This is a genomic window from Gordonia tangerina (assembly GCF_021556435.1).
In the GTDB taxonomy this organism is placed as follows: Bacteria; Actinomycetota; Actinomycetes; order Mycobacteriales; family Mycobacteriaceae; genus Gordonia; species Gordonia tangerina.
In genome coordinates this window covers 1-57,671 of sequence record NZ_JAKGCU010000001.1, presented here as the reverse complement: position 1 = coordinate 57,671, position 57,671 = coordinate 1, and the positions used below count along the sequence as shown (strand labels likewise).

Annotated in this window: 50 protein-coding genes (1 of these 50 running past the window's edge); 29 read left to right on the top strand and 21 right to left on the bottom strand. The window is 66.4% G+C overall.

Annotated features, from left to right (window positions below; translation table 11 throughout):
- Positions 1–2,500 carry the 3' portion of a leucine--tRNA ligase gene (leuS, locus tag L1892_RS00245; RefSeq protein WP_235721449.1) on the top strand. It extends 380 nt beyond the left edge of the window, so the window shows 2,500 of its 2,880 coding nt (coding positions 381–2,880); its start codon lies off the left edge, out of view; it ends in the stop codon at positions 2,498–2,500.
- 101 nt (positions 2,501–2,601) lie between these two features.
- On the opposite strand, the gene L1892_RS24810 is transcribed toward leuS, so the two are convergent.
- From L1892_RS24810 to L1892_RS00235, 3 genes are all read right to left on the bottom strand, one after another.
- The gene (locus L1892_RS24810) at positions 2,602–2,916 is read right to left on the bottom strand and encodes a hypothetical protein (protein WP_308191624.1); all 315 of its coding nucleotides are present in this window, start codon (positions 2,914–2,916) and stop codon (positions 2,602–2,604) included.
- Positions 2,913–3,272 carry a hypothetical protein gene (locus tag L1892_RS24805; protein WP_308191623.1) on the bottom strand — a complete coding sequence of 120 codons (360 nt, stop codon included), beginning with the start codon at positions 3,270–3,272 and terminating at the stop codon, positions 2,913–2,915. Before L1892_RS24805 ends, L1892_RS24810 begins: the two co-directional genes overlap by 4 nt.
- A gap of 157 nt (positions 3,273–3,429) precedes the next feature.
- The gene (locus L1892_RS00235) at positions 3,430–3,762 is read right to left on the bottom strand and encodes a TfoX/Sxy family protein (protein WP_235721448.1); all 333 of its coding nucleotides are present in this window, start codon (positions 3,760–3,762) and stop codon (positions 3,430–3,432) included.
- 84 nt (positions 3,763–3,846) lie between these two features.
- Between L1892_RS00235 and L1892_RS00230 the strand changes: the two genes are divergently transcribed.
- Positions 3,847–5,046, top strand: coding sequence for an acyl-CoA dehydrogenase family protein (locus L1892_RS00230; protein WP_235721447.1), 1,200 nt, complete (start codon positions 3,847–3,849; stop codon positions 5,044–5,046).
- Positions 5,047–5,094: 48 nt separating this feature from the next.
- On the opposite strand, the gene L1892_RS00225 is transcribed toward L1892_RS00230, so the two are convergent.
- Positions 5,095–6,117: a zinc-dependent alcohol dehydrogenase gene (locus L1892_RS00225; RefSeq protein WP_235721446.1), complete on the bottom strand. Its 1,023-nt coding sequence runs from the start codon at positions 6,115–6,117 to the stop codon at positions 5,095–5,097.
- Positions 6,118–6,261: 144 nt separating this feature from the next.
- On the opposite strand from L1892_RS00225, the gene L1892_RS00220 reads away from it, so the two are divergent.
- Positions 6,262–6,834, top strand: a complete 573-nt coding sequence (locus L1892_RS00220) for a TetR/AcrR family transcriptional regulator (RefSeq protein WP_235721445.1) — start codon at positions 6,262–6,264, stop codon at positions 6,832–6,834.
- 28 nt (positions 6,835–6,862) lie between these two features.
- Here L1892_RS00220 and L1892_RS00215 read toward each other — a convergent pair whose 3' ends face one another.
- The 5 genes from L1892_RS00215 to L1892_RS00195 are packed head-to-tail and all read right to left on the bottom strand — an operon-like array spanning position 6,863 to position 10,403.
- On the bottom strand, positions 6,863–7,429 hold the full coding sequence (locus L1892_RS00215) for a dihydrofolate reductase family protein (protein ID WP_235721444.1): 567 nt from the start codon (positions 7,427–7,429) through the stop codon (positions 6,863–6,865).
- 40 nt (positions 7,430–7,469) lie between these two features.
- Positions 7,470–8,717 carry an alpha/beta hydrolase gene (locus L1892_RS00210; RefSeq protein WP_235721443.1) on the bottom strand — a complete coding sequence of 416 codons (1,248 nt, stop codon included), beginning with the start codon at positions 8,715–8,717 and terminating at the stop codon, positions 7,470–7,472.
- Positions 8,714–8,974, bottom strand: a complete 261-nt coding sequence (locus L1892_RS00205) for a hypothetical protein (protein ID WP_235721442.1) — start codon at positions 8,972–8,974, stop codon at positions 8,714–8,716. The genes L1892_RS00210 and L1892_RS00205 overlap by 4 nt, the downstream gene beginning before the upstream one ends.
- Entirely contained in the window at positions 8,971–9,618 is a 648-nt protein-coding gene (locus tag L1892_RS00200; protein WP_235721441.1) for a VOC family protein, read from the bottom strand. The genes L1892_RS00205 and L1892_RS00200 overlap by 4 nt, the downstream gene beginning before the upstream one ends.
- A gap of 29 nt (positions 9,619–9,647) precedes the next feature.
- Entirely contained in the window at positions 9,648–10,403 is a 756-nt protein-coding gene (locus L1892_RS00195) for a maleate cis-trans isomerase family protein (RefSeq protein ID WP_235721440.1), read from the bottom strand.
- A gap of 246 nt (positions 10,404–10,649) precedes the next feature.
- On the opposite strand from L1892_RS00195, the gene L1892_RS00190 reads away from it, so the two are divergent.
- The 5 genes from L1892_RS00190 to L1892_RS00170 are packed head-to-tail and all read left to right on the top strand — an operon-like array spanning position 10,650 to position 19,142.
- Entirely contained in the window at positions 10,650–12,758 is a 2,109-nt protein-coding gene (locus L1892_RS00190; RefSeq protein ID WP_235721439.1) for a hydantoinase/oxoprolinase family protein, read from the top strand.
- Positions 12,759–12,785: 27 nt separating this feature from the next.
- Positions 12,786–15,107: a hydantoinase B/oxoprolinase family protein gene (locus tag L1892_RS00185; protein ID WP_235721438.1), complete on the top strand. Its 2,322-nt coding sequence runs from the start codon at positions 12,786–12,788 to the stop codon at positions 15,105–15,107.
- Complete coding sequence (locus tag L1892_RS00180; protein ID WP_235721437.1) at positions 15,104–16,789, top strand: (2,3-dihydroxybenzoyl)adenylate synthase; 1,686 nt, start codon at positions 15,104–15,106, stop codon at positions 16,787–16,789. Before L1892_RS00185 ends, L1892_RS00180 begins: the two co-directional genes overlap by 4 nt.
- 10 nt (positions 16,790–16,799) lie before the next feature.
- Positions 16,800–18,380, top strand: a complete 1,581-nt coding sequence (locus tag L1892_RS00175; RefSeq protein ID WP_235721436.1) for an FAD-dependent monooxygenase — start codon at positions 16,800–16,802, stop codon at positions 18,378–18,380.
- Between the two features lie 18 nt (positions 18,381–18,398).
- The gene (locus L1892_RS00170) at positions 18,399–19,142 is read left to right on the top strand and encodes a TetR/AcrR family transcriptional regulator (protein WP_235721435.1); all 744 of its coding nucleotides are present in this window, start codon (positions 18,399–18,401) and stop codon (positions 19,140–19,142) included.
- Here the strand turns inward: L1892_RS00170 and L1892_RS00165 are convergent.
- Entirely contained in the window at positions 19,139–19,585 is a 447-nt protein-coding gene (locus L1892_RS00165; protein ID WP_235721434.1) for an SRPBCC family protein, read from the bottom strand. The genes L1892_RS00170 and L1892_RS00165 overlap by 4 nt on opposite strands.
- Positions 19,586–19,606: 21 nt before the next feature.
- Here L1892_RS00165 and L1892_RS00160 point away from each other — a divergent pair, with 21 nt between their 5' ends.
- The gene (locus L1892_RS00160) at positions 19,607–19,786 is read left to right on the top strand and encodes a hypothetical protein (RefSeq protein WP_235721433.1); all 180 of its coding nucleotides are present in this window, start codon (positions 19,607–19,609) and stop codon (positions 19,784–19,786) included.
- Positions 19,787–20,066: 280 nt separating this feature from the next.
- Complete coding sequence (locus L1892_RS00155; RefSeq protein WP_235721432.1) at positions 20,067–20,456, top strand: nuclear transport factor 2 family protein; 390 nt, start codon at positions 20,067–20,069, stop codon at positions 20,454–20,456.
- On the opposite strand, the gene L1892_RS00150 is transcribed toward L1892_RS00155, so the two are convergent.
- The gene (locus L1892_RS00150) at positions 20,457–21,137 is read right to left on the bottom strand and encodes an SDR family oxidoreductase (RefSeq protein ID WP_235721431.1); all 681 of its coding nucleotides are present in this window, start codon (positions 21,135–21,137) and stop codon (positions 20,457–20,459) included.
- A gap of 77 nt (positions 21,138–21,214) precedes the next feature.
- Between L1892_RS00150 and ggh the strand changes: the two genes are divergently transcribed.
- On the top strand, positions 21,215–22,555 hold the full coding sequence (gene ggh / locus L1892_RS00145; protein WP_235721430.1) for a glucosylglycerate hydrolase: 1,341 nt from the start codon (positions 21,215–21,217) through the stop codon (positions 22,553–22,555).
- Between the two features lie 405 nt (positions 22,556–22,960).
- On the opposite strand, the gene L1892_RS00140 is transcribed toward ggh, so the two are convergent.
- Entirely contained in the window at positions 22,961–24,103 is a 1,143-nt protein-coding gene (locus L1892_RS00140; protein ID WP_235721429.1) for an AraC family transcriptional regulator, read from the bottom strand.
- 153 nt (positions 24,104–24,256) lie between these two features.
- Here L1892_RS00140 and L1892_RS00135 point away from each other — a divergent pair, with 153 nt between their 5' ends.
- The 6 genes from L1892_RS00135 (at position 24,257) to L1892_RS00110 (ending at position 29,767) form a co-directional block, all read left to right on the top strand.
- A complete protein-coding gene (locus L1892_RS00135; RefSeq protein ID WP_235721428.1) occupies positions 24,257–25,231 on the top strand; it encodes a quinone oxidoreductase family protein in 975 nt (324 codons plus the stop codon).
- A gap of 28 nt (positions 25,232–25,259) precedes the next feature.
- The gene (locus L1892_RS00130) at positions 25,260–26,147 is read left to right on the top strand and encodes a TauD/TfdA dioxygenase family protein (protein ID WP_235721427.1); all 888 of its coding nucleotides are present in this window, start codon (positions 25,260–25,262) and stop codon (positions 26,145–26,147) included.
- A 79-nt stretch (positions 26,148–26,226) separates the two neighbouring features.
- Positions 26,227–27,294: a beta-keto acid cleavage family enzyme gene (locus L1892_RS00125; protein ID WP_235721426.1), complete on the top strand. Its 1,068-nt coding sequence runs from the start codon at positions 26,227–26,229 to the stop codon at positions 27,292–27,294.
- A 168-nt stretch (positions 27,295–27,462) separates the two neighbouring features.
- Positions 27,463–28,824 carry an MFS transporter gene (locus L1892_RS00120; protein WP_235721425.1) on the top strand — a complete coding sequence of 454 codons (1,362 nt, stop codon included), beginning with the start codon at positions 27,463–27,465 and terminating at the stop codon, positions 28,822–28,824.
- Entirely contained in the window at positions 28,821–29,402 is a 582-nt protein-coding gene (locus L1892_RS00115) for an RBBP9/YdeN family alpha/beta hydrolase (RefSeq protein WP_235721424.1), read from the top strand. Before L1892_RS00120 ends, L1892_RS00115 begins: the two co-directional genes overlap by 4 nt.
- Complete coding sequence (locus L1892_RS00110; protein WP_235721423.1) at positions 29,399–29,767, top strand: carboxymuconolactone decarboxylase family protein; 369 nt, start codon at positions 29,399–29,401, stop codon at positions 29,765–29,767. The genes L1892_RS00115 and L1892_RS00110 overlap by 4 nt, the downstream gene beginning before the upstream one ends.
- On the opposite strand, the gene L1892_RS00105 is transcribed toward L1892_RS00110, so the two are convergent.
- Positions 29,761–31,392 (bottom strand): DUF222 domain-containing protein, encoded by a 1,632-nt coding sequence (locus L1892_RS00105; RefSeq protein WP_235721422.1) that lies wholly within the window; start codon positions 31,390–31,392, stop codon positions 29,761–29,763. The two genes, L1892_RS00110 and L1892_RS00105, sit on opposite strands and share 7 nt — an antisense overlap.
- Before the next feature lie 300 nt (positions 31,393–31,692).
- Here L1892_RS00105 and L1892_RS00100 point away from each other — a divergent pair, with 300 nt between their 5' ends.
- Complete coding sequence (locus L1892_RS00100; protein WP_235721421.1) at positions 31,693–34,635, top strand: patatin-like phospholipase domain-containing protein; 2,943 nt, start codon at positions 31,693–31,695, stop codon at positions 34,633–34,635.
- Here L1892_RS00100 and L1892_RS00095 read toward each other — a convergent pair.
- Together L1892_RS00095 and L1892_RS00090 are read right to left on the bottom strand one after the other, a co-directional pair.
- Entirely contained in the window at positions 34,613–35,890 is a 1,278-nt protein-coding gene (locus L1892_RS00095; RefSeq protein WP_235721420.1) for an MFS transporter, read from the bottom strand. The genes L1892_RS00100 and L1892_RS00095 overlap by 23 nt on opposite strands.
- Before the next feature lie 13 nt (positions 35,891–35,903).
- On the bottom strand, positions 35,904–36,377 hold the full coding sequence (locus tag L1892_RS00090; RefSeq protein ID WP_235721419.1) for a MarR family winged helix-turn-helix transcriptional regulator: 474 nt from the start codon (positions 36,375–36,377) through the stop codon (positions 35,904–35,906).
- A gap of 56 nt (positions 36,378–36,433) precedes the next feature.
- On the opposite strand from L1892_RS00090, the gene L1892_RS00085 reads away from it, so the two are divergent.
- Positions 36,434–36,664, top strand: a complete 231-nt coding sequence (locus L1892_RS00085) for a PLDc N-terminal domain-containing protein (RefSeq protein ID WP_235721418.1) — start codon at positions 36,434–36,436, stop codon at positions 36,662–36,664.
- 10 nt (positions 36,665–36,674) lie between these two features.
- Here the strand turns inward: L1892_RS00085 and L1892_RS00080 are convergent, their stop codons facing one another.
- The gene (locus L1892_RS00080) at positions 36,675–38,765 is read right to left on the bottom strand and encodes a PhoX family protein (RefSeq protein ID WP_235721417.1); all 2,091 of its coding nucleotides are present in this window, start codon (positions 38,763–38,765) and stop codon (positions 36,675–36,677) included.
- Positions 38,766–38,967: 202 nt separating this feature from the next.
- On the opposite strand from L1892_RS00080, the gene L1892_RS00075 reads away from it, so the two are divergent.
- Complete coding sequence (locus L1892_RS00075) at positions 38,968–40,344, top strand: NAD-dependent succinate-semialdehyde dehydrogenase (RefSeq protein ID WP_235721416.1); 1,377 nt, start codon at positions 38,968–38,970, stop codon at positions 40,342–40,344.
- A gap of 16 nt (positions 40,345–40,360) precedes the next feature.
- Here L1892_RS00075 and L1892_RS00070 read toward each other — a convergent pair whose 3' ends face one another.
- Complete coding sequence (locus L1892_RS00070; protein WP_235721415.1) at positions 40,361–42,379, bottom strand: TPM domain-containing protein; 2,019 nt, start codon at positions 42,377–42,379, stop codon at positions 40,361–40,363.
- A 78-nt stretch (positions 42,380–42,457) separates the two neighbouring features.
- On the bottom strand, positions 42,458–43,264 hold the full coding sequence (locus tag L1892_RS00065) for an LLM class F420-dependent oxidoreductase (RefSeq protein ID WP_235721414.1): 807 nt from the start codon (positions 43,262–43,264) through the stop codon (positions 42,458–42,460).
- A 70-nt stretch (positions 43,265–43,334) separates the two neighbouring features.
- On the opposite strand from L1892_RS00065, the gene L1892_RS00060 reads away from it, so the two are divergent.
- The 3 genes from L1892_RS00060 (at position 43,335) to L1892_RS00050 (ending at position 46,660) form a co-directional block, all read left to right on the top strand.
- Entirely contained in the window at positions 43,335–44,489 is a 1,155-nt protein-coding gene (locus tag L1892_RS00060) for a MalY/PatB family protein (protein ID WP_235721413.1), read from the top strand.
- Between the two features lie 185 nt (positions 44,490–44,674).
- Positions 44,675–46,198 carry an acetaldehyde dehydrogenase ExaC gene (exaC, locus tag L1892_RS00055; RefSeq protein ID WP_235721412.1) on the top strand — a complete coding sequence of 508 codons (1,524 nt, stop codon included), beginning with the start codon at positions 44,675–44,677 and terminating at the stop codon, positions 46,196–46,198.
- Between the two features lie 39 nt (positions 46,199–46,237).
- Complete coding sequence (locus tag L1892_RS00050; RefSeq protein ID WP_235721411.1) at positions 46,238–46,660, top strand: DUF779 domain-containing protein; 423 nt, start codon at positions 46,238–46,240, stop codon at positions 46,658–46,660.
- 13 nt (positions 46,661–46,673) lie between these two features.
- On the opposite strand, the gene L1892_RS00045 is transcribed toward L1892_RS00050, so the two are convergent.
- Entirely contained in the window at positions 46,674–47,354 is a 681-nt protein-coding gene (locus L1892_RS00045; RefSeq protein WP_235721976.1) for a nitroreductase, read from the bottom strand.
- A 29-nt stretch (positions 47,355–47,383) separates the two neighbouring features.
- Positions 47,384–48,193: a PIG-L deacetylase family protein gene (locus tag L1892_RS00040; protein WP_235721410.1), complete on the bottom strand. Its 810-nt coding sequence runs from the start codon at positions 48,191–48,193 to the stop codon at positions 47,384–47,386.
- 190 nt (positions 48,194–48,383) lie between these two features.
- Between L1892_RS00040 and L1892_RS00035 the strand changes: the two genes are divergently transcribed.
- Complete coding sequence (locus L1892_RS00035) at positions 48,384–49,175, top strand: SDR family NAD(P)-dependent oxidoreductase (RefSeq protein WP_235721409.1); 792 nt, start codon at positions 48,384–48,386, stop codon at positions 49,173–49,175.
- Here the strand turns inward: L1892_RS00035 and L1892_RS00030 are convergent.
- Complete coding sequence (locus L1892_RS00030; protein ID WP_235721408.1) at positions 49,160–50,461, bottom strand: PucR family transcriptional regulator; 1,302 nt, start codon at positions 50,459–50,461, stop codon at positions 49,160–49,162. The two genes, L1892_RS00035 and L1892_RS00030, sit on opposite strands and share 16 nt — an antisense overlap.
- 202 nt (positions 50,462–50,663) lie before the next feature.
- Here L1892_RS00030 and L1892_RS00025 point away from each other — a divergent pair, with 202 nt between their 5' ends.
- From L1892_RS00025 to L1892_RS00005, 5 genes are all read left to right on the top strand, one after another.
- Positions 50,664–51,434 carry an SDR family NAD(P)-dependent oxidoreductase gene (locus L1892_RS00025; RefSeq protein WP_235721407.1) on the top strand — a complete coding sequence of 257 codons (771 nt, stop codon included), beginning with the start codon at positions 50,664–50,666 and terminating at the stop codon, positions 51,432–51,434.
- Between the two features lie 10 nt (positions 51,435–51,444).
- Complete coding sequence (locus L1892_RS00020; RefSeq protein WP_235721406.1) at positions 51,445–52,920, top strand: class I adenylate-forming enzyme family protein; 1,476 nt, start codon at positions 51,445–51,447, stop codon at positions 52,918–52,920.
- Between the two features lies 1 nt (position 52,921).
- The gene (locus tag L1892_RS00015) at positions 52,922–54,763 is read left to right on the top strand and encodes a DUF3556 domain-containing protein (protein WP_235721405.1); all 1,842 of its coding nucleotides are present in this window, start codon (positions 52,922–52,924) and stop codon (positions 54,761–54,763) included.
- On the top strand, positions 54,760–56,184 hold the full coding sequence (locus L1892_RS00010) for a phytoene desaturase family protein (RefSeq protein WP_235721404.1): 1,425 nt from the start codon (positions 54,760–54,762) through the stop codon (positions 56,182–56,184). Before L1892_RS00015 ends, L1892_RS00010 begins: the two co-directional genes overlap by 4 nt.
- 103 nt (positions 56,185–56,287) lie before the next feature.
- Positions 56,288–57,671, top strand: a 1,384-nt coding sequence (locus L1892_RS00005) for an HNH endonuclease signature motif containing protein (RefSeq protein WP_235721403.1), incomplete at its 3' end; no start/stop codon positions are given.

Below are 57,671 nucleotides of genomic sequence, written 5' to 3'. Positions count from 1 at the left end.
CGCGGTGCAGACCGGTACCCATCCGCGGACCACCACCGAGGCCAACATCGAGCGGTACCTGGGTCAGATTCGTCGCCTGGGACTCGGCCACGACGAACGGCGCCGGGTGGCCACCACCGATGTCGACTTCTACCGCTGGACGCAGTGGATCTTCCTGCAGATCTACAACGCCTGGTACGACGTCGACCAGAGCAAGGCGCGGCGCATCGACGAACTGATCGCCGAGTTCGATTCCGGTGCCCGCACGGTGGGTGACGGCCGCGAGTGGGCGACATTGTCGGCCGCCGAGCGGACCGAGGTCATCGACTCCTACCGGCTCGTCTACCAGAGTGACTCGCTGGTCAACTGGTGCCCCGGGCTGGGCACGGTGCTGGCCAACGAAGAGGTCACCGCCGACGGCCGCAGCGACCGCGGCAACTACCCGGTGTTCCGTAAGCACTTGCGGCAGTGGATGATGCGGATCACCGCGTACTCCGACCGACTGCTCGACGACCTGGAACTGCTGGACTGGCCCGACAAGGTCAAGACCATGCAGCGCAACTGGATCGGACGCTCGCGCGGTGCCCAGGTCCGGTTCGCGAGCGGACCGCACGCCATCGAGGTGTTTACCACCCGTCCCGACACCCTGTTCGGCGCCACCTACATGGTGCTCGCGCCGGAGCATCCGCTCGTCGACGCGCTGACCGCCGAGGGGTGGCCCGCCGATACCGACGAGCGCTGGACCGGCGACGCTGCCGACCCGGCTGCGGCGATCAAGGGCTACCGCGCCGCGATCGCGGCCAAATCTGATCTGGAGCGTCAGGAGAACAAGGAGAAGACCGGTGTGTTCACCGGCTCCTTCGCCACGAACCCGGTGAATGGGCAGCGGATCCCGGTGTTCATCGCCGATTACGTGCTGATGGGCTACGGGACCGGCGCCATCATGGCCGTGCCGGGCCACGACGCGCGTGACCACGAGTTCGCGTCTGCTTTCGGGCTGCCGATTCGCGAGGTCATCGGCTCCGAGCAGGGCGTGGAGTCCGAGGCCTATACCGGCGACGGACCGCTGGTGAACTCCGACTACCTGAACGGGCTGTCGGTGGAGGATGCCAAGGCGGCCATCGTCGAGCGTCTGGAGGCCGAGGGCGCCGGTACCGGGAAGATCCAGTACAAGCTGCGCGACTGGCTGTTTGCCCGCCAGCGCTACTGGGGCGAACCGTTCCCCATCGTCTACGACGCCGATGGCGTGGCCCATCCACTGCCGGAATCGATGCTGCCGGTGGAGCTCCCGGAGGTCGACGACTACGCGCCGGTCTCCTTCGATCCCGAGGACGCCGACAGCGAGCCGTCGCCGCCGTTGGCCAAGGCGACCGACTGGATGACCGTCGAACTCGATCTCGGCGACGGTTTGCAGACCTACACCCGTGACGCCAACGTGATGCCGCAGTGGGCCGGCAGCTCCTGGTATCAGCTGCGCTACATCGACCCGACCAACGAAGAGACGCTGTGCGCCAAGGAGAATGAGGCCTACTGGATGGGCCCGCGCCCACAGCTGCACGGGCCCGACGATCCGGGCGGGCTCGACCTCTACATCGGCGGCGTCGAACATGCCGTGCTGCACCTGCTGTATTCGCGGTTCTGGCACAAGGTGTTGTTCGACCTCGGCTTCGTCACCAGTCGGGAGCCGTACCGGAAGCTGTTCAACCAGGGCATGATCCAGGCCTTCGCTTATACCGACTCGCGTGGACTCTACGTTCCCGCCGAGGAGGTGGAGGAACGCGACGGCGCCTTCTTCTACAACGGCGAGAAGGTCAACCAGGAATACGGAAAGATGGGCAAGTCGCTCAAGAATTCCGTTGCACCCGACGACATCTGCCGCGACTACGGTGCCGACACACTGCGCGTGTACGAGATGTTCATGGGTCCGCTGGATCAGTCACGTCCGTGGGCGACCAAGGACGTCGTCGGATCGCAGCGCTTCCTGCAACGCATCTGGCGCCTGGTGGTCGACGAGGAAACAGGTGGACTGCGCTGCAGTGACGCCGAACCCGACGACGACACGATCCGGTTGCTGCACAAGACGATCGCCGGTGTGCGCGAGGATTACGCCGAACTGCGCAACAACACCGCGGTCGCGAAGCTGACGGTGCTGACCAACCATCTGACCAAGAACTTCGAGAAGACCGGCGCGCCACGTGCGGTGGTGGAGCCGCTGGTGATCATGTTGGCGCCGCTGGCTCCGCACCTCGCCGAGGAACTCTGGCATCGGCTCGGCCACGACGGGTTGCTGGCGCGGGGTCCGTTCCCCGATCCAGATCCTCAGTGGTTGGTCGAGGACACCATCGAGATCCCCATTCAGGTGAAGGGCAAGGTGCGCAGCCGCATCACCGTCGCCACCGACGCCGACGAAGCGACCGTGCGGGCCGCCGCCCTGGCCGACGAGAAGATCGCCCCGCTGCTCGACGGTGAGCCCCGCAAGGTGATCGTCGTGCCGGGCCGGATGGTGAACGTCGTCCCGTAGTCGCTGCCCGGCCGGCTCACGTCCAACCGCGCACCCATCGCGCTCGCGCGCACGTCGCGACATGCGCGCGAGCGTGGCCGTTGCGCGGTTGCTGTCCTCGCTCAGGCGGCGGAGAGGCTGAGGCGGGTGAGCCAGTCCCGGATCAGTCCGACGACTCGCCCCTGCTCGAGGTCTTTCCAGGTCCAGCGGATCACCATGATCCCCATCTTCCGCAGCTTGTCCTCCCGCTCCTTCTCTCGCTTCATCGCGTCGAAGGGGGTCTCGCCGGGCTTGAGGTGTTTCCGGTACTTCACGTCTCCGTCGAACTCCCCGACGAGGAGTCCGCCCCAGTCGTAGTCGGTTCGCGCGACCAGCTTTCCATTCGCGTCACGGAACTCATGCTGCAGGCGCGGGATCGGCAGTCCGGCTTCGATCATCTGCGCGCGTCCCTATGACTCGCCGGGGTTCTCCGCAGCCCGGCGGCGTGATGCAGTGCCCGCCGTGCCAGGGCGATGCCGGGACGTCGACGCCGCAGCATGACCGACATCGCCTCGCGGTCGGCGCCCAGGCGAAGCGCGGCATCGAATACGGCGAGCGCACCGGCGAAACCCATGGACGTGGTGCATGCGATGTTGACGGCGGTGCGTTCGAGTGAGGTGACCCGGATGCCGTCGACGAGTACGACCTCTGTTGGTTTGAGTTCGCCGACATGTGCGTGCCGTGTCGCGCTGCGGTGACCGCCCGACTTCGAACCGGTCGTGACGTGGACGCGGCGCAGGTTCGGCTTCAGCATGGGTAGATCGTGGACGGTGGCCGCGGTCTGTCGGCCGCCGTATTGGGACTGGCGAGGGATTGTCGCCAGCGGTGGTTGCCCGGGGACACCTCGGTCGCCTTATTGGGTGTCTGGCCGCGCAGATCGGGCATCTGATGGCGCTGCGGGGCGGTGCGTGCTACTTCGGGGGCAGCTTGCGCGCGTAGTCGGAGCCGAGGGTGACCCAGCGCTGCAGCTGACGTTCGGTGCGGATGCCCTCGTCGGAGACGCGCAGCCATCCGCGTGCCTCGCGGCCGGACATGACCATGGGCTCGGTGTGGTCGAACTCCAGCAGACCCTGGGTCTGCTCGGGCGGGACGCGCACCATGATGCCGCCCTGGCCGCTGGCGGCCAGGGCCATGTTGCCGTTGATCAGGAAAGCGAGGCCACCGAACATCGACCGCTCGTCGACCCCGCATTCGGTCGAGAGCATCCCGCGGATGCGATAAGCGAGATCGAGGTCGTATGCCACGCGTAAGAGCCTAAGTCCTCAATGAGGGTTGCAAAAGAACCGCGCGGGGTTGGAAATGAACTTACTCCCCAGTAAGATGTGCGCATGGCGATCAACCTGGAGCTCCCGAAGAAGTTCGATTCGACGGTCGAGCGCACCCATCTGGCGGCGGAGCACATCTTCCGTCCGATCTCCCGCAGGTACGACAAGGCCGAACACGAGTACCCGGCCGAGCTCGATGATCTGGGCAAACTCGCCAAACAGTCGCGGGCGCAGGAGCGGGAATCCGACGGGGAGGCGACGTCAGCAGAGGCCGATGGCCCGTCGGCGAACGGCCCCAACATGCGCGCCCTGATCTCCGCTCGCGAGATGAGCTGGGGCGACGTCGGCCTGCTGCTGTCGATCCCGGGCCAGGGACTCGGCAACGCCGCGATCGCCGCGGTCGCCACCGAGGAACAGCTCGAGAAGTTCTCCGGGGTGTGGGCCGCGATGGCCATCACCGAACCCAGCTTCGGTTCGGATTCGGCCGCGGTGTCGACGACGGCCACCCGCGACGGCGACGACTACCTGATCAACGGCGAGAAGATCTTCGTGACCGCCGGTTCCCGCGCCGACCACGTGGTGGTGTGGGCGACGATCGACAAAAGCGCCGGCCGTGCCGCCATCAAAAGCTTCGTCGTCCCGGTGACCACCGATGGGGTGACCGTCGCCCGCCTCGAGCACAAGCTCGGCATCAAGTCGTCGGACACCGCCGTGATCCGCTTCGAGAATGCCCGCGTGCCCGCCGAGAACCTGCTCGGATCGCCTGAGGTGGACACCAAGAAGGCGTTCGGCGGGGTGATGCAGACCTTCGACAACACGCGTCCCGTCGTCGCCGCGATGGCGATCGGTCTGGGACGTGCCGCGCTCGAAGAACTGCGACGCATGCTGGAGGAAGCGGGCCGCGAGATCGACTACGACGCACCGGCAGCCTCCCAGCATGCATCGGTGTGCGAGTTCATCCGCCTCGAATCCGACTGGGAGGCATCGTGGTTGCACACGCTGCGCGCCGCCTGGATGGCCGACAACTCCCAGCCGAACTCGGCCGAGGCCTCGATGTCGAAGGCCAAGGCCGGTCGCACCGTCACCGACATCACCAACAAGGCGGTGGAAGTTGCTGCCACCGCAGGATTTTCGGAGACCATGCTGCTGGAGAAGTGGGCGCGCGACTCGAAGATCCTGGACATCTTCGAGGGCACGCAGCAGATCCAGCAGCTGATCATTGCGCGGCGGGTGCTGGGGAAATCGAGCGCGGATCTGAAGTAACCGCCGGTAGAGCCACGGTGGTTGATCGGTCGGAGTCCCGACGCTGACTCAGGACGGGTCGAGGACGAAGACGGGTTTGTGCCCGGCGTCGGGTCCGGTGAGGATCTCGGGGAGCTGTTCCCACTCGTAGATGCCGCTGGTGACCAATTCGGGATGCAGGGTGCCATCGGCGACGGCTTCCAGAGTCGGTGTCATGTTGGGCCGTGCCATGCCCTTGCCGTTGTGGAAGTTCACGCCGCGTTGATAGAGGGTCAACATGGGGAGTGAGACGTCGTCGAAGTAGATGCCGACGCTGTTGACCGTGCCTTCGGGGACCACTGAGAGCAGTGCTTTGCGCAGCTTGGTGGGATCGCAGGTGGCGTCCACGGCGACGTGAAAGTCTTTGTCGCGCTTGCCGTTGATGTCGTGTACCTCGGCGCCGAGCTTCTCGGCGACCGCCATCCGCACCGGGTCGTCGTCGTAGTAGACGGTGTGCGCCTCGGCGCAGTGGACGGCGACATCGACCGTATACAGGCCGATCGATCCGGTACCACCGAAGACCGCGACCTTGGGATCGGTGATCCCTTCGACGGCCGGCATCACCGTTTCCCAGCCGAGTGCGAAGTTGTCGCCGATGGAGGCGAGGTGGACCGGGTCGACGCCGTCGGGGAGTTTCGCGAGGTTGTAGTCGGCGAACGGCACCCGGACGAGTTCGTCGAAGGTCCCGCCCCACTGGCCGTTCACCGGCAGGCCGTACTGCGCATCGCCGTGCACGAGGCAGCGGGCCGGATGCCCGGTGGAGCACTGGGCGCAGGTGCCGCAGGCAATGTGCCATGCGACTCCGACCTTGTCTCCGACGGAAACCGCCGTGCACTCGTCACCCACCGCGACCACCGCCCCGACGCATTCGTGCCCGAGCGGGAAGGGCCCGAAGGGCGAGAACGGGGTCTTGTCGGCGATCACGTGGTGGTCGAGATCGCAGGTGGTCGACGCGATCGGGCGCACAAGCGCGTCAGTGGGATCGACGAGCACCGGCTCGTCGACCTCATCGAATCGCAACTCACCGGGCCTGACGAACATCAGGCTTCTCATCAGGCTTCTCCTGTTCGGGGGTCGGTTGTCAGGCGAACACGGCAACGGTTTGGGTGGCGGTCATCAGGGGCCCTTTATAACGACCGTCATAACACCGGGCACGCTACGCTAGAACGACTGTCATAGGCAAGAGGGAGTGAAACGATGGCCAAGTCGACGGCTCGGGACCAATTGGTTGCGGGCGCGGCCGACATGCTCGGGCGGCGTGGGTTGCGCGCGACCAGCGTCCGCGAACTCGCGAAACACTCGGGGGCCCCGCTGGGTTCGACGTACCACTACTTCCCGGGCGGCAAGTCCCAGCTGGCGGTCGAGGCCGTGGAGTTCGCCGATGCGTTGACGATTCGGGTGCTCGCACGAGAACTCGACTCGTCCGGACCTGTCGCCGGCCTACGCAGCTTCGTAGAGATGTGGCGCGACGTCGTGGTCACCAGCGACTTTCGTGCGGGCTGTCCCGTGTTGGCCGTATCCGTGGAGGAACCCGGCGAGGACGACGCCCCGCTGCGCGCAGCGGAGCTCGCTTTCGAACACTGGACGGACATGCTCGCCGAGTCGCTACGGGCACACGGGGCGAGCGATGCGGATGCCGTGCAGACAGCGACCCTCATCGTTGCCGCCATCGAGGGCACGGTGGCGATGTGTCGGGCCCAGCGGAGCATCGCCGCGTTGGATCGGACAGCGGACGCGCTGGAGCGTGTGGTGCGCGCCGTCATCGACTGAGCGTGGCCGGCTGTTTCACGGATCTTGCTCAGTCGCGCTCGACCTCGTAGCGCAACAGTACGATTCCGCCCGGAAAGGTACGGTTCTCTACCAGCCGCAGGGAAATCCAGGACGGTAGCGTCGGGAAGAACGGGAGTCCGCCGCCGACAGCGGTGGGAGCAACCACCAGGCGGAACTCGTCGACCAGCCCGGCCCGGATGATCGGCGCGGCCAGGGTCGCGCCGGCCACCTCCATTTGGCCGTCGGTCTCGGCTTTCAACTTGGTCGCCACCTCGACCGGGTCGCCGCGTTCGAGGCGGGAGTTCCAGTCGACCGACTCCAGTGTGTTCGAAAAGACGACCTTGGGCATGTCACGCCACACCTGGGCGAAGTCGGTGGTGATCGGGCCGGCGTCCGGGTCCTGGTCGGCGGTCGGCCAGTACGCGGACATCAGTTCGTAGAGCCGCCGCCCGTACAGCGACAGCGCGGTTTCCCGCTCGAAGTCATTCCAGTACTGATGCAGTTCGTCGCTGGGTTCGGACCAGTCGATGCTGCCTTGTGCGTCGGCGATGTAGCCGTCCACCGAAACGGTGAAGCCATAGATGAGTGTGCCCATGGGAGTAAGACTGCACCGGATCGCAGAACTCATCGGGGCTTCACCCGAACCGCTGCGCCAACCACCCCCCGATCTCCGCCGCCGCCAGGCTCGCCCCGGTCGGCGCGCCCTTCCGTATGGGTCCACCGAAGTGGGTTCCCTCGACGCGGACGTGGGTGACATCATCCGCGCCGAGGGCGTTCACCATCTCCACCGCATCCTCGGGGAAGCAGGCCTGATCGCCGGTCAGTTCGACGAACAGGGTCGGTACCCGCACCCCGGGTGCGCAGCGGAGAAAACCTGCGTTGCTGGACAGGCCCGACCACGTCGAGAGCCACGCCTCGGGTGTGGCGAGTCGGCCGAAGCCGACGAGTCCGTAGTCGGTGAGGTCGGGGCGACGGCCGAACAGCGACCCGTACGGGCGGTCGTTCGGATTCAGCGAGAGGTCGACGAAACGGAGGTCTGCGTCGGTGCGGTAGACGGTCATCACCCGCGGCGCCAACGCCGCACGACGATCGGCCGGGTCGCCGGAGACCGTGAAGTGCGCACGTGCGCGGCCGGATTCGGCGACGAAGTCGCGAGCGACGGCGTCGATGCGCGCCACCCGGTCCCGCTGTGCGGTGCGGTAGCGTTCGATGAACTCCGCAGAGTAGGAGGACGATTCGGGTGGTTCGGCGAACCCGTTGGCTGGGTCGAACGGGTTGAGTGACGGGTCCACACTCAGTGGGTCGTTCTCGTCGCTCACCGACGGGTCGATGAGCCTCAGCAGCAGCTGTCCCTGGCCGGGATGCGGGGCCAGGAAGATCGCGCCGTCGGGAACGGGCATGTCGGCACCGGCGAGGTCGATCGGACGTCCGGCCGGTGTGGCCGCCAGACGATTATCCGGGGCGAGTCCCGCCTGTTCGTGATAGAAGGCGAACAGCGCACCACCTCCTGAGTGTCCCAGCGTCAGAACCGAGCCGAAGCCATTGTCGCGCAGAAAGACCTGACCTGCCGCGGCATCGAGTAGTGCCTGCTCATGGACGAGGTTCAAGTCGTTGTTCACCGACCGCGTGCCCTGCGTCCACACCGCGAAGCCGCGCGCGAGCAGCTCTGGCACCAGCACGTGATGGGTGAGGTCCTGACGGGGATGCATCAGCGCGATCACCGTCGACGCGCCGGGAACCGTGCGCAGCACCCCGGTGACCTTCGCGCCGTCGGCCGTCGACAGCTCGTGCACCGACGTCGTCGTGTTCGCGGGCTGCTCGGCGGACTCGATGTAGCGGCCCGCGCCGATCCCACTCGTTGCGGGCGGTGTCGAGACGATCATCGGCCGGACACCACGCTCGGTTCGACCCGCAGGGCGTCCTTGTCCCACTGGGTGATCCGCGAATCGAGCAGACCGGCGACGCTGCTGTACCAGACCGCATGCCGACATCCGGTCGCACGACGGTCCACGACGATGGCGTCATCGGCGGTGATGCGGAAATACGGTCCGAGGTGCTCGACGGTCACGTCCGGGTCTTCGCCGGCCACCGCGGCAACGGGCTTGTTCTCAGGTACGTCCAGAATGAACAGGGTGGTCATCGAACCGACACCGCCTCGCGCTCGGTGTGCTCCTCTTGCCAGGTCGCTGCGCGTTCGACGATCTTCTCCGCCTTGCGGGCCAGCAGCGCGGCCATGCTCGGATTCGGTTGCGATACCACGTCGATCAGGGCGTCGATGGTGAGATTGGCGTCGAGGTCCTCCTGCGGGGTCACCGGCCGCATCGCCCGGGTGACCTCGATCATGTAGCCGTTCGGGTCGTGGGTGTAGATCGATTCGATGGTCTCGTGTTGGATCTGCATCTCCACCGGCCACTCGCTGCCGTCGAGGCGGCGGCGATATTCCAGCAGGTCCTCCTCGCTGTCGACGTGAATCGCCAAGTGCCGGGACCGGATGAACCAGATCGGCACGTCCTCGGCGAACCGCGAATACGAATCACCCTGCGGTCCACCGTCGAACGGTTCGAGACCGAAGTAGTAGAAGAACGCGAGTCGGTCGTCGTTGCCGATGTCGAAGAAGAAGTGGATGAAGTCGGGGTGTTTGTCCGGTCCCCAACCGGCGGCACAGATCGAGTGGACCACCGGGAAGCCCAGGACGTCACGGTAGAACCGCACCGTCGCGGCCGGATCGAAGGTCGGGTAGGCGACGTGGTCGACGCCACGCACCTTATGGACGAGTTCGCTCATCATTACTCCTTGGGTTGAGCGGGAATGGTTCAGGCGGGTACGGACGCCAGGTCGGTGCGCAGCAGACTGCCGGCTCCGTCGATCGAGGCGGACAGGCCCAGGCCGCGCAGAATGCTGTAGGCACCGGCGGTGGCCGCCGACAGCACCGGGATGCCGAACTCGCGTTCCGCATCGTCGATCAGGGGGAGCGACGGCATCTGCACACAGCACGACAGCACCAGTGCGTCGACGTCGGTGAGGTCGAGCGAGCGGGCCGCGTCCATCACCCGGTCGCCGGGAATGCAGCCGACCTCGGCGTTGTCGGCGACCTCCAGGGCCCGCCAGTCGACGACGGTGAAGTCCTCGGCCTCCAGATAGGCGACAACCTTCTCGGCGAGTGGCCGCATGTACGGCGTGACGATCGCGATCCGCTTCGCATCCATTGCCCGCAGCGCCTCCACCAGGGCGCCGGCGCTGGAGCGGATGATCGCGTCGGAGCCGCCGGTGGCGAGTTGTTCGGCGACGGCACCTTCGACGCGTTGATGCTCGCCGGGTCCGCCGACCATGAGTGCCACGAGACACGCGTAGAGGATCGCGTCGGGCGACGCGTCGGCGATCTCCATGACGCAGCGTTCGCGCTGCGCATTCATCGCCGCGAGTTCTTCGGCCGACACCTGATGCATCCGCATCCGGGTCGAGTGGAAGGAGAACGCGGATACCGGATGGCGGTTCAGCAGCGCCGGCATCTCGGTCTCCACGGTGACGTTCGAACTCGGCACCACGAGGCCGATGCGATGGACACCCATGTGTCTGTGGTCCTTTCGATTTCGGCCGACGAACGGGCCGCTCGACGCCACGTTGACGCCAACGACAATTATTCGACGCAAACGAAAATTCGTCAAGGGTGCGCCACAACCGGTCCTGAACTGGGCAAACAGCTGCGACACGGGCACAATCGGGTGACCGTACTCACATCCAAGCCTTGACAGTGAGTCGTCGGCGTCGAATACTCAACGCCAACGTCAATCCAGCTGACAAAGGAGTACCTGGCCATGGCATACGTGATCGGAGTGGACGTCGGTGGGACGTTCACCGATGCCGTTCTCGACGACGGGAACGGCCTGGTGGTCGCCGGTAAGGCGCCCTCGACACCACCCGACTATTCCGAAGGCGTGATGGATGTCCTCGCGGTGCTCGCCGAGCAACTCGGCCGACCGCTCGACGACATGCTCGCCGATACCCATCACATCGCGCACGGCACCACGTCGTCGCTGAACGCGTTGGTGATGAACAAGGTCCCCGACGTCGGGTTCCTCACCACCAAAGGTCACCGCGACTCGATCTACATCATGAACGTGGAGGGCCGCTACCTCGGTCGGTCGCCCGAGCAGTTGCAGAACGTGATGGCGCAGAGCAAGTCCCACGGACTGGTGGACAAACGCCATGCGCTGGAGGTGACCGAGCGGGTGGACCGCGACGGTCGGGTCATCGTGAACCTCGACGAGGACGAGGTCTGTGCGGCCGTGCGCACGTTGCTCGACCAGGGCATCAGCGCCATCGCGGTGTCGCTGCTGTGGTCGTTCCGCAATCCCACCCATGAGCAGCGCATCCGGGACATCGTGCACGAGATCGACCCGACGGTGTTCGTCTCACTGTCCAGCGAGGTCAGTCCACGCATCCGGGAGTTCGCGCGCAACGCGACCACCATCATGAGCACCCAGATCGGGCCGGGCCTGCGCGACTACCTCGGCGAACTCGAGGGTCGACTCCGCGAACACCAGCTGGCCGGTCCGCTGCTGGTGATGCAGAGCAACGGTGGTGCGGTGGCCGCGTCGGAGGCGCCGGGCAACGCGATCTCGACTGTGGGTTCGGTGCTCACCGGTGGTGTCGTCGGCTCGGTGTCGCTCGGCCGCCAACTCGGCCACGACAACATCATCGCGACCGACGCCGGCGGCACCACGTTCCTCGTCGGCCTGGTCGTCGATGGCGAGCCGGTGCGGTCGTCGACGACGATCATCAACCACCATCCGATCAACGTGCCCACGCTCGAAGTCCACGCGATCGGCGCGGGTGGCGGAGCGATCGCCTGGCTGGATGCCGGTGGCAACCTGCAAATCGGTCCGCACAGTGCGCAGGCCGTTCCCGGCCCCGCCTGCTACGGCCAGGGCGGCACCGAGCCGACCAACACCGACGCCAACCTGGTGCTGGGTATCCTGCCCGAACGCGGCTTGCTCGGCGGGCGTAAGGCGCTCGACATCACCAAGGCACGCGAGGCCATCCGGACCCGCATCGCGGAACCACTCGGCCTGTCTGTCGAGGACGCTGCCGCCGCCATCTACGCGGTGCAGAACGCGCAGACCGGGGACCTGCTGCGCAAGACCGTCGTCGAAGCCGGCCACGACCCCCGCAACTTCATCGTCTACGCCTTCGGCGGTTCCGGGCCTGCGCACTGCGGGCTGTACGCGCAGGAGATCGGGGCATCGCGGGTCGTCGTCCCGCTCGGTCAGGTCGCCTCGGCGTTCTCCGCCTACGGCCTGGCATCGTCGGATATCGTTCTCGCCAAGGAACTCTCGGACCCGGCCGCGATGCCGCTGGATCCCGCCCGGGTGGAGCAGAACTTCAAGGTGCTCGAGGAGCAGGTTCGTGACCAGCTCGACCGGCAGGGCCTGCACTTCGCGTCTATTGTGATGGAGCGCGAGATCGACATGCGCTACACCATGCAGCTGGCCGAGGTCGCCACGCCGCTGCCCGACGGGTCGCTCACCTCCACCGAGATCGCCGATGCAGCTGAGGCATTCGAGAAGAAGTATGCGGACCTGTACGGCAAGGACAGCGGGTTCCGCGAAGCCGGTATCCAGGCCATCACCTACCGCGTCCGCGGCACCGGCGTCCTGCCGTTTTCTCCTGAACTGCCAGAACTCGCCGTCGCCGACTCCGCCGACCCGAGCGACGCGCACGTCGGGATGCGCAAGGTGTGCCTCGACGGCCGCCGCGGATTCGTCGACACCGACATCTACGACTACGCGCGCCTGCGCGCCGGTCACGTCATCGCCGGGCCCGCCGTCATCGAGGTGCCGACCACGACGGTGGTGATCCCGCACGACACCACCGGCGAGATCGACCGCCTCGGCAACCTCACCATCACCGTCGACCAGGCATAAGCCAACAGCCACAGGAGTTCTGTATTCATGACCGCACCCATTCCCGGCTCGGAGATCTTCTCCAGCCGCCCGACAGACCTCGACGCGCTGGCCCGCTCACTGCCGCCATCGCTGCCCGTTCACACCGTCACCCAGGAACAGATCGACGCCGTCGATCCCCTCACCTACGAGGTGATCCGGCACCGCCTGTGGTCGGTGACCGACGAGATGGGCGAAGCGCTCAAGCGTATGTCCGGATCACCGATCGTGACCGACGCCAACGACTTCGACTTCGCGGTCAGCGACGAGATCGGCCAGGAGGTCCAGGTGGGCCTCTACAACACGATGCTCGTCGGCGCCGTCGACCTCGCCATCTACTGGACGCTGCAGAACCGGTCGACCAACCCCGGCATCACCGAGGGCGACATGTTCCTCTGCAACGACCCGTGGGTGGGCGGCGGACTGCACCAGAGCGACGTCATCGTCTACCAGCCGGTGTTCTACGACGGCCAGCTGTTCGGCTGGACCAGCGCCATCTGCCACGAACCCGACCTCGGCGGGTCCGGACTCGGCTCCTTCGACCCGGCCGCCAAAGATGTCTTCTCCGAATCGCTTCCGACGCCACCGATCAAGGTGGTGCGTGACTTCGAGTTACAGCGCGACGTCGCCGACGTCTGGGTCCGGCGGTCGCGGGTGCCGATGCTCGTCGGTCTCGACCTGCGCGCCAAGATCGGTGCCAACAGTGTGGGTCGCGACCGTCTGCTCGCCGTCATCGAACAGTACGGTGCGGACACGGTGAAGGCCGTGATGAAACGGATGATGGCCGACGCCGAGAGTCGGCTGCGCGCCAAGCTGACCGACCTGCCCGACGGTACCTGGCACGCCACCGGATACCAGGATCAGGCGCAGACCGGTGACCGCGAGGTCCACAAGATCACCGTCGCGATGACCAAAGAAGCCGATCACCTGTCGTTCGACTTCACCGGTACCGACCCGCAGACCGGCGTCATCAACTGCACCTACGCCGGTATGCGGGGCGGGGTGATGCTGGCGCTGCTGCCGATCCTCGCCGGGGACATCCCCTGGTCGGCAGGCGGATTGATGCGCTGTTTCGACCTGATCACCGAGGAGGGGACGATCAACAACGCCACCTTCCCGGCCGCGGTGAGTCGCGGACCGATCGGCCCGGCCTGGCTGACCGGCAACCTGATCGCCGAATGTCTGGCGCAGATGCTGGACCGCCATCTCGAACTCGGGAAGAACGTGCAGGCGTCGTGCTGCGGCACCTGGGACACCGCCGTCGTCGCCGGTCTCGACGAACGTGGCGAGCAGCCGGTGCCGTTCCTCAACATCATGATGGAACCGATGGCCGGTGGCTACGGGGCCCGGCCGGTCGCCGACGGGATGGACACCGGCGGCCTGTTCTGCATCCCGATGGGCCGCATCCCTGACACCGAGATGACCGAGTTCCTCTACCCGCTGCTGACCCTGTGGCGCCGTGAAGAACCCGACTCCGGCGGGCCCGGACGGCATCGTGGCGGTGTATCGGCGTCGTTGGCGGTCACCCCGTATGGAACGAGTCTGCCGATGGGACTGGTGTTCGCGTCTGCCGGGAAGGCAGTCGCGCAGAACTCCGGGCTGGCCGGCGGTCTGCCCGGCAACACCGGGCTGGAGATCCTCGCCCGCGCATCCGGGGTGCAGGAGCTGTTGGCGCAGGGCACGATTCCGGCAACACTGGACGATCTGTCCGGCGACAAGGAACTCGGCCCCTGTTACGCCGAAAGCTACCTGGCGCCCGGCGAGGTGCTGTACATGCACTGGCAGGGCGGTGGTGGCTACGGCGATCCACTGCGTCGCGAGCCCGACGCGGTGGCCGACGATGTCCGCAACGGCAAGGTCACCGCGACTGGCGCGGCCGACAACTACGGCGTCGTGCTCGCCGGCGGACAGGTCGACGAGGCCGGCACCGAGAAGAAACGCGGCGAGCTGCGCAAGATCCGCCGCGACCGGTCCGATGTCCCGCAGAGCCAGGAGGCGAACCTCGACCTGAGCCGTGCGCGTCGGCTCGACGACAATCTCGTCGAGGTCACCATCGGGGAGTCGCGCGCAGTCGGATGTGCCCACTGTGGACGGCTTCTCGGTGACAGCAAGTCCGGACGCCTCGACCTGGCTCGCTACGACGGTCCGTCGAGCGACGCGGGACCGCAGGTCACCTCCGATCCCGGTGAGTACGTCGACACCGAGGTCGTGTTCCGGCAGCAGTGTTGTCCCGGCTGCTGGACCGCGATCTACTCGGGCATCGTCCCGGTCGACCATCCCGATCGGGTCGCCGAACTCGCCCAGCTGCTCCCCGCGGTGGCGGGCCGATGACGATGACGAAGCCGGCCGGTCGAGCGCGATGGGGCGATCGGCTGGTCGGGTACCCCGCGGACCGCGCCGAGGCATACCGGAGGGCGGGGGAGTGGACGGATCGGCCACTGGCACATCGCCTGCAGGACAGTGTCGACAGATATGCCGACCGGCCTGCCGTGACCACCGATGCCGGCACGATCACCTACCGCGAACTCGGGCGGCGTACCGATCAGATCGCCGCTGGGCTGCTCGACCTCGGATTGTCTCCGGGGGAGCCGATCATCTTCCAGGCGACCAATCGGCTGGAAACGGTGCTCACCTGGTACGGCTGCATCAAAGCGGGACTGGTGCCGGTGGCCACCCTCGCCGCGCACCGCGGACACGAGATCGGTCACATCTCCCGCGCCGTCGGCGCCGTGGGTCACGTCGTGGAGGCGGGCCTGTCGTTCGACCTCGTCGACTTCGCTCGCGAGCAGGCACAAGGACATCCGACTCTGCGGACGATGCTCACCATCGGTGCACCCGCAGGTGAGGGGACCCCGGTGGAGACGCTAGGCGCTGACATCGCACCCGACGACGCCCGCGCACGGGTCGCGGCGGTGCAAGCCGAGATCGATCCGCTCGACGTCGTCGCGTTCCAGCTCTCCGGCGGTACCACCGGCGTGCCCAAGGTGATCCCGCGGCGCCACGTCGAATACTGGGACAATGCGCGGCTCTACGCACGCCGCCTCGGCTGGACCGAGGACACCCGGGTCGCACACCTGATCCCGATCATCCACAACGCCGGGATCAGCTGCGGGCTGCACGCCGCACATTCCGTCGGTGCCTGTCTGATTCTGGCGACCGCCGATGTCACCCAGGCATTTTCGTTGATGGCGCGAGCACGGGCCACCGACGTCCTCATCGGCCACGGCCACTATCAGGCCGTCGCGAGTCCGGCGTTCGACGAGGTCCGACCAGTGCTGCGCACCGTCATCCTGTCCGGCGCCAAGGTGAGCTCCGAGCTGTTCGAGCGCGTCGACGACGGCGAGAAACGATGGGCGGGGCAACTGTTCGGGATGTCGGAAGGTCTGTTCACCGTCTCCCCGCACGAGTCGCCGGCGTCGGCGAGGATGACCACGGTCGGCACACCGATCGCGGACACCGACGAGATCCGCATCCTCGAACCCGGCACCGAGACCGAGGTGGCAGACGGCGAGGTCGGCGAGCTGACCTGCCGCGGGCCGTACACCATCCCGGGCTACTACGATGCACCCGAACACAATCGGATGGCCTTCACCTCCGACGGCTTCTATCGGACCGGAGATCTGGCGTCCATCGTCGTCATCGACGGCGTCCGGTATGTCTCGATCGACGGGCGCATCAAGGACCTGATCAACCGCGGTGGCGAGAAGATCAACGCCGAAGAGGTCGAACAGCTGCTGGTGACACACCCGAACGTGGCGAACGCGGCGGTCGTGGCCATGCCCGATCCACGTCTGGGCGAGCGCACCTGCGCATATCTCGTGACGGTGGACGGTGCAGTCCTGTCGATGTCCGAGATGCGCGAGCATCTCCAGGCGCGCGGCGTGGCCAAGTTCAAATGGCCCGAACGTCTCGAGTTCGTGCGTGCGTTTCCCCAGACGAATGTGGGCAAGATCGACAAGAAGCGGCTCCGCGCCGACATTGTCGCCAGGCTTGCCGAAACTCCAGATCAGTGAGGAAAGACCGATGAATCTCAGGCGCATCGCCGTGCTCGGCGGCGGGCCGGGCGGCCTGTACGCGGCACGGCTGCTCAAGCGCAGCCACCCCGACGCCGACGTCACCGTCTACGAACAGGGCTCGCCGGACACCACATTCGGGTTCGGCGTAGGGCTGGCGTCGCGAACCCAACGCAATCTGCGGGAGGCCGATCCGGCGTCACTCGACGCCATCGTCGACGTGTCGCATCCGCACGAGATGTCGATGCAGGTGGGCGATGATGTGGCACGGCTGTCCCACGGTGAACTGCTCGCCATCGCACGGACGACCCTGCTCGAGGTACTGCAGAGGCATGCTGCCGACGTCGGTGTGCGGCTGGAGTTCGGGCAGCGCCGCTCCGTGGGTGAGATCGACGCCGACCTCATCATCGCCGCCGATGGAGTGAACAGTGCCACCCGTGCCGACCTCGCTACCGAGTTCCGACCGCACATCACCACCGGTGACGGCCTCTATCTCTGGTGCGGAACCGATTTCGCCCTCCCGAGTGCGATCTTCACCCCGGTGACCACCGAACACGGCACCTTCGTCGCCCACGCCTATCCGTATGCCGCCGACCGCAGCACCTTCCTGATCGAGACCGACGAGAACACTTGGTGCAAAGCTGGTTTCGACGCATCGACGGCAGCGACGGCGGCTGCCGACAGTGACGAGGCGTCGCTGCGGTATCTGGAAAAGGCGTTCGCACAGACCCTGGGCGGCCATCGACTGATCGGCAACCGCACCCGCTGGATGCGCTTTCGCACCGTGACCTGCGAACGGTGGCACACCGGCAACGTCGTACTGCTCGGCGACGCCGCGCACACCGCCCACTATTCGATCGGCTCGGGTACCAAGCTGGCGATGGAGGACGCCATCGCGCTCGACCGCGCCGTGGGAGACGCATCGAACCTCGAGGACGCGCTGACGGCGTATGAGGCCGCCCGTCGTCCGGGCGTCGAGTATCTGCAGTCGATCGCCGCTCGCAGCGAGCTGTGGTGGGAGTCGTTCCCGAGCCGCACCGACATCCCCGTCGAGCAGTTGATGATCGCCTACATGACCCGGGCCGGTAAGGTCGGGTTGGATCGGTTCGTGTCGTCGGCGCCCGACGTCGCCACCCGCGGTCTTGCGGACTACGCCGGGGTGGACCCGGCGCGCGTCCCCGCCGAGCGACTGGCCGACTGGGTGTTGGCGCGGCCGCTGGCCAGGCACGGGTTGACCTTTCCGCGGCGGACCGCTCCGCAGTCGCTGCGGGATGAACCCGGCACCGAGGTGATCACCGTGGACCTCGGTGCCGCGTGGGGGGCCGGCGCCGACGACATCGTCGCGCGATCGGCGGGTGCATCCGTGCTGTGGCTGACCGGCAGTGCTGACCGCAGTGCGGTGCTGACCCGCCTCGATCTCGGTGAACGGTTGCGGCGCGAGACCGCTGCGGTGGTGGTCGTCGAGGCGCCGACCGACGCCCAGGACGACTTGGTGGCCGGGCTGGTGAGTCTGCGTGCCGATCTGGTGTGCATCGTCGATGCCGCCAGGCGGGGCTGCGTGTCCGAGGTTGTGCACACCGCCGCGGTCTGACGGCACTATTCTTCGCCTATGACCAGCTCGACGCCGAAGGCGACCACCGAGGACACGGTGGCCACCGCCGCCAAGGGCGGCCGAAGCAACTCCCGGCGCGAGCTGGTCGAGCGCGAGATCATGGAGCAGGCCACGCGGCTGTTCGCCGAGAAGGGTCTGGCCAGCACCACGCTGCAGGACATCGCCGAAGCGACCGGGCTGACCCGGCCGGCGCTGTATCACTACGTCGCGAACAAGGACGAACTGTTCTCCCGGCTGGTCAGTGAGATCGCCGAGGAGCCGGCGGTGTTGCTGCACGAGATCAACCAGCGCGACGATCTCGACCCGGTCGCCAAGGTGCACGAGATGGCGATGTCGATCGCGTTGCACCAGACCCAGACGCTCGATCGGTTCCGAGTGCTGATCCGGTCCGAGGCCGAGCTGCCCGCCGGGGTGGCCGACACCTATCGGCAGAGCCGTCGGCGGGTGCTCAAGGAGTTGGTCGCCGCCATGGAGGAGGGGATCGACGCGGGGCAGTTCCGGCCGGCCGATCCGCGGGTGTCGGCGCTCGGCATCGTCGGCATGCTCAACTGGATCGCGTGGTGGCATCATCCGGGCGACGCCGAGGCCGACCGCACCATCGCACGGCAGCTGGCTGACATGGCCGTCCACTCCGTGCTCGACCCCGTTGCGGGCGACACCGAGCCGGGAGCGGAACGGGTGATCGCGCAGATGCGGCAGGGGTTGGACTATCTCGAGAGGTCGGTGCGGGCCGAGGGTTAGGGCGAGTCGGCGAGCAGTTTGTCCAGCGTTTTGAACGCCGCGTGCCATCCGGACGCGGCGTACCCGTACTGCTCGGGCGTGAGGTTTCCGCCGGTTTGGCTGAACCGAAGTTCGGTACCGCTGTCGATGGCTACGAAGTCGGCGGTGAGGACTTCGCGATCGTCACCAGATTCGTCGGTCATGGTCAGGACAAGCCTGTGGGGCCGCTGTACCTCGAGATACTCACCGTGCCAGTGGAGGTCGGGCATCTCCTCGCCGAGGATCATGGTGGCCATCCAAGTGCCGCCGGGGCGCGCGTCGATCGAGACGGAGTCGACGGGCACCTCGTTGGCGCTGCCGCCAAACCACGTGGAGAAGAGTGTCGGAGTCGTCCACGCGTCGAACACGGCATCTGGAGTGGCGTCGAAGGTATGGGTCAGTGTTGCGCCGGTCGCGTCGGTCATCGTGAACCTGGTCTCCTCGCGATGCCTGTGGACATCGGCGATATCAGCGCGGACGGGTTCGTCCGCCGTGACTACAGACGTCGAGAGTGGCCAGAATTCATCGCTCATCCCGGCAAGAGCCGACTCGCCACCATGGACTGGCTGCTCACGCCTCTCGGCGATTCTCAGTACCGCTCGATGCCAGGCGGATTCCAGGTGTGATCGAGCACCGGTGCCAGTGGTGCAGCTGTGGCTGTCGAGTTGATGGCCCGCGAGGTCCGTGCGCGACGCATCGACACCCTCCAGTCGATCCGCGACATCTCCGCCATGTGCTGCGGCTCCTGTTGCTGGGACGTCTGTCCGACGTCGACTGATGCAGTTCGGTGGGGACCGAAGAATGCCTGCCGATCCGGGATCTGGCCGAACGATGGGTGGCCCACCAGCCAGCAGTGCTACCGTCACGAACTAGAACACGTTCTATTTCGACGACGAAAGGCCGGTCATGACGGTGGAACAGGGGACCCTGAGCGAGCAGATCAACGCGACGGTGGACGCGTACGTGGAGCTGTTGAACAACGGCACGGCCGAGCAGATCGCCGATCTCTACGCGCCCGACGCCACCGTCGAGGACCCGATCGGCGCTGAACTACGCACCACCCGCGAGGAGCTGATCGAGTTCTACTCCGTCATCACCGGGATGGACGAGCGCACCGCGACACTGAAATGGAAGAAGATCGCCGGGGACACTGGGGTCTTCGAGTTCACCCTGGTCACCGGCACCGCCGGGATGAAGTTCGAGATCACCCCGATCGACATCATGGTGTTCAACGCCGACGGCAAGGTGTCGTCGATGCGAGCGGTGTGGGAGCAGTCCGACCTCAAGCAGCTGTAGTCAGCGCCGCCCGGTCGGGCGCAGCACGATCTCTTCTGGATGGGCGTCGGCCGACGTGGTGACCGCATGCACCACCGCCGACGCGACGGTGGAGGTGGTCAAAAACCGCTTCGGATCGTAATCATCGCCTTCATTGGCGACGATGTCGCGCTGCATGTCGGTGTCGATCCGGCCGGGGAAGATCGAGGTCACGCGCAGCGTGGGTTCCTCGGCGCGCAACGCGTCGGCGAGCGCACGCAGGCCGAACTTGCTCGCCGCGTACGGCGCCCAGCGGGGATTGGCGCGGCGGCCGGCGCCGGAGTTGATGAACACCACATGCCCGCCCGCTGCGCGCAGTGCGGGCAGCAGCAGCCGTGTCAGCTCGGCAGCGGCCACCAGGTTCACTTCGAGTACCTGATGCCATTCCTCGACCGGGGTGTCGGCGACGGTCTCCAGGCTGCTGCCGACGCCCGCGTTGTGGACGAGTACGTCGAGCGACGAGATGGCCTCGACGGCGGCCTCCACCTCCTCGTAGTCGGTCAATTCGACGGGGAAGGTGCTCGCCCCGTCGAGCGAGGCGGCGAGCTGGTCGAGTTCGGGTGAGGGGCGACCGCCGAGCAGCAGGTCGTGGGTCGGTGCGAGCTGTCGGGCGATCTCGGCGCCGAGGCCACGGCTGGCCCCGGTGATCAATGCGGTCGACACGGCATCGACGTTACCCCGGCGCGCATCTGTGACCTCCTCGCTGCGCGACGACCGTCGACCCGGTGCAGAATCGACGGGTGGCCCGGTATGGATTCACCCCGACTCAGTTGTCAGCCCGCGCCGCGTACCTGCTACGCGGCAACGATCTGGGCACGATGACGAGCGCCGCGCCCAAGCTGTACCCACATATGTGGAGCTGGGACGCCGCTTTCGTCACCGTCGGACTTGCGCCGTTATCGGTGGAGCGGGCGGTGATCGAGATGGACACCTTGCTGTCGGCGCAGTGGGACAACGGCATGATCCCGCACATCGTGTTCGCCAACGGCCGCGACGGGTACTTCCCCGGTCCGGCGCGCTGGGAATGTGCGCGCCTTGCGCCGGCGGCCCCCGACGCGCCGGACACCTCCGGCATCACCCAGCCGCCGGTGCATGCGATCGCCGTGCAACGCATCCTCGACCACTCGCGCCGCCACGGGCGCACCACACGGTCGGTGGCCAACGAGTTCATCGACCGTCGCTGGGCGTCGCTGGTGCGGTGGCATCGCTGGCTCGCCCATGCACGCGACCCGCACGGCAACGGCCGCGTCACCCTGTTCCACGGCTGGGAATCGGGGATGGACAACTCGCCGCGCTGGGACCGGCCGTATGCCAACGTGGTGCCCGGGGTGGATCTGCCCGCCTACGTGCGTGCCGATCTCGACCACGTCGGTGACTTGTCGATGCGGCCGTCGGACCTCGAATACGACCGCTACCTCTGGCTGGTCGAGCAGATGAAGCGCTCCAACTACGACGACGACCTGCTGCCGAAGGTGATGAGTTTCGCCGTCGAGGACGTCTTCGTCAGCGCCATCTTCTCGGTCGCCTGCGATGTGCTGGCCACCATCGGCGAGGACTACTCCAAACCGCGCTCCGATGTTCGCGACCTACGCGCGTGGGCCGACCGATTCCGCGCGGGTGTGGTGGCGTCGGCCAACGAACGCAATGGCGCCGCCCGCGATTACGACCTGCGCACCGACCAGTGGATCAACACCGAGACCCTCGCGGTGTTCGCGCCGCTGATCTGTGGCGGGCTCTCGCGTGAACGCGAGCGCGCCCTGCTGCGGCTGTTCGACGGCCCGCGGTTCTGTGGCCATCCTGATCTGCGGTACGCGGTGCCTCCGTCGACGTCGCCGATCTCGATGGACTTCCGGTCGCGCGAATACTGGCGCGGTCCGGTATGGCCGGTGATGACGTGGCTGTTCAGTTGGGCGTTCGCCCGTCGCGGCTGGACCGAACGATCGGCCCGGCTGCGGGAGGAAGGCTTGCGGCAGGCCACCGACGGCGCGTTCGCCGAGTACTACGAACCGTTCACCGGCGAGCCGCTGGGCAGCATGCAGCAGAGCTGGACGGCGGCCGCGGTGCTGGACTGGCTGGACTGAGCTGTGCGTTCCCGCGCACGCTTATCCCGCTGCTCCTGGGTGACCCAACTCGCTGATCGTGGGCAACCTCGCTCGCTAATTGTGGGTGACCTCGTTCGCTGGTCGTGGGCAACCTCGTTCGCTGATTGTGGGTGACCTCGTTCGCTGGTCGTGGGCAACCTCGTTCGCTGATTGTGGGTGACCTCGTTCGCTGGTCGTGGGCAACCTCGCTCGCTGAATGTGGGCAATTTCGCTCGCTGATTTTGGGTGACCTCGTTCGCTGATTGTGGGTGACCTCGCTCGCTGATCGAGTAGGTGACGAGCGCAGCGAGGAGCCGTATCGAGATCAGGTGACGTCCGACGATGGTCGAGCATTCATGTGACGCAAGTGGTCTCGATACGCCGCCTCGCCTAGCGGCTCGGTGGCTACTCGACCAGCGGAGGGTGGTGTGGCTGGTTGTCTGGCGGAGGGTCGCCTGACTGTTTGCCCGGCGGAGGGTTGTCTGGCGGAGGGGGGTGTGGCTGGTTGCCTGGCGGAGGGTCGCCTGGCTGGTGGTCCGGCGGAGGGTGGCTGGTGGGCTCGGCGCGCCATTGGCTGGGCGACTGCCCGAACCGTTTGCGAAACCAGCGACTGAAGTTGCCGGGCGAGGCGAAGCCGAGTGATTCGCTGATGTCGATCATCGATTGCCGGCGGCCGGCGACCATGTGCTGGGCCAACTCCGCGCGGGTGTCATCGAGAACCGCGGAGAACGAGGTGCCGTCGTCGTCGAGCCGACGGTGGACCGTCCGCCGGTCGACGCCGAGGCTGCGGGCCACCTGCTCGACCGAGCACCGTCCGGTGGGCAGCAGTAGTTCGACGAGTTCGCGTACCCGATGCTCGGTGGTCGGCGCGCCGGGAGTGTCGATATCGCCGAGCAGCTCTTGGGTGTATTGGCGCAGCGTCGGGTCCGCCATTGCATTTGCGGTGTCGAGATCCTTTGTGTAGAGCGATATCCCATCGAAGTCGGCGTCGAAGCGGACCTGAGGGCCGAACAACGAGTGGCACACCCGCGGGTCACGCGGCGGCGGGTGCGTGAAGGAGACGCTCAACGGACGCCACCCCGGCGAGATGAACCCTTGGATCAACAGATGCAGCACGCCCACAGCGAGATCGCTGGACTGCCGGAAATCACCGGGGTAACCCAGGTCCAGCGCGACGCGCACGGTCGCGATGCCCGATTGCTCGGTCAGCCGGATGCGCAACGCCTCGTTGTACATGTGTTGATGACGGATCAGTAGCAGCAGCGCGCTGCGCACGTCGGGCTCTTCGCGCAGCACCAGACTCAACGGTCCCAGATGCGACAACCTTCGGAACTGCGCCAAGGCGAGACCGAGATCGTCGCGGTCGGCTGCGGCTGCGGCACGTTCAAGCACCTCAACGGCCGCCTCGGCCGGGATCCACCGATCCTGCAGGCCGATGCTGGCCGGATCCAGGCCGACGTCACGCATGAGGCGTGCGGGATCGAGCCCCAGCGAGTGCCCCAGCTCGACGAAGTTGTTGAGCGCCGCGTAGCGCGCCAGAGGTTTCACACCCCAAGTATGTCCCCAAATGAACAGTGGTGAGTCCCGTACGGAAAAGAAATGCGTCTCGCCAGTCCATAACGTGGTCTGCATCACAAACGAAATCGGCGCGGCAGGTCATCACACGCTCGCCGCCGCGCCGGGGACAGAGAAGGGGCCGCCATGGCGAAGGCAGTTCGATTCCACGAGACCGGCGGGCCGGAGGTCCTGCGATGGGAAGCGGTCTACGTACCCGAACCGGGAGTCGGGGAGGTCCGCATTCGGCACGAGGCGGTGGGACTCAACTTCGCCGACACCTACTTCCGCACCGGACTCTATCCGGCGCCCCTACCCGCGGGGATGGGTGTGGAGGCGGCCGGCACCGTCGAGGCCGTCGGGCCGGGTGTCGCGGACTTCGCGCCCGGCGATCGCGTCACCTACACGGGCAGCCCCCTCGGCGCCTACAGCACCGAACGGGTGATGCCCGCAGAGCATCTGATCGCCCTGCCCGACGAGATCGGTTTCGACACCGCGGCGGCGATGACGATGCGCGGGTTGACCACCGCATACCTGCTGCGCCGCATCTGGCCTGTCGCGGCCGGCGACACCGTGTTGCTGCAGGCCGCTGCCGGCGGGGTCGGCCTCATCTTCACTCAGTGGGCTCGTCTGCTGGGTATCCGCGTCATCGGCACAGTGTCGACCAAGGCCAAGGCCGAGGTCGCCCATGCGCACGGCTGTGACGAGGTGATCATCTACACCGAAGAGAATGTGGCACAACGTGTCCGCGAACTCACCGACGGTGTGGGTGTACGAGTGGCCTACGACAGTATCGGTGCCCGCACCTACGCATCGTCACTCGCATCGGTCGCACGGCGCGGTCTGCTGGTGTGCTTCGGCACCGCATCCGGTCCGATGCCGCCGATCGATGCCATGCAACTGGCGCTCGCCGGGTCGGTGTACGTCACCAGGCCGGCGCTCGCCGACTTCATCGCCGACCCGGCCGAACGCCGAGAACTGGCTGCCGAGCTGTTCGGACACGTGGCCGCCGGGCGGATCTCCATCGAGATCAACCAACGCTATGAGCTCTCCGACGCCGTTGCCGCACATCGTGACCTGGAATCCGGGCGCAGTGTCGGCTCGTCGGTGTTCTCGGTCTGATCACACGACACTCACGAAAGGAAATCCGATGACCACCGCAACTCGAACGAGAGCGACGTCCAGCACTTTTCAGGTCGAACAGCTGACCTGTTCGATCGGAGCGGAGATCACGGCGTGCGACCTCGGCGAGGTCGCCTCCGATGCCGACCTGTTCGCCGAACTGCGCGCGCTGTTGGTGCAGCACAAGGTGTTGTTCTTCCGCGACCAAAACATCACGCGGGCCCAGCATGTCGCCCTCGCGCAACGATTCGGACCGCTCGAGGATCATCCGGTGGTCGGCAGTGACCCCGACCAGCCCGGTCTGGTCCGCATCTACAAGGACCTCGACAGCCCGCCCGAACACTACGAAAACGCCTACCACTGCGACGCGACCTGGCGGGAGAACCCGCCGTTCGGCTGCGTGCTGCGCTGCGTCGAGGCGCCGCCAGTCGGTGGCGACACCATCTGGGTGAACATGGTCGAGGCCTATCGCCGGCTACCGGCGACGGTGAAGGATAAGATCGCGAATCTGCGTGCGCGCCACAGCATCGAGGCGAGCTTTGGCGCGCGGATGTCGGCCGAGCAGCGCGCGGCGCTGCACGCGCGGTACCCCGATGCCGAACACCCGGTGGTCCGAACCCATCCGGACACCGGCGACGAGATCCTCTTCGTGAACTCGTTCGCCACCCATCTGGTCAACTACCACACCGCCGACAACATCCGATTCGGCATCGACTATGCGCCCGGAGCCGCCAACCTGTTGCAGTACCTGATCAGCCAGGCATCCATCCCCGAGTACCAGGTGCGGTGGCGCTGGACGCCGAACAGCATCGCCATCTGGGACAACCGCAGCACCCAACACTATGCCGTCCAGGACTACTGGCCGGCCGTCCGAAAGATGGAGCGCGCCGGGATCATCGGCGATCGTCCCTTCTGACCCCGGGCGCACGACACCACCGGCCCACCCATCCACGCCGACAACACAGTTGATTCACCATCAGTGAAGGAGCACGACCATGCATTTCCACGACGACGCACTGTTCCCGGAGAACCAGGACAAGCTGGTCATCACCGCAGCGCCCTACGGTCCGGAATGGGAACCCGACGACTTCCGTGATGACCTGCCTCTGACGATGGAAGAGCACATCCAGCAGGCCGTCGACTGCTACGAGGCCGGCGCCAGCGTGCTGCACATCCATGTCCGTGAACTCGACGGTAAGGGCAGCAAGCGGTTGTCGAAGTTCAACGAACTGCTTTCCGGACTGCGCGAGGCGGTGCCGGAGATGATCCTGCAGGTCGGTGGCTCCATCTCGTTCGCCCCTGAAGGTGAAGGCGCAGATGCCAAGTGGCTGTCCGACGACACCCGGCACATGCTGGCCGAGTTGGATCCGGCACCGGACCAGGTGACGATCGCCATCAACACCAGCCAGATGAACATCATGGAGTTGATGGCCGCCGACGACATCGGCGGCACCTCGCTGGCACGTCCGGAGCTGGCGTCGACCTACCGGGAGATGACGGTCCCCGCCGGACCGGCCTGGGTAGAGGAGCATCTGCGACGCCTGCAGACCGCGGGAATCCAGCCGCACTTCCAGCTGTCGAGCATCCCGCAGCTGGAGACGGTGGAGCGGCTGATCCGCCGCGGCGTCTACACCGGCCCCCTCAACCTCACCTGGGTCGGCATCGGCGGCGGCTTCGACGGCCCCAATCCGTACAACATCATGAACTTCATCCAGCGCGTCCCGGACGGCGCCTGCCTGACGCTGGAGACGCTGATGCGGTCGGTACTGCCGGTCAACGCGATGGCGATCGCGATGGGCCTGCACACCCGATGTGGCAACGAAGACACCATCTGGGGCAGGGTCGGTGAGAAGATGACGTCGGTACAACAGATTGAACAGTTGGTCCGGATCGCCGGTGAACTGGGGCGTGAGGTGGCCGGCGGCAAGGAAGCCCGTGAGATCTACCGGATCGGCGAACAGTATCGCGACGCCGACGAGACACTGGCGAAGCTGGGCTATGCGCCCAACCGGCGCCCCGGGCAGGTCGGCTTCACCCACCACGGATTCCAGACCCAGGGTTGACGGGGCCCGTTACACCCTCACCCGTCAGACCATCCTCATCGGTGACCGGACCGGCCGGCTTCGGCGCGGTCCGGTCACCGAGCAGACGTCGCTCACCTCGGAGTGATCGACGTGCGCCGCCGCATCTTGCGCCCTCACATCTTTCACCCGCACCGCCAGGAGCCTCCCATGGGCACTCCCCTCTCGTCGATCCCACCGGCCGACGACACCTCGCTGACCACCCACCCCGCTTCGCCGCGGACCACCAGACGCCGCCTCTACCCGTGGCTCGTGTTCGCGCTCACCTTCGCTCTGCTGATCTCCGACTACATGTCCCGGCAGGTCCTCAGCGCCGTCTTCCCGTTCCTGAAGGCCGAGTGGTCGCTGGCCGACTCGGAACTCGCCTCACTGACCAGCATCGTCGCCCTGATGGTGGGGTTGCTGACCCTGCCGCTGTCGTTGATCGCCGACCGCTGGGGCCGGGTGCGCAGCCTCGTCGTCATGGCGGTGCTGTGGTCGATCGCGACGCTCTTGTGCGCCATCGCAAGCAACTACGAACAGATGCTGGCCGCGCGTTTCCTCGTCGGCGTCGGCGAAGCCGCATACGGCAGCGTCGGAATCGCGCTGGTACTCAGCGTGTTCGCGCCTCGGGTACACGCAACGCTCAGCGGGGCGTTCATGGCCGGCGGCTCGTTCGGGTCGGTGCTCGGTGTCGCGCTCGGCGGCGTGATCGCGGTGCATCTGGGGTGGCGCTGGTCGTTCGCCGCGATGGCGGTGTTCGGGCTCATCCTGGTCGCGCTGTTCCGGCTGATCGTCACCGAGCGCAAAGTCGCCGAGAACTCGGTGGACGACGTTGCGCCACGTGGCGTGGTGAGCAGCGCCGCGCCGTCGGGTCCCCGGCGCGCGCCGGTGTCGAGCTTGTTCACCAACCCGGCGGTTCTCTGTGCGTATGCCGGCGGCGGTCTGCAGATGTTCACTGCCGCCGTGCTGTTGTCGTGGACACCAAGTTTCTTCAACCGGTTCTACGGTCTGGCCCCGGACAAGGCCGGCATCGCGGCGGCCGGGATCGTGTTGCTCGTGGGTAGTGGCATGGTGGTGTGTGGGTTCATCACCGACCGTGTCGGGCGTGTCGACATCCGGCGTAAGTGGTTGAGCGCGATCGCGTTCTGCGTCATCTCACTGGTGTGCTTGACCGTCGGTTTCGGTCTGGCTGCCGGTGCGTCGCAGGTGGCGTTGATCTGTCTCGGCGGATTCTTCGTCGCGGGATCATCCGGCCCGACGGCGGCGATGGTGGCCAATCTGACGCATGCCTCGATGCGTGCCTCGGCGATGGGGTCGCTGACAGTGGCCAACAATCTGCTGGGTCTGGCGCTGGGGCCGTTCGTCGTCGGCATCCTTGCCGATTGGGTGGGATTGCGTACAGCCCTGCAACTCTCGCCGCTGGTCTATGTCGCTGCGATCGTGGCGTTGGCTGCGGGGTATCGGCTGCATCCGCTCGGCGTGCGCAAGCTGGCAGCATTGCAGGCTCGGTCGGCCGGAGGTGTCCGATGAACCGGGGCGAACCGACGGTAGTGATCGTCCCAGGTTTACGCGATCACCTCGCCGATCATTGGCAGACGCATCTGGCCGCAGCGCTCGACTCAGTCATCGTACCGCCGCTCGAGCGGGACAAGCTCAGCCGGCAGGCGAGGGTCGCCGCCCTCGACGAGGTGCTGCATCGTGTGCGTGGGCCGGTGGTGCTGGTGGCGCACAGCGCCGGGGTCATCACCACGGTGCACTGGGCGCAGCATCCGACGCGGGAGATCGCGGGCGCGTTGCTGGTGACGCCCGCGGACCTGGAGCTACCACTTCCCGCAGGGTATCCGAGCACTGCGGACCTCGATGACGGCGGTTGGAACCCGATCCCGCGCCGACGGCTGCCGTTCCCGTCTACGGTTGCGGCGAGTCGATCCGACCCACTGGGCGGTTTTCGACGCATCACCGGTATGGCGGAGGTGTGGGGCAGTCGCGTCGTCGACCTAGGCGATGTCGGACACCTCAATCCGGCCGCCGGTTACGGCCCGTGGCCGCGGGGATTGCAGCTGACCTACGAACTGCTCGTGACGGTATCTGAGCAGAGGTCGGCGTGATTGCCGCGGAGGACGACGACAGGTCATTGGTGGACCGTCTGAAGTCCGATGGGTCCTGGAACGAGCTGTGGACCGGGCTCGACGAACTCGACCCTATCTGGACCGAGGACTACCTCACCGCGGTCCTCGAGCCCTACCAGAGTGGCGTGCTCCCGCCACAGGTCGTGCAGCTGCTGTGCATCGCGGTCGACGCCGCGTGCACGCATCTGTACGAACCCGGATTGCGGCGACACATTCGCGCCGCTCTGGACTGCGGGGTGACGCAGCGTGAGATTCTGGAGGTTCTCAAGATGACGACCTCGGTGGGGATTCACTCGATCAACGTGGGTCTACCGATCTTGTTGGAAGAGAGCGAATCTCATTGAGTTGGCGGCGGTCCATGACGCGGCCCGTCGCCGCGCTGCTCGTCCTGTGTCTCGGCGGCTTCGGCTTCCTTTCGTCGTTGGCGGTTGCGTTCGCGTTCTTGCTGTCGGCGGGCGTGTTTGGCTGCCACCCGAGGTGTGGAGCGGGTGGGTGGTGTCGGCGGCGGCGGCGTCGTTGTGTCGGTGCTTTTGTCGGCCGCCGGTGGTGGCGGTTTAAATCGGATACGTCGTAGTCCGGGGAACAGTTTCTCCATGCTTTCGGTATCGCCGGCGATGACGAGGCCTTCGGGAGTGATGAACTCGGTGCGTAACCGGCCGTGGCGGTCGCGGTACTGGTCGTCGAGCCACGACCCGAACGTCTTACGGATGTGGGAGAAGCGGTCTTTGACGTTCAGGTTGTCCGGTTCGGTCTGACCACCCCTGGCCGGATCAGCATGGTTGTATTCGGCGACGTGATCGATATCGGCGCGCCACGCGGGGGTGTCGTTACCAGGGATAACGCTGTAGGCATCCCGAATCCGGATGAACATCTCCAACGCCGAGGACAGCCGATACGGATCCGACGGCAGGTGCGCATCCAGCGTGAACCCGCCATCCGGGTCGGGTTCGGTCCCCTCGGGCACCAACGGCTTGATGACCGCGTCCTTACGCGCCGCCAACTCCCGCACATGTGCGTCGTCGATGACGCCGTAGCCGTCGATGAATCCGGCATGCTCAGCACCATCCAGGGTGGCCTCGTCACACACCACGTGGATGACGATCTTCGCATCCGCCGGTGGCACCGTGGTCGCCTCCGGGATCACGGCGGTGCAGGTGTCGACACCACATAGGCATTCGAACGGTGTGCCCGACAACAGCGCGAACATCGCATCTGAGGCCCGTTGCTGGCGGGTTCGTTCGTCGTTGTCGCACACCGCGTCGGCCAGCTTACGGACCGCCTCGGCGGCGATGCGTACGTTTTCGGCGGCCATCGTCGCCGAGATCTCGCCCATCCCGTCACCGGTGTTCGTGGAGTGCACACCACGCTTGTCGAGGGCCTGGCGGCGGCGTTCACGTACCGCATCCGGGTGATGCCGGAAAATGATCCGATCGCACATGTCGCGCAGCCGATGCGCCGACCACGCGGTGGTGTGGGCGTCGAGTTCGGCGGCGATCTCGGCATCGACCGCAGCCGCATACGGCTGCCCATCGACCAGTTCGGTGCGGGAGATGATCTTGACGACCAACTCGGCAGTGATCCGACCATCGCGCAACCGCTGCGCCACTTGTGGCAGACGGTCGCGTAACGCGACCGCTTGATGCAGGAACTTTTCGGCCGCACCCTGACTGATGGCTTGGCTCACCGCGATCCGGGCGGCGCAGTCGGCGAACCCGTCATGCAGCAACAGGGCGTGATCATCGGATTCAGCACCGACCAGGCGGGTGTGGAGTTCAGCGGCGATCTGATAGCGATGCCACGCCAGGAATGCCTCACCGCGTGCATCGGCGACCAGCGCGCCGAGCAGATCATTCGTCTCCCGCGACCCGACCTGTTCGGCCGGTAACCCGCCGGTGAACAGCGACGGTAGGTCCGGCCACGGCGACGGGTCACTCCACCACGACGCGATCGACCAACCCGGACCCGACACGAGACACACCTTCCAGAGACAGCAACGGGGGCAGCACGAGACCACAACCCACATATCTCCGAAAGGAACAGGCCGACATTCACGGCCCGCCCGACTCACATCATCACTTCGTCGATCTCGCTGACACCAACTTACGACACCCCACCGACAAGAACGTTCGCACAGGTCAGCGCCCGTTCAACAGCAGAAGCCAGTCATCCGAACTGCGGACGCCGGCGCGGGACACTGGCCCGAACCATACCCACGGGTGTAGACAGATCACATCGGTTGAGCGAGCGCACCCGGGGAATCGAGGCATCGATGACAGAACCGAGCGTGATCGGCAGCCGTGCCCGCATCCGATTCTCCGCCGAACGCTCGCCCACCGACCGCAACACGGTCATCGCGGTGGTGATCATCATCGTGTTGGGCCTGCTGCTGGTTGCGGTGACCTGCGTGCCCTCGTATGCGCCCGGCGTCGTCCCGTGGGAGTTCGGCTACCCGCCGTCCGAGCAGGCGCGGCTCGACGAGCTGCGCGGCACCCTCGCACCCGACCTCGGGCTCATCCTCGGTTACGTCCTGTCGCTGGGCGGGCTGGCGTTGCTGGGACGTCTGCTGGCCTTCACCGCGCCCTACCGGACGGTGTCCACGGTCGCCGGGGTGGGCATCGTCGCGGCCGGTCTGTTCGACATCGCCGAAAACCTGGCGCTGGCCACCGATTGGACGCTGGGGAACCTCGCCGCATCGGCGGTGTTCGCGACGGCCAAATTCGCGCTGCTGATCCCGGCGTCGGTGATCGCCCTGTGGTCGCTCGTCGGACTGGTGAAGGCCATCGTGGCGCGCCGCTGGGTGCGCAGACACGGTGCGCAGGCGTGGGCGCCGACACCGAGAACCGACCGCTGGGCAGACGAACCCCGCTGGGATCGCGCCTATCTGACCCCTACCAGCGACACGGGAGACACGACCGCGATCTGCTTGTCGGGTGGCGGGGTGCGGTCGGCCTCGGTCGCGTTGGGAGCGATGCAGAGCCTCACCGGACGCGAGGTCGGCGGCCTCGAGCCCGACTACGTGGTGTCGGTGTCCGGTGGTGGTTACACCGCCGGCGCATTCCTGCAGGCCATGCGCCGGAACGCGCCGCGGACCGGGTCGTGGCCGAAAGACATGCAGGCCCGATATGACGCGGACGACGTGCAGCAGGTCGGTCTCGCCGACCTGTTCGGGGAGGGCAGCGAGGAGTACGACCACATTCGGCGCCGTGCCAGCTACATCGCCGACAGTCCGGCCGAGATGATTGCGGCACTGGCCATCATCGCCAAGAACATGTTGTTGTCGCTCACGATCCTGTTCACCCCGGCGGTCATCGCCGGAGTAATCGCCGGGATCGTCTACGCCACCATCCCAATGGCGGCGATCGTGCCGGTACCCGATGAGAACACCGCGGATTCGCCGGCCGATCCGAATCAGGCGAGTCTGTTCGCCAATTCCACTGCGACGCTGTGGGTCCTGGGTGTTCTCGGTGCGATCTGCTTCGTGCTCTTGGTCGCCGCCGGCTACACTGAGGCGCGATCGGCCTCCGAGAGTGGGGAGCGGTGGCGGGAGCGACTGTCGGGTGTCGCCGTGTGTTTCGCGGTAGCCGTGGCGATCATCGCGGTGATGACGGTCGGTGCACCAGGCCTGATGCGGCTGGCCGATTCGGTGCTGTCGTCGTCGCCGGCCGGAATCGCCTGGAGCGCGTCGGCAGTCGCGCTGCTCAACTATGTGGCGCTGCTCGCCGCGATCCTGTGGCGCAACCGGGGACTCGTTGGCAAGCTCGTCGCCGGGATCCGGGGCAAGCCGGACGCGCCGCGCAAGGGAGTTCCCCGCGGCGCGGTGCAACTGCTGCTCGTGCTGGCGACTTTGGCGGTGGTGGTCGCGACGTGGTTTGCCACTTTCGGGGGCGTCGGAGCGTGGACGTTCGACACCTTTGTCGCCCATCCGGTCGATCAAGGAGCGCAGACCCGCGACATGCTGTCCGGCGAAGATGTTTCTGCCGGCGGCGCAGATCACAGCGGCGTGTGGTGGGTCCTGTCGATAGCGGTCATCCTGGCGATCACACTGTCGCTCTACGACGTGACCTCGTCGAGTCTGCAGCCGTTCTATCGGCGTCGGCTGGCCCGTGCGTTCGCGGTCCGCCGGGTCCGCAGCTCCGACGGCGACGGCATGACCGCCCAGGCGTATCCGAGCAGCGAATCCACCGAACTCGCGGACTTCGACATACCCGACGCTACACCGCACTTCGTGTTCGCTGCCGCGGCCACGATCTCCGGTCAGGAGAAGCCGGCCGCAGGACTCAATGCGGTGCCGTTCACCTTCGGCACCGATTGGGTGGGTGGCCCGGACGTCGGCTGGGTGTCCACCCGAATCCTGAAGCAGTTGGCCCCACCGCGCATCCGTCGGGACCTGACCGTGCAGGCCGCGGTCGCGGTGAGCGGGGCGGCGTTCGCCTCCGCGATGGGCCGGATGGGCTCGGGATATCAGAAACTGTTCGCCATCTCCGGTGCACGCCTGGGGACCTGGCTGCCGAACCCGGCCTTCCTGGCCGCGTCGACGCACCAGCAGAACAACTGGTCCTGGCCACACGGGCTGCCGCGCTACCGCGGCGCCGGCTACCTGTATCGAGAGGTGCTGGGCCTCAACTCTGCCCGCGGACGACTCCTCCAGATTTCCGATGGCGGACACTATGAGAACCTGGGCCTCGTCGAGGCGTTACGGCGCCGCTGCACCACCATCGTGTGTATCGACGCCAGCGGTGACACCCCACCGAATCTGAGTACCTTGGCCGACGCGATCCGCTTGGCCCGTGCCGAACTAGGCGTCACGTTCTCCTTTCCCGAACAGGGTGGCGGAGACGACCACACCGCGGAGAATCTGGCTCCCGGGACTGGAACAGCCTTCGACCCCGACGACGACTTCGCTGCGTTGAACGCGCGCATCACGAGGCAGTGCGTGGTGACTGCGACCTTCACCTATCCGCCGAAGGACGGTGTGTCACGGACCGGTCGGCTGATCCTGGCGAAGGCGGTCCTCTGGCAGAACTGCCCGGACTGGTTGATGACGTATGCCAACACCCATTCGATCTTCCCGCATGACAGCACGTCGGATCAGTGGTTCGACGAGGGACAGTTCGCCGCCTACACCCAACTGGGGCGCCTCATCGGCGCCGAGGCGCTACGCGTGGTGGGCAGCGCAGGCGCCCCGCCGGTCAGTACTCTTCGGCGCCGATGAGTGCCGCGGTGTCGTCTACCTCGTGGTCGGCGGCAGCCTGCGTACGGACGAACGCGACGGCGGCGACGGCGATCACACAGTAGAGTGCGGCAAACCAGAACGGCGCGGACACCGAGCCGAACCAGTCGGCAAGGTGGGCCACCAGCACAGCGGAGACGGCCGCGCCCATCCACCGCAGGAAGCTGTAGCCGGCGCTGGACACCGACCGCGGGGTGGAACCCTCACCCGAGGACATCGCGACACCAGTGAACAGGGTGTTCAACACACCCGAGGGAAGGCCGGACAGGATGACCGCGATCCCGATCAGCGCCACCTGGTCGGTGAGCACGCCGATGGCGGCGAGCGCCATCACGATGGCATACACCGAGATCGCGCTGATGACACCGCCCTTCTGGCCGATCCGTTCGGCCAGCCACGGCGCGATGAACACGCCGGCCAGCGCGGTCAGCAGGCCCCAACCGAAGAAGATCAGGCCGGCGTAGATCGGTCGCAGCCCCATCGCGATCGGCGCCCATGCGATGACGGTGAACAGTGCACCGGTGTAGAACGCGGACCCGATCGAGGTGATCAGCAGCGTGCGGTTGCGCAGCGCCTTCAGCGGGTCGACGATCCGGACCGGCGTGCGCGTGGCGCGCGGGCCATCCGACGGCAACATGACCGCGCACAGGATCGCGCCGGCCAGCATCAGCAGCGCGGTGCCGGCGAAGGGTGCGCGCCAACTCCATTCGCCGAGAACGGCTCCCAACAGCGGACCGACGGCCAGGCCGACGCCGAGCGCGGCTTCGTACAGCATGATCGCGCCGTGCTGGCTCCCCTTGGCCGCGGACACGATGAACGCGAGCGCGGTCGCGATGAACAGCGCATTGCCCAGTCCCCAGAGCACCCGGTAGGCGATGAGTTGATCGATCCCGCTCGCAAACGATGAGATCCCGGCGGCGATCACGATCAACGTGAGACCGACGGTGAGGGTGCGTTTGGGGCCGAATCGGTAAGCAGCCCAACCGGTCAGCAACATCGCGACACATTGGATACCGACGTAGACGCCGAACAGCAGGGTCAGCTTCTCCGGTGGCGCATTCAACGCTTCGGCAATGCTGTTGAGGATGGGGTCGACAAGGCCGATACCCATGAAGGCGATAACCGCGGCGAATGCGGTCACCCAGACTGTGCGCGGCTGTTGGCGGAAGGTCTCCAGCAGTGATGGTTCGTGGTGTTCGGCCGGCTGGGGGACGGGCCGGTTCTCGGTGACGGTCATGGTTACCTCGGGATCATTCGGCGGTGATGTCGGCCGCTTCCGGATTCGGGAGCGACTCGAGCTGATGACGCAACGCCTCGAGGGCGGGTGCGGCGGCGGTGAGTGCGGCGCGGTCGTCGTCGCTGAGTTCGGCGAGGGCCGCGGTCAGGATGCTGTCGCGGCGGCCGCGGACCCGGTCGAGCAGATCTCGTCCGTGGTCGGTGAGCCCGACCAGAACGGCGCGGCGGTCTGCCGGGTCGGGGGTTCGTTCGACCAGACCGTTCTTGGTGAGCCCGTCGATCAGCGCTGTCGCGGTGGGCATCCGGATCGATTCGCGCTCGGCGAGTTCGCCCATTCGCATCGGCCCGTGGTCGAGCAGCACCGCCAGAGCGGATGCCTGCGCGGCCGAGTACTCGGCGATGGGTGTGCGTCGCCGCAGGGTCAGGTAGAGCCGGGTCACCGTCGGCCGCAGGGCCGATGCCAATTGGAACGTCTCGTCATCAGACACACGACCAGGCTAATACTTAGGTTTACGAAATAAAAGCACACACTATTGTGAGATCCATGACAAGCGCGAAGAAGAAGCGATTCTCCCAACTCCCGCCGAGGTCACGAGCGCTGATCATCGTCGGCGCCATCGTCCAGTTCGCGCTGCAGGGTGCGGCCCTGCGCGACCTGAAGCGGCGACCGGCCGAGCAGGTGAAGGGCCCGAAGCCACTCTGGGTGGCGTTGAGCTTTCTCAACTACTTCGGGCCGATCGCCTACTTCGTGGTGGGGCGCAAGTCGCAGAGCTGAGTGCTCCTGTTCAGACGCCGATGGGTGTGCCGCCGTCACGCCACACGGCGACCACTGCGGGCCGCGGTTGGGTGTCGCCGCCGTCGGGCCAGTGTGATGCCGGGTTGTCGGCGGAGTGGTCGTCGAGCTCACCCGGATGCTGCACGCACACCATCACCCGGTCGCTGCCGATGATCGGACCACATGTCTCGGCTCCTTCCGGGACGGTGAGGAACTGCTTGGTCTGTCCGCGCTGCGCACCGTCGAGGGCGATGGCGAACAAGCCGTCGTTGCTGTCGAGTGCGTTGCCGTCGGTAGAAATCCACAGGTTGCCGTGCGGGTCGAAGGCCACGTTGTCGGGGCAGGAGATCGCGCTGACCTTGGTCTTGTCATAGCCGCCGTAGTACGTGTCGGCGGCGGCCGGGTCACCACAGACCAGCAGCAGATTCCAGGTGAGATCGGTGCCGGTGTGGTTGTCGGTGATCTCGATGACCTGACCGTTCTTGTTCTCGTTGCGCGGGTTCGCCTCATCGGCCGGCGCTTCGCCGTCGGTGCCGCGTTCGTCATTGTTGGTCAACGCGCAGTACACCTTTCCGGTGCGGGGGTTGGTCTCGATGTCCTCGGGTCGGTCCATCTTGGTGGCCCCGGCCTGATCGGCGGCCAGCCGGGTGAACACCGCCACCTCCTCCGGGGTCATCCCGTCGACATGGGAGCGGGCCGAACCGTCGGCGTTGACCGTCAGTAGCGGATGCCAGGTGCCGGTGCCCGCGAAGGACTCGCCCTCGGGTAGTTCGCCGCTGCCATCGACGGCGTCGGGGTTGTCGCCGGTGAACGACGCGACGTAGAGAGTGCCTTCGTCGAGGATGCCCATGTTGTGGGCGCGCGCGGTCGCCGACACCCCGGTCTTCATCTTGCGGCTCGACACGAACTTGTAGATGTACTCGAATCGCTCGTCGTCGCCGGTGTAGGCCACCACGGTGCCCTCGTCGGGACCCGACGACATCACGTGGATCGTGGCACCCTCGTGTTTGAGCCGGCCGAGCGCGGAGTGCTTGATCGGGGTGGAGTTCGGATCGTGCGGATCCACCTCCACGACGTAGCCGAACCGGTTGGCCTCGTTCGGTTCCTGCGCGAGATCGAAGCGGGGGTCGAACCGACCCCACTGGTGGTAGTCGGAGTCGTCGTCAAACGAGTAGCGTTCGAGCCGCTCGGCGGCGGTCGCGTCGGTCACCGCGCTCGCGTTGCTGAAGTAGCCGTCGAAGTTCTCCTCACCCGACAGCATGGTGCCCCACGGGGTGATCCCGCCGGCACAGTTGGCGAAGGTGCCGAGCACCGTCTCGCCGGTCGGGTCGGCCGAGGTCTTGACGAAATCGGTGCCGGCGGCGGGGCCGGTCAGCCGCATCGGCGTCGTCGCCGTGATTCGGCGGTTGCGCGGGCCGACGATGGTGGTCACCGCTCCCGTGCCCGTCTCGGTGGACACCTCCACGACGGTGATGCCGTGGGCGGCCATCGAGATCCGGGCCTGCTCCTCGGTGGGTTCGCCGCTCTGGTAGCCGGTGAACATGAACTCCTCGGTGGTGTACTCCTGGTTGCACACCAGGTAGTAGTGGCCCGACACACCGTCGACCGGGATCAGGCCCGCGAAGTCGTTGTTGTAGCCGAACTGCATCGCCTGGGCCTCGGGTGTCTGGCGGCTGAAGTCGAAGGCCGGCGCACCCGGGAGCACCGGATCGCCCCATGCGATGACCACCTCCTGCCGGTATCCCTCGGGGATGACGACGGCATCCTCGGTGTTGGGTGCCACGGTGGCGAAGTTCATCCCGGGCGGGGGAGTGTCGCCGACCGCCGACGAGCTCGCCACTGCGGAGTCGGAGGTGTCGTCGGCGCCACAGGCCGCGAGTAGCGACGTTGCGCCGATCGCGACCGCGGCGCCGGCCGACGAGCGCAGCACGGTACGTCGAGAAGCACTCGCCCGCAGGATATCCCGAAAGTATTCGTTGTAGCTGGTATTGCCCGGATCGTGCCAGCATGCCTCGCCGCACTTGTACTGGCAGGTCACGTGGGCACGTTTCGACCGGCCGGGCCGGTCGGTCGAGGTGAACAGCTGCAACGGGATACGCACGGAAACTTCCCTCCGGGTCGCTCTCTACAAGTGGGCTGGATCGAGAACTGTGAGGACGTTAGGGAGGTAAAGAGAACCGTCGGAAAGGTGTCCGTGAACCCAGGGCGAACACCACGTGCGCATCGGAATGTTCGCATCGGAGTGTTTGGGTGCCGCCGTGGCGCGGGTACCCGGTCTCCATCCGACAGGAAGGACGGAGTAGATGAGCACGTATGTGACCGCGAACCCGACGACCGGAGTGACCGAGCGGGAGTTCCCCGGCCTGTCCGACGACGACGTCCGTGCGGTGGCGCAACGCGCCGACGCCGGATTCCGCCAGTGGCGCGACACACCCGTGCCCAAGCGGGCCGAGGTGCTGGCTAGGACTGCAGAGATTTACGAGAAGCGGGCCGACGAATTGTCGGCGGCGATCACCACGGAGATGGGTAAACCCAAGGCGCAGGCCGACGGTGAGGTGCAGCTGGCCGCAGACATCTACCGGTGGTATGCCGAACACGGACCCGATTTGCTCGAGACGGAGACACTCGATCCCCAGGGTGCCGACGAGTCGATCGTGCAGCGTCGACCGGTCGGTCCACTGGTCGGGGTGATGCCGTGGAATTACCCCTACTACCAGGTGGTCCGTTTCGTCGCACCGAATCTCATGGTCGGCAACTCGATCATCCTCAAGCACGCCTCGATCTGTGCCGCCTCGGCGCAGCTGATGGCCGAGATCCTGCACGAGGCGGGCGCGCCCGACGACGTGTACATCAACGTCTTCGCCTCCAGCAGTCAGGTCGCGGACCTCATCGCCGACCCCGTTGTGCAGGGTGTGTCATTGACCGGCAGTGAGAAGGCGGGCGCATCGGTGGCTCAGACCGCTGCCGAACACCTCAAGAAGTCGGTGCTCGAACTCGGCGGCTCAGACCCGTTCATCCTCCTCGACACCGCAGACATGGCGCGGACGACCACGATCGCCGCGCAGGCACGGCTGTCCAATGCCGGTCAGGCCTGCAACTCGCCCAAGCGTTTCATCGTGCTCGACGAGCTCTACGAGGAGTTCGTGGAGGGGCTGGTCGGCCAATTCGAAGCGGTCACCGTCGGTGACCCTGCCGACCCGGACACAGACATGGGACCGCTGTCGTCGATCTCGGCACGTGACGGCGTGGCCGAGCAGGTCGACACCGCCGTGAAGCAGGGCGCCACGTTGCACACCGGCGGGAAGAAGCTCGACCGCGATGGTGCCTTCTACGCGCCGACGGTGCTCACCGGGATCACCAGCGAGATGGACGCCTACGCCGAGGAGATCTTCGGTCCGGTCGGCATGGTGTACCGGGTTTCGTCGATCGATGAGGCGGTGGAACTCGCCAACGATGTCGGTTTCGGGCTCAGTGGATCGGTGTGGAGCACCGACCTCGGCAAGGCGCAGCAGGTAGCCGATCGGCTCGAGGTCGGGATGGCCTACATCAACGAACACGGCACCACGCTGCCAGGTCTGCCGTTCGGCGGGGTGAAGCGCTCCGGCTACGGACGCGAACTCGGCCGTTGGGGCATGGGCGAGTTCGTCAACACCCGCCTACGTCGGACCTCGAGCAAGTAGCAACGCCCGAGGCAACTCAGAAGCGGCCGCCGACCCCGATCCTTCCGGAACTGCCCGAGCCGCCGAAGGATCCGGGGCTGCGGCCGCCGCTGCCGTAGCCACCGCCGAAACCACCGCCCCAGCCGCGGCCACCGCCGCCCATGGTGCCGCGCAGGAAGCTGTCGACGAGGATGCCGCCGAGCACGGCACCGCCGACGGAAGGCCCCGTCGGGTGCGGGGTTTGGTTCTGCTGCCACTGCACCACGTCACCCTGCGCGGCCATCAACGCCTGATCGGCGAGATAGCCTGCGCGTCGGGCACTCTGGGCGGCCTGCGCGGCGTCGGCGACCCCCGCGGCGGTGGCCTCGGCGAGCAGCCGCTGCGCCTCGGCGAGCCGGGTGCGCGCGATCGACTGGATGGCGCCGCGCCGCGTCGAGATGAAGTCGTTGGCGGCCGATACCTTGGCCTGCGCGGCCGTCACCGCCGAGTTCAGCAGTTCGGCCCGGCGCCGGCGCTCCGCCGAGGATGCGCGGGCGTCGTCGAGCGCGTCGTCGAGGTCGGCGTCGGCGTCGACGAGTGCGGTGAACGTACCGAGCGGGTCGTCGTGGAATTCCGCCCGTGCCGCCGACAACGCGGCGGTTGCTTTCTGCACCGCGGTGGCCAGCGCGGGCCCGCCGTCGCCGGTCAGCTCCGCCGCCTCGGCCAGCTCCCCGTCGACTTCGTCGATCAGAGCGGGCATCCGGGTGTGCGCGGCGGCGATGTTGGCCTCGGCGTTGTCGATCGCATCCAGCAACCGGTTGGCCTGTTCCAACGCACCTTCGGCCGAGCGGATCGCGGCCACGGCGGGCCCTTGCTCGCCGGCCGGCGCGGAGGCCGCCTCCCGTCCCTGGTCGGCGCTGTGCTCGGCGAACTCGATCTCCTCGCGCGCCAGATCGACGTTGTCGGCGATCGACACCAGCACCGTCTCGCCATGCCTGCCGATCAAGGCGTCCAGTTTGCTCTGCGACTGCTCCATGCGGGCACGCACCGCCACCAGCTTCTGGGTGAGTTCGGCCAACCGGGAATCGGCGTTGATCAGCAGATTGCGCATCGCGTCGAAGCTCTCCACCTGGGCATCGAGCGCCGCATCGACGTCGGTGCAGGTGGTGATGATCTGCACCAGCATCGCCCGCTGCTCGTCCGGGGTCTCCGGGATCGAGTCATCGAGGAGTTGACGCACCGTGAACGATTCGGCCAGTCCGCGTTTGGCCTCGGCCAACGCTTCGGTGAACGGGGCGGTCTCCACCTCCCCGAACTCGCCGACGGCCAGGGCCAGCTCTTCCTCGCTGGTGCGGATGGCGTTGTCGGTGTCGGTCAGCACCTCCCGTGACCAGGGGTCGAGCACATCGAGTGGCTGGGCGACCAGCTGGTCGCCGGTCAATTCCTGTTCCCGCATGGCTTCCACACCGGCCTCGATGCGTTGCTGCTTGCGGCGACGCCGATACAGCAGGAACCCGCCACCACCGACCACGGCGAGCCCACCGACGGCCAGTGCCGTGTAGAGCCCCGCGTTCGACGGTGTCATCGCGGAGTTGATCCCGTCGACGGCGGCCTGCCCGGCGCCCGCCCAGTCACTGTCCTTGAGGGCCGGCACGATGTCGCCGCGCGCGATGTCGTCGATGGCGTCCTGGTCGAGTCCGTCGACCGATTCGGGCGCGTTGAAGTAGTAGGCGCGGTCGTCGGTGGCGACGGCGAGCAGTACGTCGCGGTCACCGAGATCGCTGATGGTCGCGGTCTGCGTCGCCCACTGCTCGGGGCCCACCCCGTCGAAGTCGCGCACGTACACCACCCACAGTTGCACTTCGTGATCGGTGTAGAGCTGGTCGATCGATGCCTGGAGCTCGGTGCGCTGGGTGGTGGTGAGCACGTTGGCCGAGTCCACGACCTGCGTCGGCAGTCGTGATGGCGGTTCGGCGTGGGAGGAGCCGGCGAGCACGCCGGGTGCGACGAGTGCGACGAGACCGAGGACGACGAGGGTCAGGCCCAGCCGACGGAGCAGCGTGGCGGAGGCAAGCATGCGTCCTAATCTATCCGCCACGTCCGACGCCGCGGGCGTGGCGGATGTCCCGGCCGTGTCAGCGCCGGCTCACCCCGGTCAGCTGTTGTTGCCCTCGCGCCACTTGCATACGGCCTCGAGCACCGACAGATCGTAGTCGGGACCGCCAGCGCCGACGGTGATCAGCGAGATGCCCGCTGCCACCAGTTCGTCGGCCTCACGCAGCGCATCGTCGACGGTCCGGGCCTGCAGGCCGGCGGAGTGTTCGATCTGGGCGGGATCGCGGCCCACAGTTGCACAGTGCTCGTCGAGGATGCCGGACTTGCGTTCGTAGGTCGGCACATCGACGAAGTAGTGCCAGATGTTCGCGTACTCGGCAACGTGGCGCAACGTCTTCTTCTCGCCACCGCCACCGATCAGGACCGGGATGTCGCGGGTGGGCTTCGGGTTCAACTTGCCCAATCGGTCGGTGATTCGCGGCAGCGACTCGCCGAGGTCGTTCAACCTGCTGCCTGCGGTACCGAACTCGTAGCCGTACTCGTCGTAGTCCTTCTGGAACCATCCGGAGCCGATGCCCAGAATGAGACGCCCGTCCGACATGTGGTCGACGGTGCGCGCCATATCCGCCAGCAGCTCCGGATTGCGGTAGGAGTTGCAGGTCACCAGCGCGCCGATTTCCACCCGGCTGGTCTGCTCGGCCCAGGCACCCAACATGGTCCAGCATTCGAAGTGCTCGCCGTCGGGATCGCCGTAGAGCGGGTAGAAGTGATCCCAGTTGAAGGCGATGTCGACGCCCATGTCCTCGGCACGGCGCACGGCGTCGCGGATCATCGAGTACTCGGGGGCGTGCTGGGGCTGCAGCTGAACACCGACGCGGACAGGGAAATCGCGAGCTGTGAAGGTCATGAAAACCAGTCTGCCGAAGGATCGATGCCGCGTCACTGTCCGAATTGCGCCGCGGTGGTAAGCAGGACGGGTGACGATGCGACCGCAGGCCCCTGACCTTTCCGAACTGCGTCGGCGCACCAGTGTGAAGTGGCGTGCCTACCCCGCCGATGTGCTGCCGATGTTCGTGGCGGAGATGGATTTCGAGCTGGCGCCCGTGGTCGCCGACGCGATGGTGGAGCAGATTCGTGCCTCCGACGTGGGCTACGCGGGTGGTGCGGGTTCGGTCGGGGATGCATTCGCCGGGTTCGCGCAGCGACGTTGGGGCTGGGACGTCGCGCCCGCTGACGTCCGCCTCACCACCGACGTCAGCGTGGTGATCGTGGAGGCGCTGCGGGTAGCCATTTCCCCTGGCGACCGGGTGATCATCACACCGCCGGTCTATCCGCCGTTCTTCGAACTCATCCCCGAGGCCGGTGGGCAGGTGTGCGAGGTGCCGTTGCGATGCGACGAGAACCGTAGCTGGTCGCTCGACCTCGCCGGGATCGAGCGTGAACTCGCGGCCGGGGCGCGTGCGGTTCTGCTGTGCCACCCACACAACCCCCTCGGCTTGATCCATCCGGTCGACGACCTGGTCGCGCTGGCCGATCTCGCGAGGCAACACGGTGCCGTGGTGATCAGCGACGAGATCCACGCGCCGCTGGTCCACCCCGGCCGCGAGTTCACGCCATTCCTCGCGACGGGGGAGGCCGCACGGCAGGTGGGTGTCGCGGCGCATTCGGCGAGCAAGGGTTTCAACATCGCAGGCGCGAAGTGTGCGTTGATGATCGCCGCTTCCGGCACCATGCGCTCGATGCTCGATCGCCAACCCGAAGAGGTGGGCGTGCGTACCAGCATCATCGGCCGTGCGGGTACCGCAGCGGGGTTCGCGAAGGGCGACGCCTGGCTCGACGCGACACTCGAGGTCCTCGTCTCGAACATCGGGCTGCTCTCCGATTGGCTCGAGGCCGAGTTGCCCGAGGTGAGGCTGCATCGGCCGGCTGCGTCGTACCTCGCGTGGCTCGACTTCCGAGCCACCGACCTCGGCGACGACCCGGCCGCCGCGATCCTGGAGAAGGGTCGGGTGGCCCTGCACTCCGGTCCGGCGTTCGGTCTGGCGGGCCGCGGTTTCGCCCGGCTCAACGTCGGGTGTTCGCCAGAGCTGCTCCGTGCGGGTCTGGAGGGGATCCAGCGCGCCGTCCGCTGAGCACACAACACCTCGTTTGACGCCCTGACCTGGTATCTCGGCTCGTTGCAACGTTCCGTACGTGGCTGCAACGTAGGTGCAACGCGGTCGCTCCTACGCTGTGCACCAGATCACATCGACCCCGCTGCGTGGGGCGGGTGACAACCCCCAGGACACCTCAACCGGAACAACATGAGGAGCTGTAGATGACCGTCTTCGCGAAGCCCGGAACCGACGGATCGGTGATGAGCTATGAGTCCCGCTACGACAACTGGATCGGCGGCCAGTGGACCCCGCCGGTCAAGGGACAGTACTTTGAGAACCCGTCGCCGGTGGACGGCAAGACGTTCTGCGAGGTCGCCCGCTCGACTGCGGAGGACATCGACCTGGCACTGGACGCCGCGCACAAGGCTGCGCCGCAGTGGGGCAAGGCGTCGGTCGCCGAGCGCTCGCTGGTCCTGCTGCGCATCGCCGATCGGATGGAAGAGAACCTCGAGAAGCTCGCCGTCGCCGAAACCTGGGACAACGGCAAGGCTGTCCGGGAGACCCTGGCCGCCGACATTCCGTTGGCCATCGACCACTTCCGCTACTTCGCCGGCGCGCTACGTGCCCAAGAGGGCTCGATTTCCGAGGTCGACGAGGACACCGTCGCCTACCACTTCCACGAGCCGCTCGGCGTTGTCGGACAGATCATCCCGTGGAACTTCCCCATCCTGATGGCCGTCTGGAAGTTGGCCCCCGCCCTCGCCGCCGGCAACGCCATCGTGCTCAAGCCGGCCGAGCAGACCCCCGCATCGATCCTCTACTTGATGAGCCTGATCGCGGATCTGCTGCCCGCCGGTGTGCTCAACGTGGTCAACGGTTTCGGCGTGGAGGCCGGCAAGCCGCTCGCATCGAGCAACCGCATTCGCAAGATCGCCTTCACCGGCGAGACCACCACCGGCCGCCTGATCATGCAGTACGCCTCGGAGAATCTGATCCCGGTCACCCTCGAACTGGGCGGCAAGAGCCCGAACATCTTCTTCGACGACGTTATGAGCGCCGACGACGGTTTCCTGGACCGTGCGCTGGAAGGCTTCTCGATGTTCGCGCTCAACCAGGGCGAGGTCTGCACCTGCCCGAGCCGTGCACTCATCCAGGAGAACATCTACGACGACTTCATCGCGAAGGCTGTGGACCGGGTCGGCCAGATCAAGCAGGGCAATCCGCTCGACACCGAGACGATGATGGGCGCGCAGGCCTCCAATGACCAGTTCGAGAAGATCAGCTCCTACCTCGCCATCGGCAGGGAAGAGGGCGCCAAGGTACTCATCGGTGGTGAGCCCGCCGACCTCGGTGGCGACCTGTCAGGCGGCTACTACATCAAGCCGACCGTGTTCGACGGCCACAACAAGATGCGCATCTTCCAGGAGGAGATCTTCGGGCCGGTGCTCGCGGTGACGACGTTCAAGGACTACGCAGACGCCATCCACATCGCCAATGACACCCTCTACGGCCTCGGCGCCGGTGTGTGGAGCCGTGACGGCGCCACCGCCTACCGTGCTGGCCGCGAGATCCAGGCTGGTCGTGTGTGGACCAACACCTATCACGACTACCCGGCCCACGCCGCCTTCGGTGGCTACAAGCAGTCGGGGATCGGTCGCGAGAACCACCTGATGATGCTCGAGCACTACCAGCAGACCAAGAACCTGCTGGTCGGTTACGCGCAGAATGCCAAGGGCTTCTTCTGATCTGGATCTCACCACAACAGAAAGCAGAGGTGAAAACCCGTGTCGGACCAGCAGGTTCCTGATCGGGTCGTCGCCACAGACACCGCCGTGCAGCTCTTGACGAAACTATCGGAGCTGCACGGCGGTCTCATGATCCACCAGTCGGGTGGATGCTGTGACGGCTCGGCCCCGATGTGTTATCCGGTCGGTGAATACCGGGTCGGCCAGCGCGACGTCCTCGTCGGCGAGATCGAACTGACCGAACCCCTTCCCGCAGTGCGGGTGTGGATCAACGGCGATCAGTTCGAACTGTGGAAACACACGCAATTGATCCTCGACGTGGTTGACGGCCGCGGTGCCGGGTTCAGTCTGGAAGCGCCGGAAGGGGTTCGATTCCTCTCGCGCTCGAGGGCTTTCAGTCCGGAGGAGAACGAGGTGCTCGAGGCCAACCCGCCTCAGACGGGTGCCGCCGTCGGCGCGTGACGGCGGGCGCCGGCTACGGTTCGAACCCCACGAAGGTGGCGGCTTCGGAGACCGACTTGCGCTCGGACACCACGGCATTGGCCGGGAAGGTGTCATCCGGCCAGCCCAGCGCGATGCTCTTCATGATCACCTGGTCGTCGGGGATACCGGCATGTTCTCGCACGACGGGCGACTGCATGATGCCCTGACTGTTGATCACCGCCCCCAGCCCGCGAGACCAGGCTGCGTTCACCAGCGCGGTGGAGACCGCACCGCAATCGAACGGTGTGTCGTCGCTGCCGTCGAGAATGCGGTCGTAGGTCACGATCACACACACCGGGGCATCGAACTGACGGAATCCCCGCAGCACCCAGTCGTGCCGCTTCTCCGTGTTGTCGCGAGCAATACCCATCGCGCCGAACAGCTGCTTCGCAACCTGGACCTGGCGTTCACGGTGGGTGCCGGTGAACTTCTCCGCGCCCGTCCGGAACTCGCGCGAATGGGGTACGCCGGCCAGGTTGCGCTCGGTGTTTCCCGCTCGGATGCGGTCGAGCGGTTCTCCGGTGATCACATGAAAATTCCAGGGCTGCGTGTTCATCGATGACGGAGCCCGCATCGCGAGCTCGAGGATCTCTTCGATCAGCTCCCGGGGTACCGGGTCGGGCGTGAACCCACGGATGCTGCGGCGCCCCAGAACCACTTCGTCGTAACCCATCGTCGATCTCTGCTCGGGTGAATCGACCATCACGGCAGTATTCCATGCTCCGCCTCGTCGAGCCACCAACCTCGGATCATGCCGGCCGGCCGGCCCGGTTCCATGTAGTGCTCGGTGCCGAAGCCGACCGGGAACATCTCGACCGGCATCGCCAGGAGTTGTTTGACGTCGCTCTGACTTGCGTGACAGGCGAGGGCCTCACGTTTGGTCATCACGTCGTCCCCGAGGTCCACGGCCCAATGCAATTCGGCTTCCGGTGTGCCGACCGGATTCCCGTCGTCACCGCGCAGATCCGGATCGAAACCCTCCATACCCATCTCTTTGGCGAGGGTGAACAACTGCCGCATCAGATCGCGGTTCATCGTCACCTCGAGGTATCGCGGCGTCCTCGCCGCGAGATCCGCTGCGGCGCGAGTGGTGTGGTGCAGCATGATGTGATCGGGGTGGCCATAACCGCCGTGCCAGTCGTAGCCGACGACGACGTCGGCGTTCTCCTCGTCCAGGATGTCGGCCAGACGACGGGCCGCTTCGCCGAGGTCGGCGCGCGAGAACACACCGTCGGTTTCGTTCTGTGCCCATCCGGTCATGCCGGAGTCGCCGTAACCCAGCCACGCAACTCGGGCCGTGCCCGTGATCGCTGCCGACGCCTCGGCTTCGCCTCGCCGGCGACTCACGACCGTCTCACCGGGCGCGAGATCGTCCGGCACATCGCCGGGATCCCCGTCGGTGCAATAGACGACCACCACACGGTGCCCCTCCCGTGATGCGCGGATCATGCTGCCCGCGGTGCCGGTTCCCTCGTCGTCGGGATGCGCGTGGACAAAGACGATTGTGCTCATGGCTCGTTTCTACAGTGCGGTGACCTCCGGCCAGGTTTTGGCGTCACCGTGGCCGGATCGATTGTGTGAGGGTCGCGTACCTCGTGGTCATCCACCGACGCCGGCGGCTGGACGCGTCGACCAAGTCCGCGACGAAAGGTTGTGTCGCGAACACGAGCAGATCGGTGACGCCGCGCTCTACGGTCGTCGCATGAGTACCACAGCAGTCATCACCGGAGCCGGTCGCGGCATCGGCCGTGCCCTCGCCCGACATCTTGCCGACGTGGGACATCAGGTCGTCGTGACCGATATCGACGGCGACGCTGCCGAACGTGTCGCCGCGGAGATCGGGTGCGGAGCGGTCGGATTCGCCCAGAATGTGCGCGACATCGCGTCGCACCGCATGATCGCCGAGGAAGCCGCAACGCGCGGCACGCTGAAGGTGTGGGTCAACAATGCCGGAGTTCTCTTCGCCGGAGACGCCTGGAAGCAGTCGGACGAGGAGATCGCGACCATCCTCGAGGTCAACGTGCGTGGCGTCATGGCGGGTTCCGCAGCAGCGGTCGCGCAGATGGGCGCCGGTGGAGGGGCGATCCTCAATGTGGCTTCGATCTCGGCGCTCACACCCGTACCGGGCCTGGCCCTCTATGCCGCAACCAAAGCGGCGGTGCTGTCTTACACCACGTCGCTGCAGGGGGACCTGGCCCATGCCGGGATGCCCATCCGGGCCCGGGCACTGTGTCCGGACGTCGTCGGCACCCAGATGGTGACCTCGCATGCCACTGACCCGGGCGCGGCGATGCTGTTCTCCGGCCCGAAGCCCCTCGACGAAGATGCCGTTGCGCGTGCAGGGATGGCCCTGATCGACAGTCGCCAGCTCTTCCGGGTACTGCCGCGTTGGCGCGGCGTTCTGGTGCGTGGCGTCGATGTCGTACCGAGCATCGGACTGCCGATGCTGAGGGTGATGCGGAAGCTCGGCGATCGTCGTCAGGCACGCGCCTGACGACGATCCCGGGGGAGCACCGCTGAGCCCAGCCAGTGGCAGGCGGTGAGGGCGATCTCCAGGTTGAGACGATCGTCGTCGAGGGGACGACCACGTGCGTCGATCGCCTTGTCCACGCGGTACTTCACCGTGTTCTTGTGTAAGTGGATCACCTCGGCCGCGGCGACGTAGCTACTGCCGGCCTTCAGGAACGCCAACAGCGTTGCCCGCATCAGGGCCGTGTTCTCATCGTCGGCGGCCAGGCCACCGAGTGTCGATGCGACGAGGTCTCTGGTGGCTTCGAGGTCGCGGGCCAGGAGCGAACACAGCTGAACCCCGGCGTCATCGAAGTCGGTGACCAGGAGGTCACCGGCAATCGATGCGACGACGTGCGCGCGCTGTGCTTCCTGGTGAGTCCTACGGAAACCGACCGTCGCCGAGTGCGGCCGACCGAAGGCCACACCAACGCCAGGGCCGGCATCGGTGATCAGGCGAGTGACGGCGTCACGGTCGATTCGATGACAGTCACGGCTGCGGCCCAGCGGAATCCAGCCCCACGCCAGGCTGCGATCCTGAGGCAGGAACAGCGCGGGACCGTCGGCGTCGACGGCTTCGCCGATGGCCGCAACCAACGACTCCATCCGACGCAGTTCGCTCGGCACGCCGTGCTCGTCGGAGGTCCAGATGACGACGCCTAGGTGGTGCTGCCGAAGGCGGTAGCCGATGGCCGATTCCGCAGTTCCGAGGTCGTGATCGCGGCCGGTGAGAATCGTGGTGAGCATTGCGGTCCGGACGGTGTTGCGATTGGCGAGCCAGCGTTCGCGTTCGGCCTCGTACTCCGCGACGACTTGTTCGGCGATCCGGTCGACGTAGGCGAACGTGGTGGTGCGGAAGGCCTGCGACGCCGCGAAGGCGACGTCCCGATCGCGTTCGGTGGCCGCGACCTCGGCGACCGCCCAATCGAGCACCCGGTTCTGCCCGATGCGATATGCCCGCAGCAGTGCGTTCGCCGAGATCGCACGCTGCGCCAAGCGATGGGCATACTCGATCGCAGCCGGTGGTGGGCGCACATCGTCGACGTGGATGTCGTGCTGGGCGACGTGGAGGAATGTCTCCACATTGCTCTCCGTGCTCGCGCGTAACAGTTCCAGGATGACGTCGTCGCCGCGCAACTCCGGGATCGAGTCGGCGATCTCGGCGTGCAGCGCCCGACCGAGACTCGGCAGTTCGGCTCCCACGGTCTTGGCCACCTCGGCGACCCGTAACGCCGCCAGACGTCGCTGCTCCGGGCTCAGTTCGCCACCCATCGGGTCGTCCTCTCTCCGCATTCTGGTTTGTTCGCAGAACCCAAGACCGTTGCGTCACTCCTGGCTGCCGCCACCTGATGCCTGGTCTCGATGTGAACCCTGCCACAACGATCCGCGGAAAGTTCGTGTCGTGAGCACAATCTTTCGCCTTGCGCTGCTCCATACGCTCGTCGCATCCAACACCCCCGAACGAAGGAATCCAATGGCACCCGATCTCACCGGGCAGACCGCGATCGTCACCGGCGCAGCGCACGGAATCGGACTGGAGATCGCTCGTCAGCTGTCGTCGGCTGGCGCGAGCGTCGTCGTCGCCGACATCGATGAAGCCGCTGCGAAGGAGGCCGCCGGACAACTGACGAACGCGACCGCCATCGCCTGCGATGTCCGCGACGAGGAGCAGGTCAAGAGCCTGGTCGAGTCGACCGTCGCGACCTACGGTGGCCTGCAGGTGATGATCCCGAACGCCGGCATCGCGTCGGTGGCGCCCATCGTGGAGATGGATCTGGCGGCGTGGCGCAAGGTCACCTCGATCAACTTCGACGGGGTCTTCCTTGCCATCCGCTATGCGGCGCCGGCCATCATCGCCAGTGGCGGCGGCAGCATCGTCACCATCGGCTCGGTGACCGCATTGGCCGGCACCCCGCTGGTGTCCTCGTATGCGGCTGCGAAAGCGGGCGTCGTCAATTTGACCAAGACTGCGGCGACCGAGCTCCGCGCATTCGGGGTACGCGTGAACGCTGTTCTGCCCGGGTTCGTGGCCACGCACCTCGTCACCGATCAGGTGCAGGGCTTCGAGACTGCGCTGGGACTGCCGGCGCACGGCTTCGACGCACTGATCGAACAAAAGCAGGGTAGGTACGGCACGGTCGAGGAGATCGCCAAGGCTGTGCTGTTCCTGGCCGGTGACGAGTCGTCGTTCTGCTCCGGATCGGGCCTTGTGCTCGACGGCGGCCTCGACGCCGGATTGTTCTGAGGTGACGACGATGGAACTGCACTATCTGCCCTGGCACCGTCCCGCCGAGCAGTCCGACCGACCGTGCGTTCGCGACGGCCACACCGAATTGACCTATGCGCAGTTCGCCGAGCGGGTCGACGGTGCCGCCGAACAGTTCGCGGATCATGGTGTCGGTCCAGGCTCGGTGGTGGCAGTGATGTTGCCGAACCGCGTCGAATTGCTCGTGTGCCTCGCCGCCGCATGGCGTCTCGGTGCTGCTGCGACGCCGGTCAATCCGGTGTTCACCGCATCGGAGGCGACCTATCAGATCGCCGATGCGGATGCGGCACTCGTGGTACGCGCCAGCGCGGGTGCGCCCGATGGTGGTCGATGGAGCGTGCTCGTCGACGATCTGCGGACAGCCCCGACGAGGTCCGTGCCGGCCCCGGTCACCGCTGTCGGCGACCTGGCGTTGCTGGTCTACACAAGCGGATCGACGGGCCGTCCCAAAGGTGTCGAACTCACCCACCGCAACATCGCCGCGATGGCCGGCTCGATGGTGGAGGCTCTGCGGCTCACCGAGGACGACCATTGCCTGCTGGTGCTGCCGCTGTTTCACGTCAACGCGATCTGCGTCAGCTACCTGGCCACTATGATCGCCGGTGCGCAGCTGTCGGTTCTCGCCAGATTCCATCCGGTGGAGTTTCTCGGTGCGATCGAACGCCTCCGGCCGACCTTCTTCTCCGCGGTACCGACGATTTACGCACACCTCGTCGCACTGCCGTCTGACGTCGCCGCCGACACTTCCTCGGTACGGTTCGCGATCTGCGGGGCGGCACCGGCGTCCGAAGAACTGCTCCGCGCAACCGAACAGCGGTTCGGCTTCCCGCTGATCGAAGGCTATGGCCTCACCGAGGGCACCTGCGCGTCGACGGCGAACCCCGTCGACGGACCACGTAAAGCCGGCACCGTCGGTACGGCCTTGCCCGGCCAGGTGGTGGCCATCATGGACAACGACGGCTCTCTACTGCCCTCCGGGCGGCGTGGTGAGGTTGTGATCAAGGGGCCCAACGTGATGCAGGGGTACCGCAATAGGCCCGATGCCACCGTGGACGCACTCGGTGACGGATGGCTGCACACCGGCGACGTCGGGATCCTGGACGACGATGGCTACCTCCGGTTGGTCGACCGGATCAAGGACATGATCATCCGAGGCGGGGAAAACGTGTACCCCAAAGAGATCGAATCCGTTCTGTACGGCCATCCAGCTGTGCTGGAGGCGGCCGTTGTGGGTGCGCCGCACCCGATCTATGGCGAGGTCCCCGTCGCCTACGTCGCGCTCCACCCGGAGCGATCGGTCACCGAGACCGAACTTCGCGACATGTGCACACAGCATCTGACCAAGATCAAGGTGCCGGTCTCGATAACCATCACGGGCGCCTTACCCAAGAACCCGGTCGGCAAGATCGACAAGCCCGGGCTGCGGGCCGGCCTTGCCCAAAAGCCCGCACAGCAAGGAGTTTGACATGGGGTTCATCAAACCTTCTCCACAGCCGATGGAACCCTCGGATTTCGTGCGACTTCCGCTGCGCGACCGCATGAGGATTCTGAGTACCCACTGGGTCGACGACGGGTTCGGTACGCCACGCGTCCTGCACGTCGTGTACATCGCGAAGATGCTGGGACTGTACTTCGCTGTCGGGCTGGCGATCACCGCGTGGACCACGCAGTACGTGCACTTCACCGACCCGGCGAGCTGGTTCGACAACATCGTCGTCTACCAGAAGCTCGCCGTCTGGTTGATGCTCCTGGAGGTGCTAGGGCTCGCAGGTGCTTTCGGCCCGCTGTGCGGCCACTTCACCCCCATGCTGGGAAATGTCCGGTACTGGATTCGGCCCGGCACCGTTCGGATGGCGCCGTGGGGACGGCACGTGCCCGGCACCGGCGGCGACACCCGCACCGTCATCGATGTCGTCCTGTTCCTCGCAGTCGTGGCGAGCCTGGTCTATCCGTTGGTGGTCACCGCGCAGCCGGTGCAGTTCCTACCGGCCGGCACGGGTCCGCAGGAGCTGGTGCCGCCGGTGGCGTTCATCCCGATCCTGGTCACCATGACGTTGATGGGATTGCGCGACAAGGTCGTCTTCCTGGCGGCTCGCTCTGAGCAGTATCTGCCGATAATGTTGTTCTCCGCCATCTTCGGGGCGATGGTCCTCGGAGATGGGGCGGACGCGGCCAACTTCGTGGATCTGGTCGTGGTCTTCAAGATCATCATCTGTGTCGTCTGGATCGGAGCAGGGGTCTCCAAGCTCGGCGAGCACTTCATCAACGTCGTGCCACCGATGGTCTCAAACAGTCCGGGACAGTTCCGCTTCGTCAAGCGGCTCTTCTACCGCGACAGCCCCGACGACATCCGGCCCAGCAAGGTTGCCTGGTTCATGGCCCACATCGCCGGTACCACCGTCGAGATCGCGATTCCGCTGGTCCTGCTGCTTACCACCAACACCACGATCGCGGTCATCGGCGCGGTGATCATCGTGGCATTCCACATCTACATCACCTCGACCTTCCCGCTAGCGGTGCCGCTGGAATGGAATGTGTACTTCGGCTATATCGCCCTGGTGCTGTGGGTCGGGTTCGACGCCTCGGTCTACAACATCTGGAACTTCTCGCAGCCCTGGCTGCTGATACCGGTCTTCGCGATCCTCTGCTTCGGTCCGGTGCTCGGCAACCTGCGGCCCGACCTCGTCTCGTTCCTTCCGTCGATGCGGCAGTACGCGGGCAACTGGGCGTCGGCGATCTGGTCGATGAAGCCGGGTGTGGAAGAGCGGCTCAACGAACTCCCCCTGGTAGAGAACCAGATCGACCAGCTGCAGCGGATGCTTCCCACACCGTATGAGCGGCACGACGCGGAAATGACTCTGCAGAAGGCCGTCGCCTGGCGCTCGATGCACAGCCAGGGACGCGGCTTGTTGTCGGTCCTCTACGAGCACCTCGAGGACATCGACACGCGGACGACCCGGGAAGGCGAGTTCATGTGCAACACCATCCTGGGCTGGAACTTCGGCGACGGACACCTGCACGACGAACGGCTCATCGCGGCGATCCAGCGGCGTCTGAACCTCGCGCCCGGCGACCTTGTGGTCGCCTACTGCGAGTCGCAGGCCACACCGTGGAGCAATCCGGCGCAGGAGTATCGCGTCATAGACGCCGCACTCGGCGTCGTGGAACGCGGTACCTGGAATGTGAGCGATTGCGTGAAGGAACAGCCGTGGCTGCCGAACGGTCCGGTGCGGCTTCAGGTTACGTGGACGGCAGACGGCTTCTGCCGACAGGAAACCCTGACCCACGGCAAGGGTGCGGTGGCATGACGAACGCAGTCGTCGTCGGCAGCGGACCCAATGGGCTCGCTGCCGGCATCCGGCTGGCTCAGGCCGGCGTCGACGTCACGGTGTTCGAGGCGCATGACCGTCCCGGCGGTGGTACGCGGACCAGCGAACCGACCGTCCCCGGAGTACTGCACGACGACTGTGCCGCCTTCCACCCGACCGGCGTCGCGTCACCGTTCTTCAGGTCGTTGAATCTGGAGCGGCACGGATTGCGTTGGCGTTGGCCGGAGTTCGATCTGGCCCATCCGCTCGACAACGGACACGCAGGCCTCGCCACGCGGGATCGCGCGGAGACCGCACGTTCACTCGGGGTAGATGCCCGCTCCTGGGACCGGCTCTTCTCGGGCGCGACGACACACTTCGACGAGCTGATCGGGGAGGTGTTCCGGCCTCTGGCGCACCTTCCGCGACATCCGGTCACGCTCGGGCGGTTCGGATTACATGCGGTGCAACCCGCGACGTGGACAGCCTGCCGGTTCACCGACGATCCGGCGCGGGCACTGTTCACCGGTGTCGCCGCGCATGCGTTCGGCCGGCTCGACACCCCGCTCAGCAGTTCGGTGGGCCTGATGCTGACCGCCGCCGCGCACGCCGTCGGCTGGCCCGTCGCCGAGGGTGGGAGCGAACGCATCACCGATGCACTGCTCGCGGAGCTGGCGGCGCTGGGCGGCAAGGTGATCACCGGCATCCGGGTCACCTCGCTGGACCAGTTGCGTGACCTGACCGGCCGGCGACCCGATGCGGTCGTGCTCGACACGTCCCCGCACGCCGCGGCGCGGATCGTCGGTGATGAGATGCCCGATCGGGTTCGGCGGGCAGTGGGCCGTTACCGATACGGCCCGGCCGCGTTCAAGGTCGACATCGCGATCGACGGTCACATCCCGTGGACCAACGGTGACTGCGCCCGGGCGGGCACGCTCCATCTCGGTGGGACCGCTCGCGAGATCGTGGCGGCAGAACGCGACACGGTCCGCGGCCGAATGTCGAAGCGCCCCTTCGTGCTGGTGGGTCAGCAGTACATCGCTGACAGCAGCCGATCCAACGGCTCGATCAATCCTATCTATGCGTATGCGCACGTTCCGCATGGCTATGCCGGCGATGCGACGGAGGCCATCATCGGCCAGATCGAGCGCTTCGCGCCGGGGTTCCGGGAGCGGATCATCGCGACGTCGACTCGTGGTCCGGCAGCGCTGGAGAAGTACAACGCCAACTACGTCGGCGGCGACATCAGCGCCGGTGCGAACACCGCCCGGCAGATCGCCTTTCGGCCGCGGATGACGACGAACCCGTACGCTCTAGGCGTTCGCGGAGTCGTCCTGTGCTCGTCGGCGACACCACCGGGGGCGGGCGTGCACGGAATGGGTGGCTTCCACGCTGCACAGGCGGTGCTGGCCCGGATGTGACTGCCGTGTTCGGCCGTCATCCGGCCAAGCCTTCCTCGCAGTCCTTTCCGGTGTCTGACCTGCGTCGACGAATGTTGTCGGTGGGTGCGGTTAGTTTGGTGTCATGACTTCGAGCGCGCCGGCGTTGGCCCAGATGGCCGATGATGAGCGGCATTGCGCTACCGAGTTGGTCGAGGTGCTTCATCATTGCAACGCGGTGCGCGCGGCCGCCGATTATCGGATGTTGCAGGCGGTCAGCCTGATTCATGATGAACGTGAACAGGACCATCTGGTGCGGTTGGCGGCGGCGTTGGGTGAGCAGTCGACGTCGCTGGCCACTTTGGAACGTTTGGCCAAGCGTGCGGCGGCCGGGGAGGATCCCCGCGCCCAGTACGGGCCGACCGGGTTGGAGATGGCGATCGCCGAGGTCGGTGCGGCGTTGACGGTGCCCCCGGCCCGGGCGCGGGAGTTGATCGAGGCCGGCAGCGTGTTACGGCATCAGTTGCCGTTCACCGGCGCCACCCTCGTCGCCGGACGGATCGACCTACCGCGGTTTCTGGTGGTGGTACGGCGCACCGTGTTGGCCGATCCCGCGAAGTTCGCCGTGTTGGATACCGAGATCGCTGCGGCCATCGAGTCACGCGAACCGATGTCGATGACCCGGTTCACCACGATGATCGACAAGATCATCGCGAAGATCGATCCGGCCGCGGTGCGGCGTCGCCGTGAGCAGGTCGACACCGACCGCAACATCAGTGTGCGCCCCGACCGCCACACCCCGGGCCAATCGCGTATCGGGGGTGTGTTGCCCGCCGAGCAGGCCGCGGCCATCGATGCCCGACTCCAAGCGATGGCCGCCTCGGTGCATCCCGACGATCCACGCACCGCCGCTCAACGCCGCGCCGACGCGTTGGTCGCTTTGGCCGATGGTGCCGCCCGTCTGGACTGCCGGTGCGAAGTCTGCACCACCACCGCCGGCGCCGACGATGACAGCGCCGCCGGCGAGGAACGCGACGGACCCGACGCATCACCCGACACCGGCAGCGACGCCACCGGCACCGACGCCTCCGACGTGACCGCGTCTGACACCAACGTGAATGGTGCGGCCGAGGTCCGCGACAAGCAGGGCGAGGCTGTTACCGATGCCGAGAACGGTGCCGGCGCCGAGACCGTCACGTCGGACTGTGCGCCGCGTCCAACGTTTCACATCGTGGTCAACCTGAGCACCCTGCTCGGTCACGATGATGATCCGGCCTTCCTCGACGGGCACGGTGTCATCGATGCCGACACCGCCCGCGCATTGTTGGCCGAGGCCAAACGCTGCTACGTCACACCCGACACCACCAACCTCGCACAAACCGACCGCTACGCGCCGTCGAAAAAACTCGCCGACCTCATCCGGGCCGGCGAGCTGTGTTGCAGCTTTCCCGGCTGCAACAACCGCGCCTATCACGCCGATGTCGACCATTCGGTCCCACACGCCGAGGGTGGCGCCACCGATGCACGAA

Excerpts from the sequence above, each read along its gene's own strand:
- L1892_RS00165 (WP_235721434.1), bottom strand. The coding sequence starts at position 19,585 with ATGACCGACGCGACCGGCGCAACACTGACCCATACCTTCGACGCCACT.
- L1892_RS00160 (WP_235721433.1), top strand. The coding sequence starts at position 19,607 with ATGCCTGTGGACATCGGCGATATCAGCGCGGACGGGTTCGTCCGCCGT.
- L1892_RS00225 (WP_235721446.1), bottom strand. The coding sequence starts at position 6,117 with ATGAGAAGCCTGATGTTCGTCAGGCCCGGTGAGTTGCGATTCGATGAG.
- L1892_RS00190 (WP_235721439.1), top strand. The coding sequence starts at position 10,650 with ATGGCATACGTGATCGGAGTGGACGTCGGTGGGACGTTCACCGATGCC.
- L1892_RS00135 (WP_235721428.1), top strand. The coding sequence starts at position 24,257 with ATGGCGAAGGCAGTTCGATTCCACGAGACCGGCGGGCCGGAGGTCCTG.
- L1892_RS00200 (WP_235721441.1), bottom strand. The coding sequence starts at position 9,618 with ATGAGCGAACTCGTCCATAAGGTGCGTGGCGTCGACCACGTCGCCTAC.
- L1892_RS00015 (WP_235721405.1), top strand. The coding sequence starts at position 52,922 with ATGGGGTTCATCAAACCTTCTCCACAGCCGATGGAACCCTCGGATTTC.
- L1892_RS00215 (WP_235721444.1), bottom strand. The coding sequence starts at position 7,429 with ATGGGCACACTCATCTATGGCTTCACCGTTTCGGTGGACGGCTACATC.
- L1892_RS00180 (WP_235721437.1), top strand. The coding sequence starts at position 15,104 with ATGACGATGACGAAGCCGGCCGGTCGAGCGCGATGGGGCGATCGGCTG.
- L1892_RS00130 (WP_235721427.1), top strand. The coding sequence starts at position 25,260 with ATGACCACCGCAACTCGAACGAGAGCGACGTCCAGCACTTTTCAGGTC.
- L1892_RS24810 (WP_308191624.1), bottom strand. The coding sequence starts at position 2,916 with ATGATCGAAGCCGGACTGCCGATCCCGCGCCTGCAGCATGAGTTCCGT.
- L1892_RS00025 (WP_235721407.1), top strand. The coding sequence starts at position 50,664 with ATGGCACCCGATCTCACCGGGCAGACCGCGATCGTCACCGGCGCAGCG.
- L1892_RS00065 (WP_235721414.1), bottom strand. The coding sequence starts at position 43,264 with ATGACCTTCACAGCTCGCGATTTCCCTGTCCGCGTCGGTGTTCAGCTG.
- L1892_RS00030 (WP_235721408.1), bottom strand. The coding sequence starts at position 50,461 with ATGGGTGGCGAACTGAGCCCGGAGCAGCGACGTCTGGCGGCGTTACGG.
- L1892_RS00095 (WP_235721420.1), bottom strand. The coding sequence starts at position 35,890 with ATGACCGTCACCGAGAACCGGCCCGTCCCCCAGCCGGCCGAACACCAC.
- exaC (WP_235721412.1), top strand. The coding sequence starts at position 44,675 with ATGACCGTCTTCGCGAAGCCCGGAACCGACGGATCGGTGATGAGCTAT.
- L1892_RS00040 (WP_235721410.1), bottom strand. The coding sequence starts at position 48,193 with ATGAGCACAATCGTCTTTGTCCACGCGCATCCCGACGACGAGGGAACC.
- L1892_RS00035 (WP_235721409.1), top strand. The coding sequence starts at position 48,384 with ATGAGTACCACAGCAGTCATCACCGGAGCCGGTCGCGGCATCGGCCGT.
- L1892_RS00210 (WP_235721443.1), bottom strand. The coding sequence starts at position 8,717 with ATGATCGTCTCGACACCGCCCGCAACGAGTGGGATCGGCGCGGGCCGC.
- L1892_RS00175 (WP_235721436.1), top strand. The coding sequence starts at position 16,800 with ATGAATCTCAGGCGCATCGCCGTGCTCGGCGGCGGGCCGGGCGGCCTG.
- L1892_RS00125 (WP_235721426.1), top strand. The coding sequence starts at position 26,227 with ATGCATTTCCACGACGACGCACTGTTCCCGGAGAACCAGGACAAGCTG.
- L1892_RS00230 (WP_235721447.1), top strand. The coding sequence starts at position 3,847 with ATGGCGATCAACCTGGAGCTCCCGAAGAAGTTCGATTCGACGGTCGAG.
- L1892_RS00115 (WP_235721424.1), top strand. The coding sequence starts at position 28,821 with ATGAACCGGGGCGAACCGACGGTAGTGATCGTCCCAGGTTTACGCGAT.
- L1892_RS00020 (WP_235721406.1), top strand. The coding sequence starts at position 51,445 with ATGGAACTGCACTATCTGCCCTGGCACCGTCCCGCCGAGCAGTCCGAC.
- L1892_RS00100 (WP_235721421.1), top strand. The coding sequence starts at position 31,693 with ATGACAGAACCGAGCGTGATCGGCAGCCGTGCCCGCATCCGATTCTCC.
- L1892_RS00170 (WP_235721435.1), top strand. The coding sequence starts at position 18,399 with ATGACCAGCTCGACGCCGAAGGCGACCACCGAGGACACGGTGGCCACC.
- L1892_RS00075 (WP_235721416.1), top strand. The coding sequence starts at position 38,968 with ATGAGCACGTATGTGACCGCGAACCCGACGACCGGAGTGACCGAGCGG.
- L1892_RS24805 (WP_308191623.1), bottom strand. The coding sequence starts at position 3,272 with ATGCTGAAGCCGAACCTGCGCCGCGTCCACGTCACGACCGGTTCGAAG.
- L1892_RS00120 (WP_235721425.1), top strand. The coding sequence starts at position 27,463 with ATGGGCACTCCCCTCTCGTCGATCCCACCGGCCGACGACACCTCGCTG.
- L1892_RS00070 (WP_235721415.1), bottom strand. The coding sequence starts at position 42,379 with ATGCTTGCCTCCGCCACGCTGCTCCGTCGGCTGGGCCTGACCCTCGTC.
- L1892_RS00220 (WP_235721445.1), top strand. The coding sequence starts at position 6,262 with ATGGCCAAGTCGACGGCTCGGGACCAATTGGTTGCGGGCGCGGCCGAC.
- L1892_RS00195 (WP_235721440.1), bottom strand. The coding sequence starts at position 10,403 with ATGGGTGTCCATCGCATCGGCCTCGTGGTGCCGAGTTCGAACGTCACC.
- L1892_RS00185 (WP_235721438.1), top strand. The coding sequence starts at position 12,786 with ATGACCGCACCCATTCCCGGCTCGGAGATCTTCTCCAGCCGCCCGACA.
- L1892_RS00155 (WP_235721432.1), top strand. The coding sequence starts at position 20,067 with ATGACGGTGGAACAGGGGACCCTGAGCGAGCAGATCAACGCGACGGTG.
- L1892_RS00045 (WP_235721976.1), bottom strand. The coding sequence starts at position 47,354 with ATGGGTTACGACGAAGTGGTTCTGGGGCGCCGCAGCATCCGTGGGTTC.
- L1892_RS00205 (WP_235721442.1), bottom strand. The coding sequence starts at position 8,974 with ATGACCACCCTGTTCATTCTGGACGTACCTGAGAACAAGCCCGTTGCC.
- L1892_RS00085 (WP_235721418.1), top strand. The coding sequence starts at position 36,434 with ATGACAAGCGCGAAGAAGAAGCGATTCTCCCAACTCCCGCCGAGGTCA.
- L1892_RS00010 (WP_235721404.1), top strand. The coding sequence starts at position 54,760 with ATGACGAACGCAGTCGTCGTCGGCAGCGGACCCAATGGGCTCGCTGCC.